The organism is Citrobacter braakii (assembly GCF_009648935.1).
In the GTDB taxonomy this organism is placed as follows: Bacteria; Pseudomonadota; Gammaproteobacteria; order Enterobacterales; family Enterobacteriaceae; genus Citrobacter; species Citrobacter braakii.
Window position 1 is genome coordinate 4,836,071 of sequence record NZ_CP045771.1, and the last position, 57,671, is coordinate 4,893,741.

Genomic DNA, 57,671 nt, shown 5'->3' on the forward strand with positions numbered 1-57,671 from the left:
CTGGCGATGGAAGCCTTGATGGCTTTCTTTCTTGAATCCACATTCGTGGGGCTGTTCTTCTTCGGCTGGCAGCGCTTAAACAAGTACCAGCATTTACTGGTGACCTGGCTGGTAGCGTTTGGCTCCAATATCTCGGCCCTGTGGATCCTCAACGCCAACGGCTGGATGCAATATCCAACGGGCGCTCACTTTAATATTGATACCCTGCGCATGGAGATGAGCAGCTTTAGCGAGCTGGTTTTTAACCCCATTAGCCAGGTGAAATTTGTGCATACCGTGATGTCCGGTTATGTCACAGGCGCCATGTTTGTGATGTCCATCAGCGCCTGGTATCTGCTGCGTGGTCGCGCTCGCGAGTTCGCCCTGCGCTCCTTCGCGGTAGGTTCCGTCTTTGGCACACTGGCTATCCTCGGCACTCTGCAACTGGGAGATAGCTCAGCCTATGAGGTCGCCCAACGCCAGCCGGTAAAACTGGCGGCAATGGAAGGGGAATGGCAAACCGAACCGGCACCTGCGCCCTTTCATGTGATAGCCTGGCCGCAGCAGGAGCAAGAGCGTAACGCCTTTTCCGTGAAGATACCGGCCCTGCTGGGTATCCTGGCGACTCACTCTTTAGATACGCCAGTTCCGGGGCTGAAGAACCTGATGGCAGACGCGCTACCCCGCCTGCAGCGGGGCCGGGAAGCATGGTTGCTGATGCAGGAAATCGCCAAAGGTAACCGCACGCCTCAGCTACTGCACGCTTTTCACGCCGTGGAAAAAGATCTGGGTTACGGCATCCTGTTAGCAAACTACGCCCCTGACATGAACCATGTCACGCCAGCGCAATATCAAGCCGCACAACGCGGCGCTATTCCGCAAGTCGCCCCCGTGTTCTGGAGCTTTCGCATCATGATTGGATGCGGTTCCCTTCTGCTGCTGGTGATGGCGATTGCGCTGATACAGACCTTACGCTGGCGTATCGACCAGCATCGCTGGTTACTGCACATAACGCTGTGGAGCCTGCCACTACCGTGGATTGCCATTGAAGCAGGCTGGTTTATGACGGAGTTTGGCCGCCAGCCGTGGGCGATTCAGGATATTTTGCCGACCTGGTACGCCCACTCTGCGCTGAGCGCGGGCCAACTGGCCTTCTCCATGGGGCTAATCCTCACGCTTTACACCCTGTTTTTAATTGCCGAAGTCTACCTGATGCAAAAATACGCGCGTCTTGGCCCAGATGCGATGCAACGTCAACAACCGGCACAACAACAAGAATAAAGGAGAGCATCATGTTGGATTATGAAACGTTGCGGCTCATTTGGTGGCTGCTGATTGGCATTATTCTGGTGGCCTTTATGGTCACTGACGGGTTTGATATGGGGGTCGGCTGCCTGTTACCGCTGATCGCGCGCAACGATGATGAACGTCGGGTGTTAATCAATAGCGTAGGGGCGCACTGGGAAGGTAACCAGGTGTGGCTCATTCTGGCGGGCGGTGCATTATTCGCAGCCTGGCCGCGCGTCTATGCTGCCGCATTTTCGGGGTTTTATGTGGCGATGATTCTGGTGCTGTGCGCCCTTTTCTTTCGTCCATTGGCCTTTGATTATCGCGGTAAAATAGCGAATGCACGCTGGCGCGCCATGTGGGACACCGGGTTGGTTATCGGCAGCCTGGTGCCACCGGTTATCTTCGGCGTCGCCTTCGGCAATCTGTTCCTGGGGGTGCCTTTTGTGTTCACACCACAATTACATGTGCAATACCTGGGCACTTTCTGGGAATTGCTCTCTCCTTTTGCCCTACTGTGCGGCGCATTAAGTCTGATGTTGGTCACTATGCAGGGAGGCGTGTGGCTCCAGTTGAAAACCGACGGCCTTCTTCACCTGCGTGCGCTGTCTGCCACCCGCCGCAGCGGGATGTTAGTGGTGCTCTGCTTCCTGTTAGCCGGGTACTGGCTGTGGACGGGGATCGACGGCTATGTGCTGCTTAGCCAGGATCCTAATGGTCCGTCCAACCCGCTATTAAAGGCAGTAACGACCGCACCGGGCGCGTGGATGGCGCACTTTGAAAATTCACCACTACTGTTGGTTATTCCGCTGTTGGGCATGATTTTTCCAATGCTCGCGATCTATGCCTGCGGGCAACGTCGGGGCGTGTGGGAATTTCTGTTTGCTTCATTGACCCAGACCTGCGTGATCTTCACCGCTGGAATCACCCTGTTTCCATTTGTGATGCCATCAAGCGCATATCCACTCTCTAGCCTGACGGTGTGGGACAGTACCTCCAGCCAGATGACACTCAGTATCATGCTGGTTATCGTGTTGATTTTCCTACCGATAGTTCTGCTTTATACCTTGTGGAGTTATTACAAGATGCTGGGACGAATCAACGTAGAAACAATCCGCCGCCACAACCACGAACTTTATTAGGGAGGACTGTACGATGTGGTATCTGTTTTGGTTTGTCGGCATTCTGCTGATGTGCACGCTCTCCACGCTGGCGCTGGTCTGGCTTGAGTCACGGCAGAAATAGCCCTGCGCGTGCGTTACGCTTCCTGGCTCCCTTGTTTATTCGGGGAGTCTTTATTCGTTCACACAAAAGCAGCATGGCTGCACCCAACCCCTGGTTAGCACCAAGCTTATCTATAAACCGCAGTGTGGTGCTGCAATTTAAGTGGTGAGTTTTACGTCAGTTAACGCAGGCATCCCCCCTGTTCCGCGGAATGCCTGATTCACATTAGGAATTACGCCCCGGTCACCATCAACATATCATCTACAAAGTTTTTGGCGCGCGGAATATCCGACTCGTCGACGTGTTCAATGATCAGCGGAATATTTGGGTGGTTTTTCGCGAGCAGCTCCACATACAGCAAATAGTTAAGCGCCCCTAGCCCTGCTGCGGGCAGCTCCACCAAACCGGCTCCACGGAAGCTGTTATGCTCCGCTGCGCCGTCCCCGAATTTCTCAATCACCACGTCGGTTTTCTTACAATCTTTGGCATGGGCAATTTTAATTTTGCTATCCAGTACATTGAAGATGCTGTGCAGTGTTTCATCAATGGCGTCGATATTTTTATCATCAAAATAGTTGGTCGGATCCAGCGCCAGCCCCAGGCCGGGGTGATCGATATCGCGCATCAGTCGCGCCACCTGGCTGACCGAGCCGATAATGTTGTTCACGTAGTTTTCCACCAGGAATACCGCGCCGTGATCGTAAGCAAAAGCAGCCAAATCGCGGGCGATGGCTTTAAATTCCTGATACGCCTCTTCAGTGCTGTTTTGCGGATCGTACAACCAGTCGCTATCGACGTTATAAGTGCCGGTTTCGCTGATCACATACGGCGTACCGAAGTCCCGCGCATGAGCGAGGATCTCTTTCACCGCTGCGATATTCTCGGCACGCTTCACCGGTTCCGGATGCACAAGGTTTGTATACGCCGAAATAGCGACGATAGGCAGATTGGCTTTGCGAAACGCATCGCGCACCTGGTGCGCTTTCGCTTTGGTGATATGCCCCCGGCTCAGATCGATATCGGTAAACTCGAGGTCAAGCTGCACGCAACCCATCCCCGCCTGCTTAATCTTCGTGATGGTCTCTTCCAAGGAGTAGGGGTAGTAACCAGTAAAGATACCTACGTTAATCATTTTGTATTCTCCTGAAGGATTTCATTGAGATAAACGGTTCGCTCTTCCTGAATAGAGGCATAACAGGCTTCAATACAGGCCAGCGTGCCGAGGTTGTCCTCAGCGCTGATTTCCGGCTGTGCGCCATGTTCCAGAGCGCACAGCAGGCTCGCCATGGTGCCGATAAAGGCATCCGGGAACCACTGGCGTTTCCATTGCGGGGCGATCCAACGCTCGGGATACTCGCGTGACGCCAGTTTTAAGGTGCTGCCACAATACTCCGGCGGACGGCGATGCCAGCCGAAATCGCCTTCCGCCAACCCGTCGGTGCCCTCCACCCGCCAGTTGATATAATTATTTTTAGCGCAGAGTCCACCCGGCCAGGCCCAGACGTCGTCCAGACTGGTGGCGATCAGGCCATTGGCATACTGGAAGGTGTACTGGGTGATGCCATCGGTGTGTTCAAAAGCGGTACGCGGATCGGTGCGGCAAACAGCGGTGACTTTAACCGGATCGCCAAACAGGAAGCGGAAGGCATCGATATGGTGGATCGCCATGGCATACAGTTCGAGCTTTTTATACTGCTGAAGAAACTGCTGCCAGTCGGGAATAGCGCGCATATCAATGCTGGCAAGCACCGGCGTGCCGATCAGTTGGTTATCGAGAATGTACTTCAGCGCCCGGATCGACGGGTCGTAACGCATATTGGAGTTCACCGCGATGGGGATACCGCTCTCTTTGCTGAGACGGACGATTTCGCGGCCAGCTTCCAGCGACATCGCCAGCGGTTTCTGACACAGAATGGCCTTCACGTTTTTCGCCGGAGAATGTTTGCCGCAGATAAAACGCACTATCGCTAACTGGATATGCGGCGGCACGGCGATATCAATAATCTCGATCTTCGGATCGCACACCATCTCCTGCCAGCTAGCGTAGGTTTTAGGGATGTTAAATGCCCGGGCCAGTCGCTGGCTGTGGGCATTTTCCAGCGAGGTTATCCCATATGGCGTAAACCCCGCTTTCTGGTAAGCCACCAGATGGCAATGCTCAACGATAAAACCCGCGCCGATAATACCGATTTTGTAGTCTTTTCGCTGTGGTAACGCCGGACGTGTCACCTGCTCTAATAAGCGCTCTAACGAATCCATAATGACCCCGTTTATGTTTGGCGGCGAGAGCTCGTCTCGCCGGAAATATTCAGCGCAGCGTATTTCCCTTCACCGACGCGTTGTCCGCAAGCGGAGAAGCATGGCGCTGTTTTTGCAGCCAGAACTGCTCGATCTCTTCCAGCGATTTTCCTTTGGTTTCCGGCAACATAAATTTGGCAATCGCCAGTTGAATCAGGCACATTACGGCAAAGAAATAGAAGGTGTTATTGCCGCCGAATGTTGCCAGCGTAAAAGGAAACAGCCAGACCACCAGGAAATTGAATATCCACTGGGTAAAGGAAACCAGCGCCACGGCTTTACTGCGTATCGCATTGGGAAACATTTCCGAGACCAAGGTCCAGAATACCGGTCCGATGCAGGCGGAAAAGCAGGCGATATAGGAAAATAAAAAGAGCAGCGTCACCAGCACCGGCAAGGAGTGATGGAACGAGAAGCCCAGGAAAAACAGCGACACGCCCATAATCAACGAGCCATAGAAATAGAGTGGCCGCCGCCCTACCCGGTCAATTAACACCACACCGATTACGGTTGCGATCAAATTGATGACGCCCATAAAGATATTGAAATAGAGCGCTGAACTAATAGAAAATCCGGCGGCCATCATAATCTTCGGTGCATAATCTAGCGCGGCGTTACAGCCAATTAACTGCACCAGCACCGCCAAAATCAACCCTAATACAATGCTGTTGCGTGAATCTCTGTCAAACAGCGCACCGGCATTGGCTGCGTGATGAGCAGCGAGATTTTTCTCTACGTCATTGGTAATGCTTTGTGCTTCGCCTGGCGAATAAAACCGTTGCAGTATCGCCAGCGCTTTTTGTTTTTGTCCACCGATGGTCAGCCAGCGCGGGCTTTCCGGAATAAACAGTAGTCCAATAAAAAACACCGCTGCGGGAACCACACCGGAGATAAACATCAGCCGCCAGTTATTTTCCAAATCCTTTAGAAAATAATTGGTCATATAAGAGAGCAAAATACCCAACATGATGCACAACTGGTAAACCGCGGTCATCCGCCCGCGCATTGACGCCGGGGCCATCTCCGCCACGTACATCGGCGAAAGCACTGAAATTGCGCCAACACTAATCCCGCCTAATAGACGATTAAGGATGAATGTGGTCTCATTGGTGGCGATGCCAGTTCCCGCACAGGAAATACCAAATATAATCGCGGCAACAATCAGAACGCGTTTGCGGCCAAATTTATTGGTAACGTATCCCGACCCGAATGAACCGATAATACAACCTACAAGTAATGAACTTACGCCCCATCCAAGCTGGAGTTCATTCCAGCTGAAATAACTTTGGATAAAAGGAATAGCGCCAGCAATTATCGCGATATCAAAACCAAACATGATCCCGCCGAAAATGGCAACGCAGCAACTAAAGTACAAATAGAATGGATATTTCATCGTCACAATCCTTACCGGGATACGGGATCTATGAAAGGAAAAGCTGCCCCTATCGCCCTGTCGTGTGCCTGCGATAATCCGCTATTAATTCGGCTGTTGCGGTTACCCAACAGCCGACTGATTAGTTAAGCTCCGGAACGTAATTCTCTTTAATCCGCTGGCGGCGCGTCACATAGTCGGGCAGCGGCTGAACATTAGTGCCTTCGGCAAACCACGCGAACGGATCGGTACTGGCCACCAGCACGAAATTGGCCCACGGGTTAAACGAGCCGGAGCGAATGACGACTTTGGCTTTGTAGGCCAGTTCATTGCACAGCACTTCATGACTGGCTTCGCTGAAATCCGTTCCGGAGCCAGTAAAGATATCCTGCACCTGGCGGTACAAATCGCCATTGCAGTCGCGGACTTCGCGAGCAAATTTAATATCTTCGATAAACACTTCATGGCGCAGCACACGCAGAATATCGGTTACGTCGGGAATACCCGGCCAGAAACCAAGGTCGATGCGATTCGCGTTTGGCGGAATAGGGAAACCAGCGTCGGTCACCAAGATAATATCGGTATGACCGAGGGTGGACAGCGCCGCCGCGAGTTGGGGATGTAGGATACGTTCAGGTCTCATGGTTATCTCTCCGAATTGAGTTTTTATAATTAACAACCGAGAAATTGTTCGACTTCTTGACGCGTTTTGTAGGAGGGCACGGTTTCCCAGTCGCAGCAGCACAATGCAGCGGTGGCATTGGCGAAAAATGCCGCTTTATCGACGGACTGCCCTTCACTGAGCGCGACAGCTAATCCAGCGTTGAAGCTGTCTCCCGCGCCGTTGCTGTCTACCACGTCCACTTTGCAGGACGGGATTTCCAGGGTATCGGTGCGACTGAACACCGCGCTGCCCGCTTCGCCAAGCGTCATCACCACATATCGGCAGCCGGTCTCCAGCAGTAAATCAGCAATTTCCCGGTTGCTGCGAGTATCGTCGGGAGCCAGCCCAAGCACCACGCGGGCTTCGGTTTCGTTTGGCGTCAGGTAATCGATATGGCTGAGGTTTACACCGCGTAAGTCCCTGGCCGGGGCGGGATTGAGAATGGTGATGTTGCCGAGCTGCTTAGCGAGATTCAGGCCATAGAGCGCGGTCTCCAACGGGATCTCCAACTGCGCGAGCGCCACGCGGCTCTGCTCGATCAGCGCCTTTGCCTCATCCACGTGCGCCGGGCTGAACAGTTTATTGGCCCCCATATCCACCACAATTACATTACGAGCCTGATTATCTTTGATAATAAGGCCCGCTCCGGTGGGTAATTCTGGGGTTAAGGTTAACGCATCGATATTGACGCCTTCGTCGCGCATCAGGGTCACAAATTCATGGCCGAAGGTGTCATCGCCCACCACCCCGGCATAGGCCACTTTTGCCCCGAGCCGAGCCGCCTGCACCGCCATATCCGAGCCTTTTCCGCCCCAAGTCTGGCGAAAATCGTCGCCGATTAACGTTTCGCCCACCATGGGGATGCGATCTGCCGTCATGACCAGCGCTTTGGCATAACTGCCAAAGATAAAAATACTCATTAGTAATTCCCCTTTTCGACTGAAAGTGGCACAACGCTGCGCCGCCGCAATTACGCTTGCGGCGGCAACACATTAATAGGCGTTGATATCCCCGGTCAGGCCTTTAACCAGTTCCGGCCCGGAGCTGGTGCCGACCAGTTCGGCCCCGGCTTCGAACATCGCTTTCATTTTTTCCAGGGTATTGACCTTACCTGATACTTTTACCCGGCACGGTAACTGAATATTGGCTTTGAGAAGTCGGACATCTTCTACCGTCGCTTCGCAACCGCCCTTGCCCCAGCCGCTGGACTGTTTCACCCAATCAATACCGGCTTCAAAGGCATAACGGGTGGCTTTGATTTTCAGCGCCTCTTCGGTGATGAAACCAAACTCCAGCATGGCTTTGACTTTCATCCCCAGGTCATGGGCCACATGGACCACGCTTTTCAGCTCGTTGAAATAGAGATCTTCCTGGCCGCCCAACAGATAGCCAGGGTTTGGCGGGAAGTCGAACTCATCGGCCCCCTCTTTCGCCAGCTCGCGTACCACCGCTATTTTCATCGCCGTGGTGTCGTTGGCCATCGGGAAATTGACTGTGGTCGCCACCCGCACGCCGCTACCTTTCAGCATTTCTTTGGCAAGGGAAACCCAGCAGGGTGCAATCATGGCGGCATCAAATTGATACTGCATGCAGGTTTCCAGATGTTGAATCACCCCTTCGCGCGTCAAATCCGGGTTGACGTTGGTGTACTGAATCGCCCTGGCGATCTGGCGCGGATCGTTAAAATCAATCATGGACAGCTCCTGTCTGGTAAGTAAAAAACCTTTAAGTGCGCAGTGAATATGTCGTTACTGTAGGCAGGATGGCGACTAAGCGTGATAGGCAGAATTCTCTCAAACATGGATGAAATTTCCATGTCAACGGAAATGTGAGCAAGCTCAAAAATTAGTCACAATCAACTGAGTACTGGACGGCGAAAAATGCCACCATAGCGGGCGAAACGGGCAGATAACAAACCAGGCAACTATGTCAAAGCAAAAACAACACACCCGCGCGATCGCCAACTGGTATCGGGGTTCCGACGAGTTTTCCACCCTGATGAACTACCGGATCTTACGCGCCGGGCATATTGAAGCCGCCGCAGATTTCCACGTTCATCGCCAGTCGGTGGTAGGCCATGAGCTGCTGTTTTGCCTGCGCGGAGCAGGGTTTATTCGCATTGAAGACCGGCATTATCCGGTGCGGGAAGGGCAACTCGCCTGGTTGCCGGTGCGCTGGCCGCATGAGCATTACCCCGACAAACAGTCTCCGTGGGAAATCCTCTGGCTGCGGATAGAGGGTTCAAAACTTAACAATATCATGCAGATAATGGACGTACCTCAACGTCCGGTTTTCCAGTTCGAGCAGCCGGAAAAGATCGTTGAAATTTATCACCATATTTTTGATCTGATGAACAGCTACACCCTGGTGGCCGATGCGCACTGCGATATGCTGTGCAGCCAACTGATATTTACCCTGCTGGAAAATCGCAGCTACGAAGCCGCGCAGTCGCAGGTAATCACCCATCGCGGGCTGGGCAAGCTGCTGTATCAGATTCACAGCCATTACAATGATGACTGGAATATCGAGAAATTTATGCACTATTGTCAGGTAAGTAAGTCACAGCTGTTTCGCTTGTTCCAGGCCACGTTTAACCAGAGCCCATTGAAATGGCTCAAGAATTACCGGCTGTCTCAGGCTCGGCGATTATTGGTCGAAACCCAGGAAAGTATCAGCCGAATTGCGGTTCAGGTGGGATATAACGATCCGCTGCACTTCTCGCGGGATTTTCATCGCGCGGTTGGGTTATCGCCCAGCGCGTTTCGCAAGCAGGAGCAGTTGGAAGGGACGCATACAATCTGACATTTGCATCAGACTTCGTTACTTACGGTCCGTAAACGAGCTGCCCCGATAAGGGAGCGATAATTGCCAACTTTTAGGTAACCACCTCGTTCGGTAACCTTGTTTCCATATCAAAATCAAATATTACGCAGGGGTTTACATGAGCGTAAATCAGTGGCGTAACTAAAAAAGTTAACATGGCGAATACGCCCCACGGCTAACATCTTAACAACGGGATCGTCACCTCCACCGCCAACAAATTGTTGAAGAAATGCCAGATAAAATATTAATGTTTTAGGAATACTGACATTGGAAAGAACACTATACAAAACATCGAGAGTAAGTTCTTTCGCGAACTGTCCGAAGTATTTGTTCCCCCCTAATCAGCGTTATCCGGATAAGCATTTGTTAAGTTTTATCCTGTCTAATAAATTATCTGACACGTCATGGGTTAATACTAATGAAAAAATTGGTGTTGTTGCCGCAATTCCTGCAGTTGTTTCTGTTTTTGCATCAGGAACCTAGTCAGACGTACTCTGGAGCTGTGAACTAACGTCTTATTGCCACCAACATGAGCCCTTAACCTGCAGCTATCATTTTTAGAGTTTTTTCACCTCGAAGTCAGGTAGAGAAAATTGAGTAATGAAAGCATTGAGCGCGTTGGTATCCGGCAGTGCGGTCAGTGCCCCTTTGCACGTTGTCGCGAGGGCACCACAGGCACTGGCCTGAGCAATCGACTGGCGAAGCTGTTCAACGCTCTGCGGCATCCCACTATGTGCAATCCAGGCCAGCAAACCTGCTACAAACGCGTCGCCAGCCCCAGTCGTATCAACACTGTCGACGGTATAACCGTTGAAATGTATGACGCTATCGCGCCATAGCACCATGGCCCCCTGCGCCCCGTAGGTCACGACTTTCAGTTGCGCAGGAAGCGCCTTAAGGCTGTCAAGCGCCAAGGTAAAATCATGCGTACCTGTTATCCAGTACCATTCTTCTTCCGAGAGTTTAAGAATGTCGACCTGTGAGGAGAAATGACGCACTGTCTCGACCATTTCATGCTTATCGAGCCACATTTGCTCTCGTAAATTGACATCGAAACTCAGTAATCCCCCATGCTGTTTTACGTGGCTGATGGCGGTGACTAATGTTTCACGACACGTTTTGGCAACCAGGGCCAGAGAACAGAAATGCAGAATATCGTCGCTAAAGTCGGGAAGCGCATCGGGCGTTAAAAATTGATCCGCGGAGGGGTCGGTTAAAAATGTAAATCCCCGCTCCCCAGAGCAGCCCAGAGAGACCAATACCGTGCTGGTTTTGTGCTGATTATCCAACTGGAGACTTTCGGTTGAGACACCTGAGTCAGACAGCGTTTTTTTCAGGAAATGACCAAAGTCATCATCACCGACCCGGCCAATAAAACCACTCTGGCAGCCCAAACGCGCAGAACCAATTGCCACATTGAACGGGGCTCCTCCTGCGCAAGCTTGATATTGCATGTCTGAAAGCGGTAGAAGATCCACCACTGCATCGCCAAGAGTCCAGATTTTCATGACATCTCCTCAATAATAATTAACTTATTTTTAAACGCGACCTGCGGGAAGGTCATTTTTTAATAGCGCTTAAGCGTGTTCAGGTGCCATGGATTATCCAGGCGTACGGTTTAAAAGTTATAATCCAGCATCAGTTTATATTCGGTGGTAATAGCTTCACCGTGAGTGACCCAGCTTCCGTCTTGTTTTATCAACGAGCCAGTCACCTCTCCGGACACGGTAAAACGAGAGGTCAAAGGATAATTCGCCGATACCTTCAGGAAGCGATTGCGGGTATTCTGGAAAACTTCGCCATCTTCAGGCCGTGCATTGTATTTCTTATAATGGCCATACCCGCTGCTGAGCGTTGTGGATAATTTCCCCCAGTTGCGCCAGACGCCGACTGACGTGGTCCAGCTTTTTTCGTCTATATCGCCCCACTGCGCCCTGTCTAAAATGGCAGACGCGAATTGCTGGCGGAACCAGATGCCGGTGGTGTTATTAATAATATATTGCACGCCAGGCTCAATCTGGAATGAGCGCACATCACGGTCATTTTGCGACCCACCGCTGCGGCGGTGATCGATTTGCTGATACAGATAGTTAAAGAATGAGAAATTGTCCGTAACACGCAGATCGGTAAAGAACTTAATGCGTCCTTGCCAACGGTCCTCAATTGATGCGCTTCCGCCCATCACATCCCAGCCATAGCGCAGACGTTTGTAAAAATATTCATGCCCGATAATCAACTGAGTCCACTGGTTTTGGCTGAGGTAAGACTGATCCTCCCATGTTCCGTTATAGTTGGTGGTTCTGCCTTCAGAGAAAGCCAAATACCACCCGGGTAATGCATCGTGCCGCATCACCCCCTGCACAAACGTCAGCGAATCATTCCCGTTGTGGAAATGGCTGTTGCGCCAGTTATTATCCTCAATGGCATATTTCATTTTCAGTTGGCCATGAACGCGGCCACCAGCAGGATTGGAGGAGCGGGCTGAGGTCCACATAACCTCTTCGTCCAGATAGGACCACGGGTCCACGGCAACAACCTTTCCCGACGGATCCTTCATGATGCTCATGCTCGCATTCGCCAGCGCGGGAAACAGGAGAGCAAAAATAACAGACAGGGCATGATAGTTTTTCATAATAATATCCCGTTAGATCATTTCTTTTATTTTCAACGTCGCGTGAAAATTGTCGTTTTGAGGCAGGCTAATACTCCACGGCTTCTCCTGCATGGAATACATCCGGGTACTGAATGCCGCTTTATTGTTTATATAAAAGACAGCAATTGAGTTTTGAATGAGAACGCGTAACTCAATATTTTCCCCAATCGGAACATCCACCCAGGATTCCGCGTTAGCCTGATGAATCGACGCGAGCGGCGCGTTGAAAAAATAGACTTTTCCTTTGCTCTTATTGAACACAACGTTAAGCATCGCATCACTGACTCTGTCGCCGGTCAGACCAAAGCTCATCACCATTCCGGCGGAAGGAACGTCGATGGTTGCACTCAACTCACCGCGTTCAGGTAAGGCCGGGTACAGCGCCGACTGTAAGGGGCCGAACGACGTGGCCGTTTTAAGCGTTTTAGTGCTCGTTAAAGTGATCTCCGGACCAGGATTCTCACTGATGACCTTCTGAAGCTCCTGGGGGAGGATACTGTTGAGCTGGCCCTGGTCATCTGCAGTAAGCTCATGCGCAACCAGATTTCCTGCCCAGTCAATGTTGCCGCTGTCACTGTTCCCGGCTTTCGTCGGGATCCAGCCGAAAACAAACAGCCGATCGCTTTTGAGCACCAGTTTACCCGCGTAAAAACCCGAGCCATCAACCACATAATTGTCCAGTTTTCGCCACGGCCCATCCGGATTGTCCGCAACCCGGTATTGTGTCAGGCGTAACGGCCATTGGTCGCTAAAGCTGAGATACCAGCGTCCGTTGAAGTAAACCAGTGTCGGGCATTCGAGGTTGGCATTACTGGTGATGGTGTCGTTATCAAAAAATACGCCGCGGTCTTCCCAGTGCTTTAAATCCGTTGAACTGTATCGGGCAATAACGCCACGACCGTTACTGCGCGTGGTAATTAACATCCAGTATTCTTTCTTTTCCTCTACCCAAACAACGTGAGGGTCCCGGAAATCATTACCCCGATAATTACCGCCGGGTAAAATGGTGTCCTGCGGGTGTTTCACCCAGTGAAGGCGATCCTTACTGGTCGCGTGCATAATAGACTCAACCGGGAACACATTTTCATTGTGTGCGGTGTACCAGGCATGCCAGGTATCGCCGACTTTAATAATCGAACCGGTTCCCAATAACAGTTCAGGATCGTCAACGTCGTTAACGTAGGGGATCACTTCGGAATGGTTCTGATAATCATACAAGTTGGCACTCGACAAGAGATGAAAAGCATGTACCCCCAGATCGCTGCCGCCGCGGACGTCATTAAGATAATAAATATCAAATTTGCCATCGTTAAAAACGGGCATGGGGTCGCCCACGAATGAACCTTCAACCCGCGGGAAAAAGCCATTAATATGGGTGATACTTTTATTCTGTAATGTTTCTTTCGAAGGCTGCGACCAGGCCGGAGTATTACCAAGCGAAAGCGCAAGCAGAGCGACGGATGCCACTAATGTTAATTTTTTCATGCTACACCTGAATGTCAGAAGTTATAATTCACGCCAACAACAGTAAACGGATTCCATGAGTGGCCGGTCGATGTCCAGAGCCCGGTTTCTTTCGTAAATTGTGCTTTGAATTCACCGTATAATCGCACTTCACCAAATACTGGATAACTCAGCGTACCGCCGATAAATTTATACCGGCCGTCATAGAAAACTTCACTGGCATTACTGGCGTTATCTATTTTGTCCTGGCCAAATCCAACATACAGCGAGGTTAATAACGGATACCAGTTACGCCAGAGCCCGGCCGTGACTTTCCATTCCTCTTCTACAATATCGCCCCAGCTTTGACGCTCTTGACGGTTATAGTAATAATAGGGCCGCAAATAGAGTCCGAGATCCGGATTTACGCGGTATTGAATGGCTGGCTCAATTTCGAATATATACTGTTCCAGATCGCCATTCCCCGGTTCGTTACCCTGAGGCTGATATTCGCCATAAGCGTATCCGGCCAGGCTCCATTTGTTGGACAGTCGCAGGTCCTGCCAGACCTTGAACCGGTTTTTCCAGCGTTTCGTTGCCGTTTCGGAACCGACCATGACTTCCGTACCGATATTACCTCGCCAGGTTTCAAAAATATGTCCCACAAAAAGTTCATTGATAGTATTGGTGCCTTTGTAGTCCTGATTACTGAATTGTCCTTTATAACTGTCTTCTCTAGCATTCCAGAAACCAAAATACCAGTTAGGTAATTCATCGTGCCTTAAAAAAGCCTGTATGGTGGCGAGCTTGAACTTGCCGCTGTTTTTCTTATTATTACTCCAGCGAACATCGTCAATTTCTATCTGAGACCCGATGTTCCCATGCAGGCCACCGACTTCCATATTACGACCGATACTGTTCCAGTGAACCGGCGGATCTTCCTGCCTTAAACGCAACAGACTGACGTCTTCGGGGTTATCCACTTTATGACTCTCTTTCACTTCAGCTTTTTTATTCTTCGTTGGCGCGGATAACGTCACGGGCTCTGGCGACGTAGTGAGTTCAGGCTTTTGACCTGCAGCAACCGGAGAAGATGAAGCGCTAAGGGACAATTGTTCATTGCCTTTATTGACTGGTGATACATTCGTTCTGTTGGTGTCTGATTCATCCTGAAAATAGCTTTGATAGTTTCCCGTAACGTCTTCAGCAATCGCAGGAAATGCCGCTAATGTCACCATTAATGCCAGCGTCTGTTTTCCTGGAACAAATATATTTTTATCTTTCGAGTTAATGCAATTTTGAGGTATTACGCTTTCATCCATTTTGCTCTCTCATTATTCCAGACAATAACATGCCAGCCAGAGACTGGCAGAAATAAAAAATACACCATGCAAGAAACAGCTCGGAACTGAAAATTATTTATCTAAAGACCAGTATCCCGCATCGTATAATGAGGCCGCCCCCTGATTTGCAAACAATGAAATATCGCGCTCGCCCGGCTGCGGATAAATACGACTGCTTAAGCAAGCGTCACCATCGTTAACAAAAACTTCCACCGATGAGCGGTCAATAAAAATTCGCAGTGACAGAACGCTGCCAGCTGGTAGCGGAATACTGCGAGTACCTTCCAGCGAATATTCTGGATAGCGACGCTCCACCACCAGACGCTCGGCCTGATCATCGACGTAAATTCTCAGCCCGTCGCCCAACGCGATACCAAACTGTTCAGCCGTCGATGCACTCAAATCCCATGCCAGCTGTACTTCGACCGCATCGGCATCTGCCACGACAAGGACGTTCTGATTGTTCAGGCAGCGGACGGGGGTGGGATAATAACAGCCACGCAGCGCGGTCACTTCGGCAGCAGGTTTCATCCTCACACGATCATCATCGACAAGGCTTAATTCGCGCGGAAGCGAGAGCATTCCGGCCCAGCCATCCTGCTGTTCAGGCATCGGTGATTCCCACATATCCAGCCACCCGATGACAATGCGTCGGCCATCCGGGGTCACGAAACTCTGCGGGGCATAAAAGTCGTGACCGTGGTCCAGCTCGGTAAATTGTCCGCTGTGGGTGAACGGTTGACCTGGCTGCCAATCCCCAAGTAAATAGCCACTCTGGAACAGATTGCGATAGTGATACCCTTCCGCAGCCATACCCTGTGGCGAGAACATCAGGATACGCTTCTCTCCCAGGGGGAAGAAATCCGGGCATTCCCACATAAAGCCCTTGCCTTCATCAGCCTCGGCGAAGATGCCTTCATCATGCCATTCGCGGAGATCGGTGGAACGGTACAGGCGTACCTGGCCGCTATTCTCTACGCGGGTACCGACAACCATGTACCAGAACTCACCTTCGCGCCACACCTTAGGATCGCGAAAATGATGCAGTCCGGGCGGCGTATCAATCACCATACCATGCCGTTCAAAATGGATGCCGTCACGACTGGTCGCCAGACACTGCACTTGATAGAGGTTGTCGTCTGTGTCCGCCGGGCCGTGAAATTTATGTCCGGTATAGATCAGCGCCAGTGTATCGCCGTCCACCACGGCGGAGCCGGAGAAACAGCCGTCTTTGTCCGCCGTGCCTTCCGGCGCTAGCGCGACGGGCAGATGTTCCCAATGCACCAGATCTTTGCTTCGGGCGTGCCCCCAGTGCATCGGCCCCCATTTCGGGGAATAGGGGTGGTGTTGATAAAAAGCGTGATACCAACCGTCAAACCATACCAGGCCATTAGGATCATTCATCCAGCCTGCGCGAGGAGCAAGGTGATAGCGCGGATACCAGCGCGGATTAATCCCGGATTGTGCTTTTTCAAGCACCTGTTCAGCCTGTTCTAATAAGGATGTCATCGTCTTTACTCTCAGTACATTACACAGCGTTTTGCTGCAGAAAAGATGGCTCAGATGAGGATTTAGTTGAGCGCAAAAGGAAAATGGAAATAAACGTGGTGCTGAACACCATGATGCCCATGATCAGATAGGATTGGGCGAAGCCAAATCTCTCATAGCTAAAGCCTGCCAGCGGGGACAATACGGTGCCAATGACGGAGCTGGTGCAGGCGAATCCCACCAGATAAATGGTGGAGGAGAGACGTTTGTCGAAATTCAGACTGTTGTATTTAAATATGGCGACTAACAATATTGGCAGTTCGACCGCGTGAAGCAGTTTGGTAATAGAGATAAGCAAGGGGCCTTCCACCAGCCCGGAAGCAATCATGCGCAGCGCCATCACCATTCCGGCGAATATCAAACCATTTTTAGCGCCAATGCGATTAACTAGCCAGGGCGCACAAAACATACCCGCAGCCTCGAGAAAAACCTGGAAAGAGTTTAAATAGCCAAACATCTCGTTCCCTTCTCGTAATGTCGGGAACTGTGACGAAAAATAGACTGGGAATTGCTGATCGTATACGCCGTAAATGCAGGTTCCGACCACGAAGAATATCAGCGCCCAGAAGCGCGGCAGAGTGAGCAGACGCAGGGCGTCTTCCAGAGAAACTTTTTTCGCGCCGATTTCGAGTTTCTCCATGCTTGCCGGCGCGGCCACCTTTAAGCGGGCTAGCAGACAGAAGAAGATTAAGCCTGAGCAAGAGGCCACCAGGAAATTAAGGTCAGGGTTGATATTAAACAGTAACCCGGCAAAAAACGTAGCGACAGCCCAGCCCAGAGACCCCCACATGCGTGCCCGCCCAAACTCAAAGGTACTCTGACGCGCAACACGCTCGGTATAGGACTCCAGAACGCCAATACCGCCATTAAACGTCAGCCCGATAAATAAGCCCCCGAATACGCTACCCAGCAGAATATTAACGCTCAGCAAATATCTAAAAAGTAGATAAGCCGGGCCGGAGAGGATCAGCAAGGCGGTGATAAACCATAACAAATGTTTACGCAGACCAAGCCGGTCCTGGATAAAGCCATAACAGACTTGCGCGAAGAGCGCGGAAACGGATAAAACGGAAAAAATAATCCCGGTTTCCGATGCCTTTAGCCCCACCTCCTGGTGAAGCCAGATAGAGAGAAGTGAACTTGATGAGGACCAGGTCACAAAGAAAAAGAACAGCAGAGCGCTGAGCAGCATGTAACTTTGAGTAGGCCGTTTTTTCATCTATGTAATCTCGCAAGAAGGATATGCTAAGATGGTAACGTTAACATTTAAGACGTACACTCGATTTTGGTGGGATACTCGATGTTAATCACAAAAGTTAACGTTAACATTAATGTGTTGAGATCGCGCTCAAACTTTTGAGCATGACTTGCGTAACCCTGGGTATCGGTGCCTAGAATAGGACATTCGCATTGGCTCAAAACACCTTACAGGGTTAAATGCATTCAGATAATGGAAAACTATGGCGTCTTTAAAAGATGTGGCCAAACTGGCCAATGTATCGCTCATGACGGTTTCACGGGTGCTGAATGACCCGAAACGCGTAAAGCCTGAAACCCTGTCCCGGGTGCAGGAGGCGATCCTGCAGTTAAATTACGTGCCAGACCTCTCAGCCCGGCAGGTTCGTCGTGTCGGCTCCCGGAACAAAACCATCGGCGTGCTGGCGCTGGATACCGTCACCACCCCTTTTTCGGTAGAAATCACGCTGTCTATCGAAGAAACCGCACGGGCGTATGGCTGGAACAGCTTCGTGGTGAATATGTTTACCGATGATAATCCTGACGATATTGTCGACCTGCTGCTCGCCCACCGACCCGGGGGGATCATTTTCACCACCATGGGGTTGCGTGAAGTGAGCATCCCGCCCCGGCTACTGGAGCACCCTTGCGTTCTGGCCAACTGCGAGAACAAGGGAGAACCGGTTGCCAGCTATATACCTGACGATGAACAAGGCCAGTATACGGCCGTACAGGCTCTACTGGCTGCGGGATACCGCCGCCCTCTCTGCCTGCATTTACCTGTCAACCATCTGGCGACGCGTCGCCGCCGTCGGGGGCTTGATCGCGCCTACCGTGAAGCCGGTATCGATCCTGATACGCTTGAGCACTGCTATATGCAATTTGGCGATGAGCACTACCGGGATATTCCGGAGATGCTGCTGGCGCATATCGTTCAGGGGAAACCGCGATTTGATTCGGTCATCTGTGGCAACGACCGTATTGCATTTATGGTGTATCAAACGCTGTTGACGCAGGGTATCCGAATCCCACAGGATATTGCCGTTCTTGGCTACGATAATCTTGTAGGCATCGGAAATTTGTTTTTACCCCCACTATCCACGGTCCAGTTGCCACATTATGAGATTGGTCGCTTAAGTACATTGCACATTATCAATGGCGACACCCACCGGGACAAGGTGCTGGTCGAGAGCCCCTGGCTCAGACGCGAATCATTCTGAGAAAGCAGTTTTTTACAACCGTCCCTTTTATGCCAGCCTGGACTATACGATTTCAGGCTCGCCATGAACCTGAAACCCGCCGATTATGGTTCATAAAATTAGCTGGCCTCTAAATGCTTCGCTATTTTCGCTCATCCTGGTTAGGCCAGACGGCGACCACCCGTTTTATCAGAATTTAACCGTCACCTGATTTCCGACAACCCACGCGTCTTTAATCTCCTCACTTCCTCCCGGATGAGCGAGTAACTGAAGGTTAGGACGTACAGTCAGCCAGGGAGTAAGGAGAAAACTATTATGCAACTCTGCGACATATTCGGCTTTGCGAACCGGTACATACAGAGGATTATCATAATCAACAATACCCCGCATTTGGTTCAGGAGTTCCGCCCGACGGGCTACTCTTTCAAGTAGGTTATCATCGTCGCTCATTGGCAGAAACGGCTGTGTTCCATACCAAAACCCTGCTGGGTGCTCATCTGAGCATTCGGGACTATGAACCGCAGGTGGGTGACGCGATGGCAATGGCTTAAGCGCTGGACCGGATGACGTTGTTTGATATGCCTCACAGCGTCCGGATCGCATAACAGATGCGGTAACGGGAGCCTGTCGTCTAACTCTGATTTATTCAACAAAGCCTCAACTTGATGGAATTTCCTTCGCATTACCAATAACTGTTAAGTTTGATCATGACTATCTACGAAGCTTTTCCTAAGAAGAGGAGTTAGGGCTACCCTAAGTCCTCTCTAATACCTTTCATTAACTGAAGAAGACAACTAAAGTACTCAAGGATTACCCTGAAATGCATTTGCCGACGATTGATTGCCTAAGAATGATATTTATGCTGCTTATTTCGTCACTATTGAAAAAAGAGTCCAGAAAATATTCCTAGTGCCCGTATTTATTTTTGTTGGCCTGCAACGAAAACTGTGAGTCTGTTCAGAACTTGTTTCTATACAGCCGCGGGGTTGGACAAGCCCGCAGGGCGCATCAGCCTGTCACATTCTGGTATGGTTCAATCTTACTTTACGCTAGTACACATTTACGACATTTAACCATATAGCGGGATATTAATCCGTTATTTCCAACTAACAATAGGGTATAGCTTTAAAGATTCGACGTTGCTCGACGGCTAATCGATCAACGCGTCGATGGCATTTTCAAAATGTTCGGCCATAGCCTGTACGGCTCGTTCAGGATCTCTGGTGCAAACGGCGTCGCAAATACGCTGATGCAGCTCGATGATCTTAATTTCATACTCTTTTTCTTTCTTACTCTGAGCAACCAAACCGGCGCGCATCGAGGTCATTAGCTGTTCGTGCAGCGACTGAAGTAAAATAGAAAGCAGTGTATTACCCGACGCGCGGGAAAGAATGAAATGAAATTGCAAATCGTGGCTAATAAAATCGTCCACGTCCTTAAAGTTTTCCTTAATTAGCCGCATTTCTTCCCTGAGTTTTTCAAAATCCTCTTCTTTGCCGTTAATCGCCGCCAGATGTACACACCCCATTTCAAGATGACGCCTGACTGCAAGTATATCCTTGTGAGTGACCTGCTCTGTAATGACCGCAAAATTGATAATAAGCTGTAGAACATTAGTGTCGATTTTTTTTATGGTCGGCAATTTACCGCTCTGAATCTCTAATATTCCCAAAGCGGCTAAAGAACGATAGGCTTCCCTTACCACGCCCCGACTGACTCCCAGATCCTGGATCAGTTGCATCTCGCTGGGTACCGCCATTCCTGCAACCAACTTTTCCTTCATAATCAGTTGCAGGATGTAGTTCTTAACCTGCGAAGATAATGTGTCTTGCCTAAGTATTGTTTTTTTCATCCCTACTGTATTCCGTCGTTGTTAAGAACCTGTCTCAGCACGGATTTACTCTCATTTCAGATAACGTCTCTGAAACAAAGATGCTATACCGACTGCTCATTTTCAGGGGGTTACCCTTACTAACCGACCTCCACCGGGGGTGAACACCGGCTATGTTGCTTTGCCACATTCCGTCCTGGCACCAGCTCGTCACAACCTCCGCCTGCGCCAGGGCTCATCTTATTGCTTATTTTCCCACAAAAAAAGTAAAAACGAATCCGCCGATTCCGCCTGAATTTGAGGAATACCGGGCAAAATTTACATCGCGACGATCTCCGCGCTCTACCAATCTCGTCGGCAATAATCGCCATTGATGCCGACATGAAAGGGACGAGCACCTCATTAGTTTTTAAATCATGATCATTATCACATAACTAACACACTCATCATATACACCTGTCAGACAGGTGTATATGATGAGTGTGTGTAACGCGTTTAGATGTTTTTATGAATCGCCGAACACAATAACGGGCCTCTCACGTAGTCATTAATTTAGTAAGTATATTGATTTCATTCAAATAAATAATGGGATAGGGATAAAGTATGTGGGAAAATGACAAAGAACTTTTTCACTTAATGCGAACAAATCTATTCCCCGCAGCAGTGGGTGATATTCTTGATACGCTTGGGTATTTACACCAGTTTATTGCGCCTGTGGTTAAGCCCATTCGTTCAAATATGGTGGTGGTTGGCCGGGCAATGCCGGTATTAGAGGCCGATGTATTTGAACTTCATTCCAGTTCAAATAAGAGCGACATAGGGGAAAAACCCTTTGGTATTATGTTTGAAGCATTGGATTCCTTACAGGAAAATGAAGTTTATATCACGACGGGATGCTCTCTACGTTACGCACTCTGGGGCGGACTTATGTCGGCCCGCGCCATTAAACTAAAAGCTGCAGGTGCCGTACTGGATGGCTTTTCTCGTGATACGTCAGAAATTTATGACCTGGATTTTCCGGTATTTTCCCATGGAACTTACGCCCAGGACCAGGGGCCGCGGGGAAAAGTTATCGATTATCGTGTGCCGATTGAATTCAGCGGAGTGCGCGTCAATCCCGGTGACATCATCTTCGGCGATCGCGACGGCGTTTTAATTATACCGCAAGCGCTGGAGACAGAAGTTATCAGTAAAGCGTTGGAAAAAGTATCGACGGAAAACCAAGTCCGTAAAGCGATAGCCAAAGGTATGAGTACGGTAGAAGCTTTTGAAAAATTCGGCGTAATGTAAGCATCCTGTCAAAACGGTAATAAATGATTTTGGAGAAACAGTATGTCAGACACAAGCATATTTTCTTTAACGAATAAAAAAGCCTTAATTACCGGTGCCGGCAGCGGTTTGGGTTATGCGATGGCAAAATGCATGATAACCAGCGGCGCACAGGTGATCATTGCCGACATGAACGCCGATGCAGCCAAAAAAGCGGCCGACGATTTAGGGCCGAACGCTTCATGGACGCAGTTTAACGTCACTGATACCGATGAGACGGAACGCTGGGTCGGCGATTTACTGCAACAACATAAGCACATCGACATTCTGGTGAATAATGCAGGCAATCACTGTAAGAAGCCTATCGAAGAGATGAGCGTTAAAGAGTTCGAATCGGTGCTAGATGTGCACGTCGTCGGCGCTTTCGCCCTCACTCGCGCGCTAGTGCCGCATATGAAACAGCTCGGCAATGCTTCGGTGTTGTTTACCGCCTCCATGACCTCGTTCCTCGGCCAGCCTTATGTCACCGGCTATGCGGCGGCAAAATCCGCCTATCTGGGATTGATCCGCGGTCTGGCGACGGAGTTATCCGGCGCCGGCATCCGGGTGAACGGCATCGCCCCCGGCTGGATCGATACGCCTATGTTGCGTAAGGCCATTGAGGGCGACGATGAACGTAAAAACAAGATCCTCGGCCGTACGCCGATGAAAAAATTCGGTAAGCCGGATGATATCGGCTGGGCGGCGACGTATCTTGCGTCCGACGCCGCGGGATTCGTCAGCGGCCATGTACTGATTGTCGATGGCGGCGCGCTCATCGGTTTTTGAAAACAGGGCAATTCTCGCCATCATGCACGGAGGTCGATGTTATTAAGGGAGGGATGCCAACCGTTATGTCTTTAACAGTGCCGATCACTGGCAGTTATTAAACCGGAAGCGACTATGGACAATGTGGTATACAAAATTAATGCAACCGATAACGTTGCAACCGCGCTGACATCGTTTAAGCACGGAGAAACGGCGAATATTCGCGGTGCCGAAGAGGGGGTAATCGATGCAAATGAAGAGATTCATATCGGCCATAAGATTGCCCTATCTTTTATCGCCCAAGGCGCGCCGATCGTTAAATATGGTATTAGCATCGGCACGGCCACGCAGGATATCAGGCCAGGAGACTGGGTGCATTTGCACGTAATGTGCAGCAATTACGATCGACGTTCCGCCAGTCTGGATGTCGTCACCGGCGCGCCAAAGGATATTAAATATGAATGAATCAGATAGTCTGAAAACCATAAACTGGCAGGGTTACCAACGCCAGAGTGGAGCAAAAGGCATCCGTAATAAAACACTGGTCATTTATACCGTTGAATGCGCCCATTTCATCGCAGACAAAATCGTCGCCCAGATTAACGATTCCGAAGTGGAGGTCGTGGGCTTTTCAGGCTGTACCGATAACGAATATGCCGTAAGAATGCTTATTGCGTTGATTCGCCATCCCAACGTCGGCGGCGTTCTCGCCGTTGGGTTGGGGTGCGAATATATTCAGCCGGAGTGGCTCAGTAATATCGCGAAAGAAGAAGGCAAACCGACCAACTGGTTTTTCATTCAGCAGGCCGGCGGCACAAAAAGCAGTATCGAGCTTGGAGTTAAATACGTTAAACGCATTCAGGACGAATTAAGTCATACGCCACGCGTGGCGATGGGATTCTCCGATCTCATCATCGGCAGCGAATGCGGCGGAAGCGATTATACCAGCGGCCTGGCGGGCAATGTGGCGGTAGGAAATTTTTTCGACTGGTTAATTGATGCCGGCGGTACCGCGATCTTTGAAGAGATTGTCGAAGCCATTGGTCTGATTGATATCTTGTCGGCAAGGGCCGCGACAGAAGCTGCCAGGGAGCAAATCATCGCCACTTACAATAAGGCGCTGGATTACTGTAAATCGGTAAGGCAATACTCCGTCAGCCCGGGTAATTTCGCTGGCGGATTGTCCACTATTGAAGAAAAAAGCATGGGCGCAGTGATAAAAAGCGGTTCCCGTCCTATTCAGGGAATACTGAAAGTCAGCAGTAGTCCGAAAGGAAAAGGGTTATGGCTGCTTGATTCCACCCCGGACCCTCATTGGATGCAATTCGGCATTACCAACCCCAATGATAATGAAGGGCTGATGGCGCTTATTTCCTGCGGCAGCCACATTATCTTTTTTGTTACCGGACGCGGCAGCGTAGTCGGTTCCGTCGTCGCACCGGTCATTAAAATAACCGGTAACAGCCAGACTTACGCCAACATGTCGGAAGATATGGATGTGGATGCAGGCCGTCTTTTAAGTGGAGCACTCTCCCAACAGGCGCTTTCAACAGAAATAGCCGAATTGGTTATGGTGATCGCCTCTGGGAAAAAAAGTAAAAGTGAAGAACAGGGGCATAAAGAATATTTTATTCCTTATAAATATCAAAGCAGAGACGTATTGATACCCGCGCGGTGTGAAAATGAACATTGAATAAGGTGGGTAAAATAATTCTCCATTATTAATATAACTTTAGATTGCCAAGCTCAAAATAGAAGAATAGGCGTTACCGCTTTGCATGTCCTATCCAGAGGATGTACTGCGGCGACATTATTTAAATAAAACTGCCGTGACCTTTATCACGAGCTGAAAAGAAATGATGCTAATACAACCACCCACCATGTCATGCAGGTTGATAGGGTAAGTGGGCGGCGTGATGATAGCCTCGAAGGTGAGAGTGACTTGGGCATCCTCCCTTGTGCAGCGCATTTTTCAGCACCAGGGGAATGGTAAATTAATAATGAGAGTAAATAGTCCGTATGAATTGAAATTACCTCGTTGAGAATAACAGTCGGCCGCTTCGTCATTGCTCTGGCTGAAAAATCTCTTTTATTAGGCGCATAACAATTCTAGTTGGAGATAATTATTGTGACAGACATAGTATATAAAGAAGGTATACAGCCAGAAGCTGATACCAGAACGATAAGAAAAGTCGTCGTAGCTGGTTCGGTAGGTACGATTATCGAATGGTACGATTATGCGCTCTATGGTGCGGCGGCAGGCTTAGTCATAAACAAACTCTTCTTTCCTTCCCTTTCGCCGTCTTCCGCCTTATTAGCCGCGCTGGCGACATTTGCCGTCGGCTATTTCGCCAGACCGCTGGGAGGGGTGATCATCTCTCACATCGGCGATAAATGGGGACGAAAACCCGCCCTGATATTTTCTATCGTCCTGATGGGATTAACAACCGTCGCGCTGGGCCTGCTGCCGAGCTATTTTCATATCGGCGTGTGGTCATCCGTGCTATTGGTGCTGTTACGCTTGCTCCAGGGATTTGGCGCTGGCGCCGAGCTGGCAGGGGCGCTGACATTTGTCGGGGAATATGTTCCCTTTAAGCGCCGGGCTTTCTATACCTCTATCATCAATGCGTCGACCGTTGTGGGGATTATGCTTGCGACAGGCGCCTTCTTGCTGGTTTCGCAATTACCGGAAGACGCGTTTCTCAGTTGGGGGTGGCGCATTCCATTTTTAGCCTCCTCAGTACTTTTTATCCTCGCTTTTTACATCCGGCATAATCTGGATGAGACGCCGGCTTACCAAAAAAGCATGGCCGAAGCCGAGAAGAAAAAGAAAACGCAGAAAGTCCCCCTATCTGAGTTATTAAAAAATAGTCCGAAAGAAGTATTCTATGCCTTTCTCAGCGTCACGGCACATCAGGCAAATTCCTATATCTTGAGCGTATTCAGTATCAGTTACATGGTAAATACCCTCGGCATGACGAGAACAGACAGCCTGATCGCACTTATATGCGGCTCTATCGCCGGCATTATCGGCACGCCTATTATGGGGAGTATTTCCGATAAAGTGGGTGCGGCGAAAGTCTACTCGCTAGGTTGTATTTTTATCGCTCTGTTTAGCATTCCCTTTTTCGCGATTCTTGATACGCAAAATCTGGCTTTCGTTATCCTCGGTATGTGTATTCTTTACGGCATCGGCTACGGCGCGACATCCGGTTCTCAGGGCGCCTTTTTAGTAAATTTATTCCCGATACGCTACCGGTTTTCAGGGGTTGCGTTGTCAAGAGAACTAAACGGCATGCTAATCGCCGGACCGACCCCGTTTATCTGCGCCTGGCTAGTGACGCTGGCCGAGGGTAAACCCACCTATGTATTTGGTTATATCTGGGCATGCTGTTTACTGTCCGTTGTCGCCGTACATATTATTAAACACAAAGCGAACAACCAATAAGTCATCATACCCCTGAATAATTTTAGTTATTTGAAGGCTGCAACCACACGAGTCCCAGGATTTTACTCAGGTAAGCGACTGGGACAAGTACGGGCAGCCAACGCACAGGCAGCTTTAAGTATGATGGGTGTAAATAGTGCGCACGACTTTAAACAAAAAAGTTGAATTAATAAATTATTCTTATGAGGAGGAAGTCTTATGTCATTTATAAAAAAAGACTTTTTATTGAGAAGCTTAACGGCGCAAAAGTTATATTTTGATTACGCCGAACCGATGCCAATATTTGATTTTCATTGCCATCTTATCCCGGAGCAAATCGCGACTGATAAGCGCTTTGATAATATTACCGAATTATGGCTGGGCGGAGATCACTATAAGTGGCGTTTAATGCGCTTTGGTGGTGTAGCAGAAAAATTCATAATGGGCGACGGCGACAATAAAAGTAAATTCATGCATTACTGTAAGGTATTGCCTTCAGCCATCGGAAATCCGGTTTATCACTGGAGTCATTTAGAATTACTGCGTTTTTTTGATATTGAAGATGAGATATCCATTGAAACAGCGGAATATTTGTGGGAGCAGTGTAATAAAAAAATAGCCTCCCCCGACTTTTCAGCACAGAAATTAATGCTACGGGCTAATGTTAACTATGTCTGCACCAGCGACGATCCGGTCGACGACCTGAAATACCATCAACACTTAGCCGCCCAGGACGATTTCCGCATCGGCGTATTTCCGACTTACCGCCCCGACAAAGCGCTGGCTATAGATAACCAGAATTTTATTGATTACGTTGAAAAACTGGCGGCCCGGTCAGGCATAAGACTCGATAGTTACCAGAATTACTGCCGGGCGTTAAGTAATCGTATTGATTTCTTTCACCAGCAACACTGCCGAATGTCGGACCACGGCTTAGATCTGATGCGGTATATTCCGGCCACGCCGTCAGAGCTGGAGCATATTTTTGAAAAAGCGCTCAATCGCGACCCGTTAAGCGCGAAGGAAGTGATTCAATTCAGAACCGAAACGCTCTGCTTTCTGGCTTCCCGTTATGCCCAGCTTAACTGGACCATGCAAATTCACATCGGCGCCATGCGCAGCGTGAATAGCCGTATGCTGGCACATCTCGGACGCGATTGCGGTTACGATTCGCCAACCGACCGCCCATGTATGGATGATTTGGTGTTATTGCTCAATCGTATGGAACAGCAGGAGAGCCTGCCTGATACTCTGCTATTCAGCCTTAATCCAACACTGGATTCAGCTCTGGCAACACTGGCGGGGAATTTTCCGGGCGACAAAGCTTTGGCAAAAGTGCAACCTGGCCCTGCCTGGTGGCATAACGATCATAAAGTCGGCATGGAAAACCAACTTACAGCATTTGGCAACGCTCTGCTATTAGGTCACTTTATCGGCATGACAACCGATTCCAGAAGCTTTTTATCCTACCCTCGACATGAGTATTTTCGTCGTATTTTATGTAATTTTGTCGGTGATTTAATTGAGCGCGGGGAATATACGAATCAACTGTCGGTAGCAGGGGGAATGATACAAAATATCTGTTACTTTAACGCTGAGAGGAAATACTTTAAAAAATAAAAACAGCTGATACCTTTACCACGCCCTATTTACGAATAACACCATAGATAGGGCGCAGATCAACACATGCTTGCCTCATCAGTGTGGGCTACCGGACGCCCTGACCACAGATAAAACCGTCATCGAGGCAACTGCTTTGATGGCAACAGCACTTGCATCTCAAATCAAACTGGTAGGTGACCTAATCCAGTATGCCACTACAATCCGCCAATATCAGGAACCAGAGGGAACAACCTCAAGATACAAACCAGCACCATCTGCCAGCTTATAGGCCTTCTCTCTGGGTTTAGCTGCATCTACCTGTCGCGCATTTAGCTTCATTGGGGGCATCTCCCTGGACCGAACACAGAGAGCCCCCACTTATGCCCCCAACTGTGACTTGATTTCGGTTGAGTCCAGTTGATAACAGGAGATAAGATACGGGCTGTAAACCGCAATATACGGGCTTTGAGTTGATTTCGGTAGACCTTGGAAGAATTTGAAATGGTGCCGATAATAGGAGTCGAACCTACGACCTTCGCATTACGAATGCGCTGCTCTACCAACTGAGCTATATCGGCCCTGAAAAGGACATGTCCACGAATGTGAGCACGGGGTAGAAGGTTAAAACTAACCGGGCGATGCGTCAATGGCCTTGCGAATCAAACGCCTATTTTTGCATCATCCGGTTTCAATTACGCACGAATCGTGTCGTTACAGGCATGCTTATACGTGGTCGGGTATTACTATAACCAGCGGCGAACGTGTTGTTCATAGCGCTCCCACTCCAGCCCGAAATGTTTTCGCAGTTGTTCCTCTTCAAAGTCGATATGCAATCTGGCAACCGCCAGCATAAACACCGGTACAGCCAGTACTCCAGTCAGGCTACCGATGCAAAGAGCAAAGGCCAACTGGATTCCACTCATACCAAGGTAGATCGGGTTGCGGCTCCAGGCATAACATCCGCCGGTAACAAGCGTGGTCGATTTATGTGCATGCAGCGGATTCAGGGTCGTACGTTTCATCCGCATCTGCCACGCGGTATGCAATATCACCAACAGACTAACGCCGGCCAGCAATGCGCATATCACGATATTCACCCCGCCGAATGTGAAACGCGGACTCGCCGTCAGCACATCCGCAACGAGAAAAAGTACTAAGATAAGAGGCGGCGGAAACCAGACTCTTAATTTTGTCAGGAAATGACGCATGGCCAGGAACTCACCTCGGCATCGGTTTAATTAACGCTGATACCGCTATAAATACCCCGTATTAGATACATAAACAAACGATGCCTCACTCACAACAGACTGTCGCCTTCACCAGACAGGCGGGAGTTGTCGTACTCACCTCGACAAAAATACCTGCATCAGAGGCATCCGCCCCTGATGTTCCCGAAAGGCTTTACGTTGAGAAAGTAGAATCCGACGCTGATTCAAAAAAATCTAAAGACTGCTTGTAGTAACGCATAAAATCATCAAACGTCACTGGCGGTAAAAATTGATAACCCTGCAGGTAATCAACATTATTTTTCCCCAACCATTGCTGCTGATAGCCATGTTCAACGCCTTCCGCCACCATGCGTAACCCCAGGAGTTCGGAAAGGTGAATGATTGACTCGAGCATAGGGATATGTTGCTCAACTTCTTTAATCGCTTTGATAAACGTTTTATCAATTTTTATAACATCCAGGTCTAACTCATTGAGATAACAAAGGTTAGCGTATCCCGTCCCAAAATCATCTAAAGCAAACAGAACCCCTCTGTTTCGCAACGATCGTATCAGCTCTTTGATTGCAGGAGTAATAGTGAGAGTCTGGTTTTCAGTTATTTCAATCATCAATTTTATCGGTAGCCTTTGCGTTATTTCCATAAAATTAAGACACTCCCAATAAAAGACGGGGTTACTTAAACCTGATGGACTCACATTAAAAGAGACGAATAAAGTTTTATTGAAATCCTCGCTTCCGTCGACCAGATTACGCGCGACGGCGTTCATTAAATAGCTCGTTAACTCATTCATTAAGCCACATTTTTCAGCCATCGGTATAAACTCACGCTGAGAAATAGCATAATTATCCCCCTGTGGCCAACGAGCCAAAACCTCAACACCACAGACATCTTCGTTGATATTTACGATGGGTTGAAAATAAGGAATGATTTCTTCATTCCTTATTGCCATACTCAGTCGACCAGAATCTGAGACATCATATGCTTCGCCGTATATTACATTCTTACCAGAATGACTGTTCGTCGAGGAACCTTCATGCAATAGATTATTCCTGGTTAAAAAAATGATAGTTTCATTAAAATGAGAAAATCCCAGACGAGCGGTAATGCGTTCCCGATATCGATACACTGACTTAATTGTTATCGAGTTAGCATGACAAAAATCGTGCAATTTTTCCTTTGTGAAAGATGCATACAGCATTTTCTCTTCAAACTCAGTCAAATGAAAAGTAAATATCGCTGAACCTTTAGTGACTTCCACAACCTCATTGGGAGCCATTAGATTGGCTCTCAACTGAGAAATCAGCTGATCCGATAGTTCCCGTCCATTAATGAATGCATACTCCTCGTACCCCCGATTAATAGAACGGTTTTCATTCATCCGAAGAACAATACAGTTTATATTGATAAACTGCGTGCTATTTCTCTGAAACCACTTCCTGACCTGGAATAATGGTAACCGGTTATCGATCACCAGTAAACAGGATGGATACCGTGGAATAATTGACTGTGAACCAGAAATAAATGCCCGCGCATCGACCAACACCAGATTTGGCAACCATGCTTTTATCCCTGAGAAAAGAAAAATATCATAACTGAGCAGAAAAACCTTTTTCGTATTCATAGTTACCACCAACTTAAATTTATGGCATGGCAGGTCCCTCGTTTTATACACGAGAGAATATACAACACCTTTAGCCTCCAGAAATTACAATGCAGTCCGCGAAATAACTTTATCCATAAGTCATCTCACGCAGTTTCAGAATGTATAATCACGCTTATCCATATGAATATTACCATTAAATGTTAAGGCCATTTTAATTATTGAAAAAGGAAAAATCCTAATTCTTCATCAATACAAATCCTATTGCTCATTTTCACTGTAAGACAAAACAAAAAACTACGAACACTAAAAACGACAAAATATAAAACTACTAAAACCGTAAGGATAACATATTATTGTTACTTATGCTGCCCGACAAACCATTAACGTACGTCGCAGATCTCTGATCGCATAGACATTTTTGGCGATATGGATGATCTTATAATAAAAAATTTCCTGTCGTGACATGAGTTGTTCGGTAACGTCATCAGGAACATTATCATTTTTATTTTTAACAATAGCTACACGACGGGTCTGCAGGTAACCATCACGATCTTTACCAATAAAATTCAGGATAACATTACGATCTACAGCATAATTTTTACCCTGAATATTGAGGCTTCCTACCTGAGATACCCGCCCTTCGGTAGCAGAAGAAATACGAAAAACCAGCAGAACTTCACCTTCAATTTTTACACCCTGAGTTTGCGCCTCCAGATGCAGGTAAGTTTTTGCCGAGCAGGTCAGCGTCTCAGGTTCTTGATGGCGATATAAAAAATATGCTGTTATCGCTGCAAGAAAGATTGCCCCACTAATAAACAAAATTTTCACATTCACGGACAACCCCTCCTTTCTCTAACGTACAAATCCCAAGCAAATTCACTCTAAGATCATTGCCGGCTGATAAATTATTATCATCATAAAAAACAATTGTTTTCTTGCCATCATGACAAGCCGCATTTACTTTTCGCCACATATCAGAAGATAAAAATGCTTTTGTTTTATCAGCATTATTGTCATCGGCAGTATAAAGTTCACAATCATCTATTGCCCTGATATAGATAAAATTTTTGGATCTTGAATTAAGAGCTGAAAATATAAATATGGCGCTTCCAAGAAATGCAAATAATAAAATGAACAGAATAATATTTTTACGTTTTGGTCTTACGGATGAGTTCACCGTCTCAGTTACCGAACGCACAGTTTCATCTTCACAGGAAGATGGCGATTCACCGCTGATCGAAGCATGGAACAAAAATCCCTGCCGGGGCAGCGTTTCAATGGGATTACCCGCCCCCAGCTCACTAAATGCTTTTCGCAAAATACTGATGCTTTTATTAAGACTATGACCCGATGGGGCCATGCCATGCTTTTTCCACACTTCTTCAATGATAAACTCGCGGTGGACTTGTTGATTTTTATGGGCAATGAATAGCTCAAGTAGTCTCGCGGTAGATGCCGAAAGAATTATTGTCGTATCGCGATGTTTCAGGCTTTTTCTGGTGGAATCATACTCAACCTGTTCATTAATTATACTATTCATACTACCTGACTCTTAATTACCGTGACGTTGAGTGCAAATGACTAAAATTTCATCTGTGCCGAGCTGATTACTGCATTGTATAAAGACAGTTACAGTATAGGTTCGATATCTAACCATGACATATCGGATCAGAATTAATGCTTACTATTGATTGAGTTTGAAGCACCCCTGACCTACTGGTATGTATTTCTGCAATGCAACGATAAATTTCCGGTTTTTTGATTTCAAATCGCTACTACGCCAGGTTTCACCCGGCAACACATAACGCATGGTGGCTTCATCATCGGTTGAGTTGCACCCCAGGTGTACGATGATTTTAAAAAAAGTATTCCCGGTGTTTTTCAGTGTTCCGTTTGCCTCATCAATGGTGTAGGCCAGATTCATTTTTCTCGGGCGAACAACCAATATGGTGTCCATAGCGATCACCGGGAGAGCCTGCCCTCCTTTCCCTTGATTACGCTCGGTAAACAGCGTTATCGGCATTTCACGAAACAGAATTCGGTAATAGCGTTCTTTATCATCCTGCGGTCCACGGTAGAAAATCTTAAAAAACTCACTCGCCTGCGGAGCCAGTGAAAAATTCAGCGGCGTAAACAGAAGTTCGCCTTCAGCGATGGCACTTCTGTTTTCACCTCCCGGTCCAGGCTTATCAATTTTTACTGCGCCAATACTGTACAAATTCTGTTTCTGGCTATCGTTATAGATCCGTTTGCTGATAAATGATTTATCCGATGGCATCTCATAAATGGTCGACTCCAGGTAGACAGCCTGTGCGGAGAATATAGTCAACCCGGAAAGTAAGATAAATACCCATCTAAACACCAAACGGCAGCGGTTCATGGCGTCACTCCCACCCAATTCGCCGTGACTGTTATCTCTCCACTGGCACTGACGACACCTTCCCAATCTGTTCCGGAAACAGTTAACATCGACCGTGAATCATTCATTGGGAAAAGCAGTTTCAAATCAGTAGCATAATAGCTTCCATCGTCATTGTTATTTGCGTCCCAGGGCGTCTGTTGCCACTGCGCATCGCTCATATTGATTGCTGCTTCACTACAGCTATTTCGTTTCTTCACCACGCCCCCCGACTGACTGTTGTACTGCAGAAAGGCGGGGATTGGGACTGACAGCCCGCCTTGAGGGGAGGTAAACAGACAGTAAGGCACACTGTTTATTGTCGTACTTTCTCCGATAACTTGCGCGGTAATGCTATCAGCCTGACGAGGACCGGAGACTGTCACGGTGTAATCTATTTCTATAGGAGCGGCGTCGCCAATCGTGCCACTGCCGCTCGCAGAAGCGGTGTTGTCTGAAGAGACGATACTGATCCCATACTCCTTCGGCACAATATTGATCTGTAGCGAAGGCGTAAACTGGTAGTGCCCTGACTCAGGTGTTAAGCCATTATAAAAACCGAAGGTAAACGGTTGAGTGTTAGTAATGCTGATTCCTGAATCGACGAGTTTTTTCAGGAATACTTTTGACAGAAAAATATATATGTACTCTCCAGAGGTCGTGAAAACGTTGTAATAAGCAGTTGAAGTACCATAGTTATACCAGTTTGAACCATTCCCGGAGTATTTCACGGTGGCCGGTCCAGGCGTAAAACCAAGCATCGCCGTGTCGACATAAGCGCGAAACGTCAGAGAGGCGGTCAGATTGGCGGTTTGTTGCAGGTTATAATTTACCATTTTGCAAATCACGCCATCTTCGCTGCCTACCACGCCAAGCTCGCAATAACCAGAGTCTTTGGTGATGCTCGGCGTACCGTCGCTGGCAACCCAAAGTTCCTGAAATGCATTAGTCGATACCAGTGACAGATGACCACGTTTGGTTAACGTATAATTGACGTAATTCCATAATCCTTTCGATTGATCTTTGCAACGTTGCCCGGAAGAATAATCATAATCTACGGAAGTATAACAACGGTTGAACACATAGGTTTCGCTGCTACCGGTAGGCACATTGCGAAAGTACTCATAGGCAGTATCCGTCAGGGAAGCGAATCCGTAGGCGCCACCAATAACACCTGCGACAGATCCCACCTGCGCATGATAAAAACCGTTTTTATCAGTGCCTTGCCCGGCAATAAATCCAGTTGATGGACACTGGCTGCCGCTATAACAACGGATCCCCCGAAAAGGCCCGTTAATCGGGGAATTATCAATCCACATGTCCTGATAATAATTTCCTGGCGCAGTCCAGATGACAAAACCTAAATACCCGAGACTCACCTGAGAGGTACCGTATTTTATCCACGTGTTTGACCCGCTGAAACGCGGATCGAGTGCGGAGGGGGTGATAAAGTATTCACTATCAATGGCATTTTCAATAAACAAATAGTTATTACTGACTGAGCCGGAAGATACTGCATTTAAAGCCAAAGCAGGCGCAGACGTGAAACTCCCCACGGCACAGATTACAGTAGCTACTTTAATTAATACTTTCATTTTATTACCTCTGCGCCATCGTGGTTTGCGTGGCACATTTCACATCACCAACCCACGCTGCGCCGCGTGCTTTTTCCAAATCGAGATCGGCTTCGCATAGGCTGCCATTGGCTGAAATTAACGTGATGACTGGATACTTCTTATCGATATCGATAGCAAACTCTCCTTTTTCATCCGTACGCGTTTTACCGATGTGATTATGAATATCGGTGTTTGCAGCTAACTGCCCATCGGGATAACGAATACGCCCGAATACGGTGACCATACTTTTCACTTCAGGGTTGATAACACCCACGTTACCCGGATATAGCGTCAGTTCCTGTTTGCGCCCTGAAACAATATCAAAGCTGTCTTCAGAGTTTTTATCATTGAGGATCTCCAGCTTGTACTGAGCATAAGGCGGCAGTGCAATGAAATTTGATTTACCGCTGAGAAGATAATTTCGGTTATTAATCTTCGCAGCCAGTTTCCCTTCGCCGGTCAAATCGGTTTTCACAATAATGCCTGACCTTTGCCTCTCTTTACTCAGACCGAAATCTTTTCCTGCCCACGCCAGGGAACCTTGAGAAGAGAAGTTCATATTGGTGGAGTTGTCCGCAGAACGCGTTACCGATACGGTGCCGGCGTTATATTTCGTGTCATAACTCAGATTGCCGTTTACCGAGTAATTATTGTCGTAATACTGCTCGCCACTCAGGCGTGTCGAAGCCGACAATCCGACCGATTTAATGGGGCCTTCAGCATACTGCTTGCGCGCGCTGAGATTACCCTGAGTGCTGCCATAGCGATCCCGGGAGACGCCCATGCTCATCCAGGACGCCAACGGCAACGATAAATCCAGGCTGACATAACGTTCCTGTCGCCCATCGTCATTCCGGTTGTTGTAGTAATAACGCTGAATACCTGCGCGCAACCCAACCGTGGCATACTTGCCTGAATAAAGGTTCGTGCTGTAGTCCAGGTTACGGTATTTATTTCCCGAGTAGCGATTCTCCGTCTGACTCACGGTAAGCGAGCCGCCATGAGGAATAAACTTTCCGAGGTTAAGAGTGCCACCAATGGAATAATTGTCACGCTCCTGCATGGGCAGACGGTCGCCAATTTTACTGTCTTCACGAGATGCCCAAAGGGAACCATATCCCTCGGGGATATTGAGATTGATATTACTGATGTTTCGCCATGACGAATCGTTCGCTACCAGCGTCTGATTGCCAATGCTTACGTATTCATTCACATTGAGCGTGACATCCGTTTCATTAACCGCATTGTTGCCAAAACCGTAGAGCGTAGATTTCAGGCCCAGCCCCGACAATATCGCCAGCGTCACCGATGCGGCACCGCCGGCAATCCAGGTCTGCTCATTGCCTAAATCCTGATAGTGGTTTCGCTTATAACTCACACGGTCATAATCCAGTGAGCCACCAAACAGTTGCCATGAGAGCTGATCAATTCCGGCAGCCTGCTGGCGGGCAAAGATTTTATTAACCCGACTGATACGACTATTAATTGTCCGGCCATTGACCACGATATCTACCGTGACGTCATAAACACCATACGGGAAACGACTGGTATCAATTTCATAACTGCCCATATTAAAGTTCTGTACGCTGAGCAAACGCCCGTCACGAAATACATGAACCTCGCCAGCGGCTGGCAAAAATACGGTAATTGGCGTGAGCGAAAGCGAGGTATTCTCAACAACCGTACTTCCTTTGTTTCCGTAGCTTACGCCGTAAATTTTCCCACCATTCAGCGCATTCAGGCTGGCAATAGACTGGACATTCCAGGTGTCGAGCATCCCGAGCGCCAGTCGATATCCGTCATAATCACGCTCATACATCGCGCGATAGAGTTTACTGGTGCTGTTGCTGTCGCCTATGCCGTAGAACGAACCGTTAATGTTGACATGGTGTTCACGCAGCGATGTTGTATTGTCCATCGTCAGATAGCTGCGGGTACTGCTGCCGTTATGATAATCGTTGTAGTAGGTGCCAAAGTTATAGTTCAGGACGTTAGAGAGAGTCTCCACGCTGGAAGGTCCAAGCAGGCTGCTGCGTGCGACAATCGCTTCAGTTAACGCATCTTTGCTGACAATCATCTCCAGATGAAATGAGGAGACGTTGAGTTGCAGACGTGCATCATTCGATAGCTCGATATTGGTGTTATCGTGAAACTTCACATCACGAATTTTTTCCACCAACGCGCGGGTTTTTCCAGATAACACGGCATTATTGGGCAATTCAGCAAGAGTCAGGGCTTTAACCGTAATATTGCCATCAACAAGGGAAATCACCGCATCGGCAACTTTTTGCTGACTTTTCTCGTCAGTCTCGTTGTAACGAATATATACCGGCACCGTCATTCCCTGCTCCAGTGAACGGGCGAAAGCGCTGGGGATAACATAATTACCCACTTTTACTGGGGCTGCATGTGAAAATCCTGGTGTCAGCGCAAGAAAAAGACAAATGCTACCGCCGACAATATTTGTTGTTGTCATCTGCATCCTTACATTCCGGTAATTTTATTTATCCCTGCTATTGACCATCACTTCACTGTAATAAACTGCTTACCGTGCCAGATACCGATGCGTGAACGGCTATTACTAATGTCGGTAAACTGTAATTTTATTTTTGTACCCGGCATAATGTAATAACGTTCGCGACAGCCTCGCCCCCGCTCGCGAGCCTTATCTTTACAAGCCCCATAAGCGATCACACGAAACGATACATTGCCGGTATTGGTAATAACATCGCCATTTCGGCTATATTCAAAACGCTCCTTGCGCGGCGCGACTACCAGGATAGTGCCAATTTCAGCCGACGCTGTTGCAACAGCCATTTTATTCGCCCGGGTTTCCGCGCTCTCGGTGACCGGCTCATCTATCCATTGCAGACGATAATAACGCTCGATATCATCTGCAGGTCCTTTATAAAAGAAACGAAAAACATCCTTCGCCTGACCTGGAAGAATAAGATTGGCAGGTGTAGAGAGTAATTCTCCGGAATTAACGGGCTTTATTTCGATTCCCCCCGCCAAAGGTGATGACAATTGTTTTACCGAAACACTGACATAACGCGCCGCATCTGTCGTATTGATAATTTCTTTCGATAATGAACTCTCAGCAGAAGTCATGATCGATGTGATTTCACCAACATTAATTGCCCATCCGGGAAAAGATGCTACTAACCCTACCAACATCGCTGCCGGTAAATATTTTTTCATGACACCATTCCTGATAAATTCGGGAGAAAAAATTCTCCCGAATTTTTTATTACTTAGGCAGACGGAGTCGTCCAGGTTGCATTGAACTGTACTTTTACATCGCCAGTCCAATAGCCGTCTGGCAGTGCAGAGTAATCTGCTACTGTCTGACTACCATCAGAAGTCGCTGACGCGATGGTGAATTTGAAGTTGGATTGATCGCTGACACGATCCGCACCGTTATAAGCGCCATCAGCCATCAAGCTTTCAAGACCAGAAGTGGAGCTGGAGTTAACAAGGACAGTATCTGATGAATTAGTCAGCGCAGTGCCATTCCATGCCACCCCTACGTTCAGGGTAGAAGCATCACCACTGGCGTTGATCAGAGTGTTACTAATAATCTGAGCAGTCAGTTCAAAATCAGTTGCCGTCTCCTGACCCTGAATCGTCACATCAAAAGCACCGTCCTGAGAGTTGAAGGCATTCAGCCCTTCAGCATACTGGAAAGTTAAAGAGTTCAGCGGGGTGACAACCAACATGCTGGTGGTATCTTTCGTTGCCGTCGCGTCCCACGAGGCTGTTGCAGAAGCAGTAACATCTGCCATTGCATTTGCTGCAACAAATACAGAAGCCAGAGATGTTACTAATAATATTTTTTTCATTTTATCTTCTCCTAAGAACAAACTCACCACCGAGTCTTATTATTAAGTCACTCCAGCGGTTCCATTAATTGCGAGCCAGAATTGCCGCGCCAGAAAATTATCATTTGGATTAAGTAACATCTCAACAAACCCTAAAACGTAAAAATTACAAAAAACTAAGAATTTTCCTATAAAAAACATTATCTAAGAAGTTTCCTAAGATATAATTACTTAAAATATGTACATTTTTAGAATTATTATCCACACAAACAATAAAAACCAAACAATTCATCTTTTTTAAGTTTTTGATAAATATCAAAAAGATCATACAAATAGCCCAGGGGTAAAACCCTTAAAAAACATAAAGATAATTAACACCCACATACTCTCTCTATAATGTTTATTATTTGTTGCAATCATGCTAATTTTTTAACTTCACAAGAAAATTCTCATGAAATATTTATTTAAGGGGGAATATTCTTATAAAAATAGCGCTGACCTGTAGGATTATCATTCGAATTGATAATTATTCCACATAAATAAAACCAGGAATTTTCTATATAAAATGAATATTCCTGGAATATCAAGAGATAAATAATGCACGGCAAAGATAGCGTTAGCTGAAACCTTTTAACCCCAAATAACTATTAATTGTTACCGTACGGACCCGATGTAAGCTAATCAACTTTTGATGTTCGAGGGATTTTAATGAGCGGCTAACGGTTTCAATTTTAAGATCGAGATAACTGGCAATTTCCTCTCGCGAGAATGGCAAGCGAAGCGTCGTTTCTGGCCTGCCAATACGTAAATGCATTTCGTAAAACTCCACGAGGAAAGCAGCGATTCTGGCCTCAGCATGTTTATTGGCATAACGCCGTAGTTTTTCAACAATGAATCCATTGTCCCTGCAGAGAAACTTGATGACTGCCGCTGCAACCGACGGCTCCTTTTCTGCTGCCTTGAACAACCGCGCAATATCGATATGACATACCTCCGCAGCCGTTGCAGCCTTGATCGTTGTCAGATACTTCCCCCCCTCAACAGCATCCAGCGCCATGATGTCTCCCGGAACATAAAAGCGACTGATAAAATCGTTATCACCACATTCCACGCTGGACGTACAGTACCCCTCGTGAATAACAAAAAGCATGTCCGCGGCTCCATCCTGCCGGGCGAGTATCTCCCCCGCTTTAAACTTCCTTCTTTTGTCTATTAATCGGTATTGATTATCACGATCAATCGCCGCGCCCTTTGGACACAGTGAACAATGGCGGGGGGGAAACGGGTTGCCGAGTGGCACAACAGGAATGCTATGTTTGTGAATATCCGATTTCACGCAACTACTCCTCATAAAAATGAGACTGATTCTAATAGATTAGACCATAGGAACAATACGTGAGCCGCAGACCCAGAAAATTCATGCTGGCAGGGAAAATTCTGTGATACGTCGTCTTTCAACGCCAGGGAGCGCATGGCTAAAAACCAGACTGATGCGGATGATGATAAAACGCAGGATAGAAAACAAATGCGGTAGCGGGGTAAAAGGTAGAATTAACCGAGCAATGCCTTAACAGACCTGAAAATCATAGGCCTATTATGGCATCGCCCGTTTTCAATTACGCGCGAATCGTGTCGTCACCGAAGCCAACCCACTTATAGGTGGTCAGTGCTTCCAGACCCATTGGGCCGCGCGCGTGCAGTTTTTGCGTACTCACTGCCACTTCCGCCCCCAGTCCGAACTGGCCGCCATCGGTAAAACGAGTAGAGGCGTTAACGTACACGGCAGAAGAGTCCACTTCATTCACGAAACGATCGGCGTTACGCAGGGTGCGCGTCAGGATGGCATCGGAATGCTGGGTCCCATGCTCGCGAATGTGGGTGATAGCATCGTCCAGATCGGTAACGATTTTCACGTTCAGATCCAACGACAGAAACTCGTCGTCATACTCTTCGGCTTTCACCGCAACCACGTTAGCGGGCCCTGCCTGCAATGTGGCCAGCGCGATGTCGTCGGCATGCAGCGTGACGCCACTTTGTGCCATCTGCTGGCTCAGCGCAGGCAGAAAACGCGCAGCGATATCCTGATGCACCAGCAGGGTTTCTACGGTGTTACAGGTGCTCGGACGCTGGGTTTTGGCGTTGACGATAATCTTCAGCGCCGGGTCGATCTCCGCGCTATCATCAACATAAATATGACAGACCCCAATGCCGCCGGTGATGACCGGGATAGTCGACTGCTCACGGCACAGCTTATGCAGACCCGCGCCGCCGCGAGGGATCAGCATATCAATGTACTTATCCATACGCAGCATTTCAGCGACCAGCGCTCGGTCCGGGTTATCTATCGACTGCACGGCTGCAGCGGGTAAACCACAGGCTTCCAGCGCCTTTTGGATAACCGCCACGGTTGCCGCATTCGTCCGGTACGTCTCTTTCCCACCGCGCAGGATCGCCGCATTACCGGTTTTCAGGCACAGGGAAGCAACGTCAACGGTGACATTTGGACGCGCTTCATAAATCACGCCAATCACGCCCAGCGGAACGCGACGACGTTCGAGACGCAGGCCGCTATCCAGCAGACCGCCGTCAATCACCTGCCCGACCGGGTCGGCGAGATTACATACCTGACGCACATCGTCGGCAATCGCTTTCAGACGCGCCGGAGTCAGCGCCAGGCGGTCGAGCATCGCGTCGCTCAGGCCGTTGGCTCGCGCTTGCTCAACATCTTGTACGTTCGCGCTGAGGATGCTTTCCGTTTGCGCTTCCAGCTCATCAGCTATCGTTTCCAGTACGCGGTTTTTTTCGCGACTGGAGAGCAGCGCCAGCTTGTATGACGCAGCTTTGGCAGCAATGCCCATTTGTTCCAGCATATGCCTGTTCCTTAACGGGTAATCATGTCGTCGCGATGGACAGCAACCGGACCGTATTCGTAGCCCAGGATGGTGTCGATCTGTTGTGAGTGATGTCCGGCAATACGGCGCAGCGCATCGCTGTTATAGCGGGTAACGCCGTGGGCAATATCGCGCCCTTCGAGATTGCAGATGCGGATCACTTCACCACGAGAGAAGTTGCCTGTCACGCTTTTAATGCCTTTTGGCAGTAATGAACTGCCACGCTCCAGAATCGCTGCGGTCGCCCCCTCATCAACGGTAATTTCCCCGGCTGGCGGTGCGCCGAAGATCCAGCGTTTACGGTTCTCCAGCGGAGAGGCCTGTGCATGGAAACGCGTCCCAACGGAAACGCCTTCCATCACGTCGCCAATTACGCCCGGCTTGCTGCCTGCGGCAATAATGGTGTCAATCCCGGCGCGGCATGCAACATCAGCGGCCTGCAGTTTAGTCCCCATACCGCCGGTTCCCAGACCCGAGACGCTATCACCGGCAATGGCGCGCAGCGCATCATCAATACCGTGAACGTCTTTGATCAGCTCAGCCTGCGGGTTGGTGCGCGGATCGGCGGTAAACAGCCCTTGCTGATCGGTCAGCAGCAGCAGCTTATCGGCCCCGGCCAGAATCGCCGCCAGCGCTGAAAGGTTGTCGTTATCACCGACTTTAATTTCGGCGGTCGCTACGGCGTCGTTCTCATTAATGACAGGAACGATGTTGTTATCCAGCAGCGCGCGTAGCGTATCGCGGGCGTTAAGGAAGCGCTCTCTGTCTTCCATATCCGCACGCGTTAGCAGCATCTGTCCGATGTGAATACCGTAAATCGAGAACAACTGTTCCCATAGTTGAATCAATCGGCTCTGCCCTACCGCCGCCAACAGCTGTTTCGAGGCTATCGTTGCCGGGAGCTCAGGGTAACCCAGATGCTCACGTCCGGCGGCAATCGCGCCCGAGGTAACGATAACAATACGATGCCCTGCGGCATGGAGCTGCGCACACTGGCGAACCAGTTCTACGATGTGGGCGCGGTTCAGGCGGCGCGATCCGCCCGTTAACACACTGGTGCCAAGTTTTACCACCAGCGTCTGGCTGTCACTCATGATTCTCTGCCATTCAAAATTGGGGAAAATGATATCAAACGAACGTTTTAGCAGGACTGGCCCCGGTTGCCAACAACCAGCGCACAAAGCATGAAATTTTATTGCGCAGGATCAGCAAGCGTAGCGGCAGATTTTGACGCATTTATTACAGAAACAAAAAAACATCCTTTTTTAAAAATATTCTTACTTTGTCATAAAACGTTCATTACCAGACGTTAAAAACCCTCCTGTCTTTTAACGGGGATCACACCCAGTGAATATTAGCGCGTACTTTTAATCAGGAATGAAAATGAAAAAGAGCACTCTGGCATTAGTGGTGATGGGTATTACTGCGTCGGCATCCGTACAGGCAGCGGAAGTGTATAACAAGAACGGTAATAAACTGGACCTGTACGGCAAAGTAAAAGCCATGCATTACATGACGGATTATGACAGCAAAGACGGCGACCAGAGCTATATCCGTTTAGGTTTTAAAGGCGAAACGCAAATTAACGATGAACTGACGGGATATGGCCGCTGGGAAGCAGAGTTCGCCGGCAATAAAGCCGAAAGCGACTCAAACCAGCAAAAAACCCGTCTGGCCTTTGCCGGTCTGAAATTAAAAAACCTTGGCTCGTTTGATTACGGTCGTAACCTCGGCGCGCTGTACGACGTGGAAGCGTGGACCGATATGTTCCCGGAATTCGGCGGCGACTCCTCCGCGCAGACCGATAACTTTATGACCAAACGCGCCAGCGGCCTGGCGACCTACCGTAACACCGACTTCTTCGGCGTCGTGGATGGTCTGGATCTCACCCTGCAATACCAGGGGAAAAATCAGGACCGCGATGTGAAAAAACAAAACGGCGACGGTTTTGGTACTTCCGTTACCTATGACTTTGGCGGCAGCGATTTCGCGGTGAGCGGTGCGTATACCAACTCCGATCGTACCAACCAGCAGAATCTGCAAACGCGCGGGACAGGCGATAAAGCAGAAGCCTGGGCGACCGGTTTAAAATATGATGCAAACGATATTTATATTGCGACGTTCTATTCTGAAACGCGCAATATGACGCCAATTTCCGGCGGCTTCGCCAATAAAACACAGAACTTCGAAGCGGTAGTTCAGTACCAGTTTGACTTTGGTCTGCGTCCGTCACTGGGTTATGTGCTGTCAAAAGGGAAAGATATTGAAGGCGTAGGCAATGAGGATCTGGTGAATTATATCGACGTTGGCGCAACATACTATTTCAACAAAAATATGTCCGCGTTTGTCGATTATAAAATCAACCAGCTCGATAGCGACAATAAACTGGGCATCAACAATGATGATATCGTTGCTGTCGGTATGGTTTATCAGTTCTGATGTAGCATAAAAAAATGCCGGATGGGGTTGCGCCGCCATCCGGCATTTTACTGTTCATTATGCCGTTAATTTAACCGGTTCATCGTTAAAATCGTCAGCAGGCTCCAGCGCCAGATTCAGCGACGTTAACAACCCACGTAATTTTTCATGAAATTCACGTAAGGTGTATTCCAGTCGCTCTACCACTTCAGTCTCTTTCACCGGCACTGCAGTCCAGTTCCCGTCTTTATCGAACAAGCCAAACTGGTAGCTGTACGTGAAGCGTTTTTCCTGCGCCTCCAGTTCCATCCACCAGCCCCAAAACTCGCGTTTCTCTGGGGCGGGTTTCACATTGACGCAAACAGCCAGACAATCGAAAAAAAACCGATTATCTTCGCACTGCCCTTCCCGGATGTACGGGCCAAGCGCGGTGAATTTCTTGATCAATCTACTTTTCGGATGCCCACTCGGTAACGTCATTACGATCTCCTTAGGTGAAGCACCTGTTTTACCAAATCGATAAAATTTAGCAAACTTTTAACACAATCTCTGATTGATCCAACCGGTTATTTCCTGCAGCCCTTTGTCAAAATTGCGATACACCGGGTTGAATGGAATCTCCAGCAGCTTACCGTCAGAAGATGAAGAAGTGATTAAACGCGACTCCTCTTCCGGGCTAAACGGATCGTTTTTCCAGAACCCCGACAGCATTGGCGTCGGGCAGCGTCGGCCCAGCAGGCCCTGCACTTTTAATGAATAGCGATTAAGCTCAACGCGCAACGCTTCATCGGATGCGTCGTGCATCCCTAAACGACTGGCCAGAACGTCAAGGTACATTTCCGGGACGCTTGCCTGGCGCTGCGGGTCACTAAGCAGCGCATGAACCACCGGCCCCAAACAGGCCACCGCCTTCAGACGTGATGATTCCAGATACGCCAGGCGTACTGCCACGTTGGCGCCAAAGCGGAAGCCGAAGGCCGCCACACGGGTGTGATCCACCCATGGAACATTCGGCAGCGCTTTTAATACGTGCTGGTGCAGCAGGCTGGAGTCCTGGGTCAGTTTCCATTTTGACGAGAACCCGACCGACGGCATATCCAGCGTCAGCATGGCAATACCGCGCGGGGCAAAGTAGCGCTCATACAGAGTGTAATAATCCGTTTGCATGGAATCGAGGCCACCGCACATCAGCACCGTCGGGAACGGACCGTCGCCTTTTGGCATATGCAGGAAGCCGGTAATCGGCGCGCCGCCGGTAACGGCAAATTCCATCTCACGCAGCGTGCCCGGCAGACGCTGTGCGGCCTCTTCATAGGCGCGATTGGCCAGAGCCTGCGCCTGCTCTGCCAGCTCATCGCCTTTTAAGTGCGGATAAGCAGCGATGTTGTAGAGCGTGGAAGCATGCAGCCAGTGGCGTCCGCTCACCTGCGGATCCTCTTCCATAGAGGCTTTCTGTTGCCAGTCCATCGCCTGCTTCGCCCACTCGTAAATCCAGTTTCCGCCGCGATAGCCGATAACCGTGTCGTAGAGCTCTTTATCGGTGCGTTCGGCTTCGCTCATGACGATACGTGCCTGCACTTCGAGGATTTCGCGCGGATCGACGCCACGCCAGATCCACATCAGGCGATTCACCATGCGGTACCAGTGCGGGATGGTTTTGCCATCCAGGGTCGATTGTACGGACGGCTGCGCGCCGTGATTAAAACGACGAACCAGCGTTGACGTTTCAGGGTGTTTGAAGCGGGGTTTAAACAGGACTTCGCTGAGGTTAGCCTGTGACATGATTGCAGCCTCCATGAGTACTCACTAAGGCATAGTGTAACCTGACACAGCACAAAAAGAACAACGCCCGACAGTGCGGGCGTTGAAAACTTTTTAGATTAGCGACCCGAGATCGGCGGAACGAACACTACGCCCATATCCCACGGCTGCTCAATCCAGGTATCCTGAGGGATATCAACAACATAATCATTCACCAGCGGGCGACCTGCCGGCTTAGCGAAAATAGTGACGAAATGCGCTTTAGGGTACATTTCGCGGATCGCTACGGCGGTACCACCGGTGTCAACCAGGTCATCAATTACGATGAAACCTTCACCGTCGCCTTCGGCACGCTTCAGCACTTTCAGTTCGCGCTGGTTGTCGTGATCGTAGCTGGAGATGCATACGGTATCGACATGACGAATACCCAATTCACGCGCCAGCAATGCGCCCGGCACCAGACCACCACGGCTAACGGCAATAATGCCTTTCCATTGTTCAGAAGGCATCAGGCGGCTTGCCAGTTTACGTGCATGAATCTGCAACATGTCCCAGGTGACGACGTATTTTTCGCTCATGTGAAGTGTCCCAGCCTGTTTATCTACGGCTTAAAAAGTGTTCGAGGGGGAAATAGGTTGCGCGAGATTATAGAGATCTGACGCACTAAAAACCAGTGTTTCGCGGAATCCGCGCCTCTTTTTGCATGCTTTATGCTAGCCGTCAGCGGAGAAAGTGGTATTCTCAATCGCATCGCGCAAGCCTGACTTGTGATGTTTTTAATTCTGCTAACCCTGTGGCCTGCAAGCAAGTTTTGTAGGACATCGCCAAGGAGACTCAACGTGTCTGAACTGTCTCAGTTATCCCCGCAACCGCTGTGGGATATTTTTGCCAAAATCTGTTCTATTCCTCATCCGTCCTACCATGAAGAGCAGCTCGCTGAACACATTCTGAGCTGGGCCCAAGAGAAAGGTTTCCACGTCGAGCGCGATCAGGTCGGTAATATCCTGATTCGCAAACCCGCTACCGCAGGAATGGAAAACCGCAAGCCGGTCGTTCTGCAAGCGCACCTGGATATGGTCCCGCAGAAAAATAACGACACCGTGCACGACTTCACTAAAGATCCTATCCAGCCTTATATTGACGGCGAATGGGTAAAAGCCCGTGGCACCACGCTGGGTGCGGATAACGGCATCGGTATGGCGTCCGCACTGGCCGTTCTGGCTGATGACAACGTGGTACACGGTCCGCTCGAAGTGCTGCTGACCATGACCGAAGAAGCAGGTATGGATGGCGCGTTTGGTCTGCAGGCTAACTGGCTGCAGGCAGATATCCTGATCAACACCGACTCTGAAGAAGAAGGTGAGATCTATATGGGTTGCGCAGGCGGTATCGACTTTACCTCTAACCTGCCGCTGTCCCGTGAAGCAATCCCGGCTGGCTTCCAGAGCTTTAAGCTGACGTTGAAAGGCCTGAAAGGCGGTCACTCCGGTGGCGAAATCCACGTTGGTCTCGGTAACGCTAACAAGTTGCTGGTACGCTTCCTGGCGGGTCACGCTGAAGAGCTGGATCTGCGTCTGGTTGATTTCAACGGCGGTACGCTGCGCAACGCGATTCCGCGTGAAGCCTTTGCCACCCTCGCAGTGGCGGCAGATAAAGTTGATGCGTTAAAAGCGCTGGTCAACACCTACCAGGAAATCCTGAAAAACGAACTGGAAGCCAAAGAGAAGAACCTGGCTCTGCTGCTGGATGCCGTTACTCACGACAAAGCCGCGCTGACCACTCAGTCTCGCGACAGCTTCGTACGTCTGCTGAACGCCACCCCGAACGGTGTTATCCGCAACTCAGACGTAGCCAAAGGCGTGGTAGAAACCTCCCTGAACGTCGGCGTTGTAACCATGACTGACGACAACGTTGAAATTCACTGCCTGATCCGTTCTCTGATCGACAGCGGTAAAGACTACGTGGTGAGCATGCTGGATTCACTGGGTAAACTGGCTGGCGCGAAAACCCAGGCCAAAGGCGGATACCCTGGCTGGCAACCGGATGCTAACTCTCCGGTTATGCACCTGGTTCGCGAAACCTACCAGCGTCTGTTCAACAAAACGCCAAACATCCAGATCATTCACGCCGGTCTGGAATGTGGCCTGTTCAAGAAACCGTATCCGGAAATGGACATGGTTTCCATCGGGCCAACCATCACCGGTCCGCACTCCCCGGATGAGCAGGTTCATATCGAAAGCGTTGGTCACTACTGGACGCTGCTGACTGAACTGCTGAAGTCGATTCCGGCGAAGTAAGATTCTGCGCTAAATGCCGGATAGCGCTACGCTTATCCGGCAATCCATCAGAGTCACAGCCCCAACAGCAGCTGTCTTTCCAGTTGGGGATCCAGCAGCGTGACGTGTAATCCCACCAGCCTCACGCCTCGCCCTCCCCGACGTTCTTCCCAGGTTTTACGCGCCGTCGCAATTAAGTCATCTTTATTTAAGCGCGGCCAGACGTGCTCCTGCGTGGTCTGCTGAAAATCATTAAACTTGAGTTTTATCCCCTGGCGAGCGATAAGGAGATCCGGCTTTACCTTGGCCAGACGCCGTTCCAGTTCGGGATAAAGCCGCTCAATAATCGCCTCACACTCTGACCACTCATGAATATCTTCCGCCAGCGTGCGCTCCACGCCGACGGATTTGCGCAGTCTGTCGTTGTTAACGTCCCGCTCGTCAATGCCCTGGCTTCGCTCCCACAGCACGCGACCAAACTTACCAAAACGTTTGAGCAGCATTGCCAGGTCGTATTTTTGAACATCCTCGCAGGTACGCAATCCCATTGATTCCAGCTTCGCGGCGGAGACTTTGCCGACGCCGGGAATTTTGCCGAGCGGTAACGTTTTGAGAAATTCAGGAACATCGGCAGGGGTAATTACATATTGCCCGTTGGGCTTGTTGAGATCGGAGGCTATTTTTGCCAAAAATTTAACCGGCGCAATCCCGGCAGAAGCGGTTAGCTGCAGCTCGTTAAAAATCGTCTGGCGGATCTCCTGGGCGATCAGCGTGGCAGAACCGTGGCAGTAGGTGCTGTCGGTTACATCCAGATAGGCTTCATCCAGCGACAGGGGTTCAATCAGCGAGGTATAGCGGGAGAAAATCGCCTGAATCTGGCGGGAGGCTTCTTTGTAGGCCTCGTAGCGACCGGGTAATAAGGTAAGATGCGGGCATAGCTTTAACGCCATTCCCGTTGGCATCGCGCTACGCACGCCAAATTTGCGCGCCGGGTAATTGGCTGTACTGATAACCCCCCGGCGCTCCCGGCTGCCGCCGATGGCAATGGGAATGTCACGCAGAGCGGGGTTATCGCGCATTTCCACCGCTGCGAAAAAGCAGTCCATATCAACATGTATGATTTTGCGCATTACTCGCCTCCCACAACACTGTTTAAGTATACAGTATTTTTATAGTGTGAGAAGTATGATTATTCCTTACGCCGGACCATTCATGACGAAGCGGGCATCGCACAGGTAACGCACAATATCCTTTTTCGTATGTTCTGCGGGATTCCCCGCCGTACTGACAAACAGTTTATTCACTTTGCGAACATTTGCCCGCAGCAGTTTTTCGATTGTCATCAGGCGGAAGGCATCATTTTCAACGCAGAAAAGCTCGTAGTCGCCCAGACGTTCACCACAAATTTCACAGTGATTCATCCAGTAACGTAGCCCGGTGGTTTTACTTTTATCGAGGTAGTAATTGCTGGCTTTGATGTTCTTTTTTATCTCTTCAGGCAGAGAATTAATGTGGAACAAAAAGCTGTTACGCCTGACCGACTGCCAGCCCTGACCATCCTGATTTTTCTTAATAAAGCGGGTAAACATCACGCCATGGATGCGGGTAATTTGGTGGCAGCTCCAGCAGTGCATCTTCGAGGTAATCACCAGATAGTACGGCGCGACAATATTAAAATTGTCGGTGTCGTAGACATAGTCACGAAGCGCCCCGTTTAGCTCGTGGGGTTCGGTGTACCAGATACCTGAGACCTTGTCGAAATGCGCCCCCTGACAGGCTACATCGGTGACGTTATCAGTATGAATATCCAATGGAATAATATGGGTTACATCTATCACATTGCCTTCCTGAGGAATAAATTGCCCCCACGTTGCGTGGGGGACGGGAACAGAATTAATGAGTGACGGGAGCAGATTGTTGACGTAAAGAAGTCACTTGCTTTTGCTTGTCCAGCTTATCCACCAGCGGTTGCACAACCTTCTCTCCCTGCTGGCCAAAATATTGATACAACGTATCGGAAGCGCTTTGCGTCAGCACCATGATCTCAATGCGACGGTTCCCGGCACTTTCCGGGTTTTTCGCATCCAGCAGCATTTGGTCCGCCATCGCGCTGACCTGCATGACTTTATTCTGCGGCATTCCGGCATCTTCCAGCACGCGTCGCGCCGACAAAGCGCGGTCGCCGGAGAGGTTCCAGTTGTTGTAAATGTTACTCTTATAGCTCATCGCGTCTGTATGCCCGGTGATGATTATCTTGTTATCAAGCGAGTCAAACACGGGAGTCAGTTCAACCAGCAGCGATTTAAAGAACGGCATAATCCTGGCGCTACCGCGTTCAAACATATTGCGATTCTGGTCATCTTTAATCAGTACGCGCAGCCCCTGAGGAACAATCTCCATTTCAAGGTTAGTTTCCATATGCGCATTGCGGGCGATAACGTTAATGTCGGTCGCCAGTTCGCCCAATTCGCGGGCTGATTTTTGTTTCAGCAGCACCGCTTTTTCATTCACATCCAGCGCCTTTTTCGCGTTCTCTTCCGTAATTTTCGCCGTCTCCTGCGGGTTGACGGTTTTATCGAGTTTGTTGCGCGTGACGTTTTTCTTCTGCGCTCCCGGCGCTATCGGCTGCTTGCCCAGCTTATTTAACGGCGCCATACCGCCACCGTTAAAGATTGACTGACCATGCAGCGCCGCCACGATATTTTCGCGGTCAGCTTTACTGACGCTGTTCACAATCAACTTTATCGTGGTTACCAAGGGTGCCGAGCGTATCTCCGAGGTTTCGGCCCGCTTTACGCTGGACGCCATGCCCGGGAAGCAGATGGCGATCGATGCCGATCTGAACGCAGGCCTGATTAATCAGGCCCAGGCGCAGGCGCGACGTAAAGATGTGGCGGGCGAAGCGGATTTCTATGGCGCAATGGACGGTGCGTCGAAGTTCGTGCGCGGTGATGCCATCGCCGGGATGATGATCCTGGCCATCAACCTGATAGGCGGCGTCTGTATCGGTATTTTTAAATACGATTTAAGCGCCGAAGCCGCCTTCCAGCAATACGTACTGATGACCATCGGCGACGGTCTGGTCGCCCAGATCCCATCTCTGCTGCTGTCGACGGCGGCAGCGATTATCGTTACTCGCGTGAGCGACAGCGGTGATATCGCCACAGACGTGCGTAGCCAACTGCTGGCCAGCCCCTCCGTACTCTATACCGCCACCAGCATTATGTTTGTACTGGCGGTGGTACCGGGAATGCCGCATTTCCCGTTCCTGGTGTTCAGCGCCCTGATGGGGTTCACCGCCTGGCGTATGAGCAAGCGCCCGAAGGTGGCTGAAACTGAAGAGAAAAATCTTGAGACGCTGACCAAAACCATCGTTGAAACCACCGAGCAACAGGTCAGTTGGGAAACTATCCCTTTGATCGAGCCAATCAGCCTGAGCCTGGGGTACAAACTGGTGTCGCTGGTAGACAAATCCAAAGGGAATCCGCTCACTCAACGTATTCGCGGTGTACGGCAGGTTATCTCAGACACTAACGGCGTGCTGCTCCCGGAAATTCGCATCCGCGAAAACTTCCGTCTAAAACCGACCCAGTACGCCATTTTTATCAATGGGATCAAGGCTGATGAGGCCGATATTCCTTCAGATAAACTGATGGCGCTGCCCTCCAGTGAAACGTATGGCGAGATCGATGGTGTGTTAGGCCACGATCCGGCCTATGGTATGCCGGTGACGTGGATTGTCCCGGCGCAAAAAGCCAAAGCGCTAAATATGGGGTATCAGGTCATTGATAGTGCCAGCGTCATTGCGACGCATGTGAATAAGGTCATTCGCAACTTTATTCCCGACCTGTTTAACTACGATGATATTACCCAACTGCATAACCGCCTCTCTTCGATGGCCCCCCGTCTGGCGGAAGATCTGAGCGCGGCGCTGAATTACAGCCAGCTCTTGAAGGTTTATCGGGCGCTACTGGTCGAAGGCGTGCCGCTGCGCGATATCGTTACCATTGCCACCGTACTGATCGCCAGTAGCGCCGTCACTAAAGATCATATTCTGTTGACGGCAGATGTGCGTCTGGCGCTCCGTCGCAGCATTACCCATCCGTTTGTGCGCAAAGATGAGCTGGCGGTCTACACGCTGAATAATGAGCTGGAGAATCTGCTGGCTAATGTAGTGAATCAGGCTCAGCAAAGTGGAAAAGTGGTGCTCGATAGCGTACCGGTCGATCCTAATATGCTGAATCAGTTCCAGACCAATATGCCGCAGATTAAAGAACAGATGAAAGCCGCGGGTAAAGAGCCGGTACTGCTGGTCGCACCGCAGCTACGTCCTCTGCTTGCGCGCTATGCGCGCCTGTTTGCACCAGGCTTACAGGTGTTGTCATATAACGAAGTTCCGGATGAGCTGGAATTAAAGATTATGGGGGCGTTGAGTTAACCCCTGACGAGGCGGTGCCATTCGCACCGCCTTTTTGATTACAGAATGGTATTTTCCGTCAGAATACGACGAGCGCCGAGATAATGATCCTGCCAGAAGTCATCGGATAAATTGCTCACCCGAATCGTTTCTCCCGTACGCGGCGATTCAATAAATTGTCCCTGCCCCAAATAGACGCCCATATGATCGGCAATATCCCGACTGTGAATATGAAAGAACAATAAATCACCACGACGAAGGTCGCGATTAGCGACGATGGTCGCCCGCCGATAGTGATACATTTCATTCGCCGTACGTGGCAATTTTGCTGCCAGAATTTTGTTGTAGGCATAAAAGATCAGCCCGCTACAGTCAAAGCCTTGTTCCGGGCTGGTCCCGCCCCACAAATAGGGTTTACCTAACTGCTGCTCAAGACGGTGGATTGCCACTTCGGTTATGTTGTGCAGATGATCGCTACTGAGAAAATGGTCATTCTCAGCCAGCTCCTGCCAGCGTTGATCGCTCGCTTTTAGTGGCCCCGGGAACCACTCCGGGTGCTGTTTAATCAGCGTCCTGTTTTGCTGGCGCAGCGCGCTTTTACTTTGCGCATTACCTTCCACCACATAACTTGCCTGCTTTTTTACCTGCGCGTGGTACTGCTTCAGCAGCCGGGCGCGGTTACGCATGCGTAATTGCGCCGCATAGCTTAAATGGGCGTCAGATAAGAGGGGCTGAACTTTGGCGACAGACGGCGAGGACAACACAACACACAAAGACAGCAGACCCGGCAAAAAGCGTCGGGGCGCAGAGACAAAAGACATGAAAACAACACTACCTAATCAAACACGTTCGCCGCAGTCTACCGCTATTGCCGGGCATTCCATTTTAATATTCGATTATTAAATTATTAATTTTTTAAATTCAATATATTAGGAATTCTGCACTCAGAAGACTTAATGACGTGCGCTAACCCACAAAATACGTCAGTGTCTGACTGCCTTTAAGCACAATTTTCCGTATAAAGAAAATCTAAAGTGTAAACGCCGCACGAGAGACTTGCGAAAAACTCTCTGGGTGATAATGTGAGCGCTCCAGATCCAGATTTATCCGATTTGGGAACTCTTTTTGCCGTCCTGGCGTGTGTAATCGTTTTATCAAGGAATAAGCAGTATGCGTAAAATCGCATTTTTTCTTGCGATGCTTTTATTGCCGTGCGTTTCATTTGCCGGTTTGCTGAGCAGCAGCAGCCCGACTACGCCTGTCAGCAAAGAATATAAGCAGCAATTAATGGGCTCCCCCGTCTATATCCAGATCTTCAAAGAAGAGCGAACGCTGGATCTGTACGTCAAGATGGGCGAACAGTATCAATTGCTCGACAGCTATAAGATCTGCAATTATTCCGGCGGCTTAGGTCCGAAACAGCGTCAGGGCGATTTCAAAAGCCCGGAAGGGTTTTACAGCGTACAGCGCGGGCAGCTGAAACCGGATAGCCGCTTTTATAAAGCGATTAACATTGGTTTCCCTAACGCCTATGACCGCGCACACGGTTATGAAGGTAAATACCTGATGATCCACGGCGCCTGCGTTTCCGTCGGCTGCTACGCAATGACCGACAACGGCATTGATGAGATTTTCCAGTTTGTCACCGGCGCACTGGTGTTTGGGCAGTCCAGCGTGCAGGTTAGCATTTATCCATTCCGCATGACCGATGCCAACATGCAGCGCCATAAGTTCTCGTATTACAAAGAATTCTGGGCGCAGCTAAAGCCTGGCTACGATTACTTTGAACAAACGCGTAAGCCACCGACCGTTTCCGTCGTCGATGGCCGTTACGTTATCAGCAAGCCGTTGAGTCACGAAGTGGTTCAGCCGCAGCTGGCATCAAACTATACGCTCCCCGAGACAAAATAACGCCCACTCGCCTGGCATAATCTTTTGCCAGGTTTCATTGCCGGTTAGCGGCTGAGTGGCAATCACGGTGACCACATCATTGGGTGTGGTCTCTGAGCTAAAATCGATTTCCACATCCTGATCCAGCAGCGTCGCCACGCCAAACGGCGCACGACGGGTGATCCAAAACAGGTTGGTCGAGCAGAAAGCCATCACATAACGCCCGTCAGACAACAGCATGTTGAAGACGCCCTTCTCACGCAATTCTCCTGCCAGCATCGCGATATATTTAAACACTGCCGTCATATTGCCAGGCGTACGCGGATACCGTTCAGTCAGCTTGTGGAGCAGCCAGCAGAAAGCTTTTTCGCTGTCGGTTTCCCCGACCGGGCGGAAATTACCGGTTTCCAGCGATTTATAGCCGCTGAGCTGTCCGTTATGAGCGTACGTCCAGTTACGTCCCCACAGTTCACGCGTAAATGGATGGGTATTTTCCAATGCCACTTCGCCACGATTCGCCTGACGAATATGGGCAATCACGGAACAGGATTTGATGGGATAGTCTTGTACCAGTTTGGCGATAGGCGAATTAAAGCTGGGTTGCGGATCTTTAAACGTACGGCAGCCCTTACCTTCATAAAACGTAATACCCCAGCCGTCTTTGTGCGGCCCGGTACCTCCGCCGCGCTGAACCAGCCCGGTGAAGCTAAAGCAGATATCGGTTGGCACATTGGCGCTCATCCCGAGCAGTTCGCACATACATCACCTCCACAAACGCCTTTAAGCGGGAAGGCGTAATTGTTGCAGCCAGTTTAGATTCGGACAGCGCGCAGAAACCGGAGCGTACACGTAGTACGTGAGGATTTCGGGCACTGCCCGGATTCAAAATGGCAAATAAAATAGCCTTCTTACTTCACCATCTCTTTTTCGATCAACTGGATCAGGATATGGATTACTTTGATATGAATTTCCTGAATACGGTCAGCATAGCCAAAGTGCGGCACGCGAATTTCGATATCCGCACTACCCGCCATTTTGCCGCCATCTTTACCGGTCAGGGTGATGACTTTCATCCCTTTCTCGCGCGCTGCGGCAATCGCTTTAATCACGTTACCGGAATTCCCTGAAGTAGATATGCCTAACAGGACATCGCCTTCGCGACCCACGGCTTCAACGTAGCGGGAGAAGACATAATCGTAACCGAAATCGTTGCTGACGCAGGAGATATGGCTGACATCAGAGATAGCGATCGCCGGGTAGCCAGGGCGGTTTTCGCGATAACGTCCGGTCAGCTCTTCGGCGAAGTGCATCGCGTCGCAATGGGAACCGCCGTTACCGCAAGAAAGTACCTTACCGCCAGCTTTAAAGCTGTCTGCCAACAGGACCGCCGCGCGCTGAATGGCGTGAATATTGGCGTCATCTTTAAGAAAATTAGCCAGCGTTTCCGCCGCTTCGCTCAGTTCGTTACGAATAAGATCCTGGTACATGAGGATATCCTTCAGCATGAATGTAAATGACAAGATGCAGTGTACCGGATAGCGCTACCAGCGAGAAGTACAAGCCACAGGAATGGCTGCGGCTTTTGATTTTTTGTGCCGGTTAAAACAGCAACAATGTGAGCTTTGTTGTAATTATTTTGTAAACACATTGCTAAAAGAATTTACATCCACTACAACCATATCATCACAAGTGGTCAGACCTCCTACAAGCAAGGGAGCTTTTCGTTATGATGATTTTGAGTATTATCGCTACGGTTGTTCTGCTCAGCGTTCTGTTTTATCACCGCGTGAGCTTATTCCTCAGCAGCTTAATTTTGCTCGCCTGGACAGCTGCGCTTGGCGTGGTTGGCCTGTGGTCAATCTGGCTGCTGGTTCCTCTGGCCATTCTCCTCGTACCGTTTAACTTTACGCCAATGCGCAAATCCATGATCTCTGCGCCAGTGTTCCGCGGTTTCCGTAAAGTCATGCCGCCGATGTCGCGTACTGAGAAAGAGGCGATTGATGCCGGTACAACCTGGTGGGAAGGCGACCTGTTCCAGGGCAAGCCAGACTGGAAAAAACTGCATAACTATCCTCAGCCGCATCTGACAGCTGAAGAACAAGCGTTTATTGACGGCCCGGTGGAAGAAGCCTGCCGCATGGCGAACGACTTCCAGATCACCCATGAACTCGCGGATCTGCCGCCGGAACTGTGGGCGTATCTGAAAGAACACCGCTTCTTCGCGATGATCATTAAGAAAGAGTACGGCGGGCTGGAATTCTCCGCGTATGCTCAAGCTCGCGTTCTGCAGAAACTCTCCGGCGTTTCCGGGATCCTGGCGATCACCGTTGGCGTACCTAACTCCTTAGGCCCTGGCGAACTGCTGCAGCATTACGGCACCGAAGAGCAGAAGAATCATTACCTGCCGCGTCTGGCACGTGGTCAGGAGATCCCCTGCTTTGCTCTGACCAGCCCGGAAGCGGGCTCCGACGCAGGCGCGATCCCTGATACCGGCGTGGTTTGTATGGGCGACTGGCAGGGCCAGCAGGTGCTGGGTATGCGCCTGACCTGGAATAAGCGTTATATCACGCTGGCGCCTATCGCTACCGTACTGGGTCTGGCATTTAAACTCTCCGACCCGGAAAAACTGCTGGGTGGTGAAGAAGATCTTGGCATTACCTGTGCGCTGATCCCAACGTCAACGCCAGGCGTACAAATTGGGCGTCGACACTTCCCGCTGAACGTGCCGTTCCAGAACGGTCCGACGCTGGGCAAAGATGTCTTCGTGCCGATTGATTACATCATCGGTGGCCCAAAAATGGCCGGTCAGGGCTGGCGCATGCTGGTGGAATGTCTGTCCGTGGGCCGCGGTATTACTCTGCCGTCTAACTCGACGGGCGGCGTGAAATCGGTCGCAATGGCAACCGGCGCGTATGCGCACATTCGTCGCCAGTTCAAAATCTCTATCGGTAAGATGGAAGGTATTGAAGAGCCGTTGGCACGTATTGCGGGTAACGCGTACGTGATGGATGCAGCGGCGTCGCTGATTACCTACGGTATTATGCTGGGTGAAAAACCGGCGGTGCTGTCGGCCATCGTGAAGTATCACTGTACCCACCGTGGACAGCAGTCAATCATCGATGCAATGGATATTACTGGCGGTAAAGGCATTATGCTTGGCGAAAGCAACTTCCTCGCCCGTGCTTATCAGGGCGCGCCTATCGCCATTACCGTTGAAGGTGCCAACATTCTGACCCGGAGCATGATGATCTTCGGTCAGGGGGCGATTCGCTGCCATCCGTACGTTCTGGAAGAGATGGCCGCGGCACAGAGTAACGATGTGAATGCGTTCGACAAGCTGCTGTTC

General features: G+C 49.5%; 49 protein-coding genes, 1 tRNA gene and 4 pseudogenes (2 of these 54 running past the window's edge). 17 read left to right on the plus strand and 37 right to left on the minus strand.

From position 1 onward, the window contains the following. The 3 genes in view from appC to cbdX are tightly spaced (at most 13 nt apart) and all read left to right on the plus strand, a layout consistent with a single transcriptional unit that may run on beyond the window. Positions 1 to 1,260, plus strand: the 3' portion of a protein-coding gene (gene appC / locus GFC06_RS22820) for a cytochrome bd-II oxidase subunit 1 (RefSeq protein WP_153690697.1). It extends 285 nt beyond the left edge of the window; the window shows 1,260 of its 1,545 coding nt (coding positions 286–1,545); its start codon lies beyond the left edge, outside the window; it ends in the stop codon at positions 1,258 to 1,260. Positions 1,261 to 1,271: 11 nt separating this feature from the next. Beyond that, positions 1,272 to 2,408 (plus strand): cytochrome d ubiquinol oxidase subunit II, encoded by a 1,137-nt coding sequence (gene appB / locus GFC06_RS22825; protein ID WP_153690698.1) that lies wholly within the window; start codon positions 1,272 to 1,274, stop codon positions 2,406 to 2,408. Between the two features lie 13 nt (positions 2,409 to 2,421). After that, positions 2,422 to 2,511, plus strand: a complete 90-nt coding sequence (cbdX, locus tag GFC06_RS22830) for a cytochrome bd-II oxidase subunit CbdX (protein ID WP_016151902.1) — start codon at positions 2,422 to 2,424, stop codon at positions 2,509 to 2,511. Positions 2,512 to 2,722: 211 nt separating this feature from the next. Here the strand turns inward: cbdX and GFC06_RS22835 are convergent, their stop codons facing one another. From GFC06_RS22835 to deoC, 6 genes are all read right to left on the minus strand, one after another. Beyond that, positions 2,723 to 3,622 carry a sugar phosphate isomerase/epimerase family protein gene (locus GFC06_RS22835; RefSeq protein ID WP_103765902.1) on the minus strand — a complete coding sequence of 300 codons (900 nt, stop codon included), beginning with the start codon at positions 3,620 to 3,622 and terminating at the stop codon, positions 2,723 to 2,725. After that, positions 3,619 to 4,749 (minus strand): Gfo/Idh/MocA family protein, encoded by a 1,131-nt coding sequence (locus GFC06_RS22840; protein WP_049281638.1) that lies wholly within the window; start codon positions 4,747 to 4,749, stop codon positions 3,619 to 3,621. Before GFC06_RS22840 ends, GFC06_RS22835 begins: the two co-directional genes overlap by 4 nt. Positions 4,750 to 4,798: 49 nt before the next feature. Next, positions 4,799 to 6,181 carry a sugar porter family MFS transporter gene (locus GFC06_RS22845; RefSeq protein ID WP_049281639.1) on the minus strand — a complete coding sequence of 461 codons (1,383 nt, stop codon included), beginning with the start codon at positions 6,179 to 6,181 and terminating at the stop codon, positions 4,799 to 4,801. 121 nt (positions 6,182 to 6,302) lie between these two features. Further along, complete coding sequence (gene rbsD, locus GFC06_RS22850) at positions 6,303 to 6,803, minus strand: D-ribose pyranase (RefSeq protein WP_153690699.1); 501 nt, start codon at positions 6,801 to 6,803, stop codon at positions 6,303 to 6,305. A gap of 29 nt (positions 6,804 to 6,832) precedes the next feature. Beyond that, positions 6,833 to 7,744 (minus strand): ribokinase, encoded by a 912-nt coding sequence (locus GFC06_RS22855; RefSeq protein WP_047498266.1) that lies wholly within the window; start codon positions 7,742 to 7,744, stop codon positions 6,833 to 6,835. A gap of 72 nt (positions 7,745 to 7,816) precedes the next feature. Next, positions 7,817 to 8,518, minus strand: coding sequence for a deoxyribose-phosphate aldolase (gene deoC, locus GFC06_RS22860; protein WP_049281640.1), 702 nt, complete (start codon positions 8,516 to 8,518; stop codon positions 7,817 to 7,819). 232 nt (positions 8,519 to 8,750) lie between these two features. Between deoC and GFC06_RS22865 the strand changes: the two genes are divergently transcribed. After that, positions 8,751 to 9,626, plus strand: coding sequence for a helix-turn-helix transcriptional regulator (locus GFC06_RS22865; protein WP_047498259.1), 876 nt, complete (start codon positions 8,751 to 8,753; stop codon positions 9,624 to 9,626). Between the two features lie 578 nt (positions 9,627 to 10,204). On the opposite strand, the gene GFC06_RS22870 is transcribed toward GFC06_RS22865, so the two are convergent. From GFC06_RS22870 to GFC06_RS22895, 6 genes are all read right to left on the minus strand, one after another. After that, positions 10,205 to 11,155, minus strand: coding sequence for an aminoimidazole riboside kinase (locus GFC06_RS22870; protein ID WP_049281641.1), 951 nt, complete (start codon positions 11,153 to 11,155; stop codon positions 10,205 to 10,207). A gap of 110 nt (positions 11,156 to 11,265) precedes the next feature. After that, a complete protein-coding gene (locus GFC06_RS22875) occupies positions 11,266 to 12,279 on the minus strand; it encodes an OmpG porin family protein (protein ID WP_047498253.1) in 1,014 nt (337 codons plus the stop codon). Positions 12,280 to 12,291: 12 nt separating this feature from the next. Further along, positions 12,292 to 13,785 (minus strand): glycoside hydrolase family 32 protein, encoded by a 1,494-nt coding sequence (locus GFC06_RS22880; RefSeq protein WP_047498250.1) that lies wholly within the window; start codon positions 13,783 to 13,785, stop codon positions 12,292 to 12,294. Positions 13,786 to 13,799: 14 nt separating this feature from the next. Continuing rightward, a complete protein-coding gene (locus GFC06_RS22885) occupies positions 13,800 to 15,065 on the minus strand; it encodes an OmpG porin family protein (protein WP_153690700.1) in 1,266 nt (421 codons plus the stop codon). 93 nt (positions 15,066 to 15,158) lie between these two features. Continuing rightward, complete coding sequence (locus tag GFC06_RS22890; RefSeq protein WP_153690701.1) at positions 15,159 to 16,595, minus strand: glycoside hydrolase family 32 protein; 1,437 nt, start codon at positions 16,593 to 16,595, stop codon at positions 15,159 to 15,161. A gap of 19 nt (positions 16,596 to 16,614) precedes the next feature. After that, a complete protein-coding gene (locus GFC06_RS22895; protein ID WP_153690702.1) occupies positions 16,615 to 17,853 on the minus strand; it encodes an MFS transporter in 1,239 nt (412 codons plus the stop codon). Positions 17,854 to 18,094: 241 nt separating this feature from the next. Between GFC06_RS22895 and GFC06_RS22900 the strand changes: the two genes are divergently transcribed. Next, positions 18,095 to 19,090, plus strand: coding sequence for a LacI family DNA-binding transcriptional regulator (locus GFC06_RS22900; RefSeq protein ID WP_047498236.1), 996 nt, complete (start codon positions 18,095 to 18,097; stop codon positions 19,088 to 19,090). Positions 19,091 to 19,258: 168 nt separating this feature from the next. On the opposite strand, the pseudogene GFC06_RS22905 reads toward GFC06_RS22900, so the two are convergent. After that, positions 19,259 to 19,495: pseudogene (locus GFC06_RS22905) on the minus strand (carbohydrate porin); the annotation flags it as partial. Here GFC06_RS22905 and GFC06_RS22910 point away from each other — a divergent pair. Next, a pseudogene (locus tag GFC06_RS22910) lies at positions 19,495 to 19,620 on the plus strand (IS5/IS1182 family transposase); the annotation flags it as partial. The pseudogenes GFC06_RS22905 and GFC06_RS22910 sit on opposite strands and share 1 nt — an antisense overlap. A 599-nt stretch (positions 19,621 to 20,219) precedes the next feature. Here the strand turns inward: GFC06_RS22910 and GFC06_RS22915 are convergent. After that, the gene (locus GFC06_RS22915; protein WP_047498231.1) at positions 20,220 to 20,921 is read right to left on the minus strand and encodes a FadR/GntR family transcriptional regulator; all 702 of its coding nucleotides are present in this window, start codon (positions 20,919 to 20,921) and stop codon (positions 20,220 to 20,222) included. A gap of 582 nt (positions 20,922 to 21,503) precedes the next feature. Here GFC06_RS22915 and GFC06_RS22920 point away from each other — a divergent pair. The 6 genes from GFC06_RS22920 (at position 21,504) to uxaC (ending at position 28,023) form a co-directional block, all read left to right on the plus strand. After that, the gene (locus GFC06_RS22920) at positions 21,504 to 22,190 is read left to right on the plus strand and encodes an RraA family protein (protein ID WP_047498229.1); all 687 of its coding nucleotides are present in this window, start codon (positions 21,504 to 21,506) and stop codon (positions 22,188 to 22,190) included. Between the two features lie 42 nt (positions 22,191 to 22,232). Then, positions 22,233 to 22,997: an SDR family NAD(P)-dependent oxidoreductase gene (locus GFC06_RS22925; protein ID WP_049281645.1), complete on the plus strand. Its 765-nt coding sequence runs from the start codon at positions 22,233 to 22,235 to the stop codon at positions 22,995 to 22,997. Between the two features lie 114 nt (positions 22,998 to 23,111). Beyond that, on the plus strand, positions 23,112 to 23,441 hold the full coding sequence (locus GFC06_RS22930) for a UxaA family hydrolase (RefSeq protein WP_047498223.1): 330 nt from the start codon (positions 23,112 to 23,114) through the stop codon (positions 23,439 to 23,441). Then, positions 23,434 to 24,669, plus strand: a complete 1,236-nt coding sequence (locus GFC06_RS22935) for a UxaA family hydrolase (RefSeq protein WP_153690703.1) — start codon at positions 23,434 to 23,436, stop codon at positions 24,667 to 24,669. Before GFC06_RS22930 ends, GFC06_RS22935 begins: the two co-directional genes overlap by 8 nt. Before the next feature lie 435 nt (positions 24,670 to 25,104). Further along, complete coding sequence (locus GFC06_RS22940) at positions 25,105 to 26,424, plus strand: MFS transporter (protein ID WP_227021096.1); 1,320 nt, start codon at positions 25,105 to 25,107, stop codon at positions 26,422 to 26,424. 198 nt (positions 26,425 to 26,622) lie between these two features. Further along, complete coding sequence (gene uxaC / locus GFC06_RS22945) at positions 26,623 to 28,023, plus strand: glucuronate isomerase (protein ID WP_103765897.1); 1,401 nt, start codon at positions 26,623 to 26,625, stop codon at positions 28,021 to 28,023. Between the two features lie 216 nt (positions 28,024 to 28,239). On the opposite strand, the pseudogene GFC06_RS23285 reads toward uxaC, so the two are convergent. From GFC06_RS23285 to proB, 14 genes and pseudogenes are all read right to left on the minus strand, one after another. After that, a pseudogene (locus tag GFC06_RS23285) lies at positions 28,240 to 28,344 on the minus strand (Arm DNA-binding domain-containing protein); the annotation flags it as partial. Positions 28,345 to 28,507: 163 nt separating this feature from the next. Beyond that, a tRNA-Thr gene (locus GFC06_RS22955) sits at positions 28,508 to 28,583 on the minus strand. A gap of 165 nt (positions 28,584 to 28,748) precedes the next feature. Continuing rightward, complete coding sequence (locus GFC06_RS22960; protein ID WP_153690705.1) at positions 28,749 to 29,213, minus strand: methyltransferase family protein; 465 nt, start codon at positions 29,211 to 29,213, stop codon at positions 28,749 to 28,751. Positions 29,214 to 29,406: 193 nt separating this feature from the next. Then, entirely contained in the window at positions 29,407 to 30,855 is a 1,449-nt protein-coding gene (locus tag GFC06_RS22965) for an EAL domain-containing protein (RefSeq protein WP_153690706.1), read from the minus strand. A gap of 342 nt (positions 30,856 to 31,197) precedes the next feature. Beyond that, positions 31,198 to 31,671 carry a hypothetical protein gene (locus GFC06_RS22970; RefSeq protein ID WP_047498186.1) on the minus strand — a complete coding sequence of 158 codons (474 nt, stop codon included), beginning with the start codon at positions 31,669 to 31,671 and terminating at the stop codon, positions 31,198 to 31,200. Then, positions 31,646 to 32,377 carry a winged helix-turn-helix domain-containing protein gene (locus GFC06_RS22975; protein WP_153690707.1) on the minus strand — a complete coding sequence of 244 codons (732 nt, stop codon included), beginning with the start codon at positions 32,375 to 32,377 and terminating at the stop codon, positions 31,646 to 31,648. The genes GFC06_RS22970 and GFC06_RS22975 overlap by 26 nt, the downstream gene beginning before the upstream one ends. A gap of 144 nt (positions 32,378 to 32,521) precedes the next feature. After that, positions 32,522 to 33,217: a fimbrial biogenesis chaperone gene (locus tag GFC06_RS22980; protein WP_047498180.1), complete on the minus strand. Its 696-nt coding sequence runs from the start codon at positions 33,215 to 33,217 to the stop codon at positions 32,522 to 32,524. Next, positions 33,214 to 34,830: a fimbrial protein gene (locus GFC06_RS22985; RefSeq protein WP_153690708.1), complete on the minus strand. Its 1,617-nt coding sequence runs from the start codon at positions 34,828 to 34,830 to the stop codon at positions 33,214 to 33,216. Before GFC06_RS22985 ends, GFC06_RS22980 begins: the two co-directional genes overlap by 4 nt. 4 nt (positions 34,831 to 34,834) lie before the next feature. Beyond that, positions 34,835 to 37,327: a CS1-pili formation C-terminal domain-containing protein gene (locus GFC06_RS22990; RefSeq protein ID WP_049281693.1), complete on the minus strand. Its 2,493-nt coding sequence runs from the start codon at positions 37,325 to 37,327 to the stop codon at positions 34,835 to 34,837. Between the two features lie 47 nt (positions 37,328 to 37,374). Then, positions 37,375 to 38,052 (minus strand): EcpB family pilus assembly chaperone, encoded by a 678-nt coding sequence (locus tag GFC06_RS22995; RefSeq protein WP_094761451.1) that lies wholly within the window; start codon positions 38,050 to 38,052, stop codon positions 37,375 to 37,377. A gap of 53 nt (positions 38,053 to 38,105) precedes the next feature. Further along, on the minus strand, positions 38,106 to 38,693 hold the full coding sequence (gene ecpA, locus GFC06_RS23000; RefSeq protein WP_046276283.1) for a common pilus major fimbrillin subunit EcpA: 588 nt from the start codon (positions 38,691 to 38,693) through the stop codon (positions 38,106 to 38,108). Between the two features lie 595 nt (positions 38,694 to 39,288). Then, positions 39,289 to 40,008 carry a Crp/Fnr family transcriptional regulator gene (locus GFC06_RS23005; protein ID WP_047498426.1) on the minus strand — a complete coding sequence of 240 codons (720 nt, stop codon included), beginning with the start codon at positions 40,006 to 40,008 and terminating at the stop codon, positions 39,289 to 39,291. A gap of 280 nt (positions 40,009 to 40,288) precedes the next feature. Next, the gene (gene proA, locus GFC06_RS23010; protein WP_103765891.1) at positions 40,289 to 41,542 is read right to left on the minus strand and encodes a glutamate-5-semialdehyde dehydrogenase; all 1,254 of its coding nucleotides are present in this window, start codon (positions 41,540 to 41,542) and stop codon (positions 40,289 to 40,291) included. Positions 41,543 to 41,553: 11 nt separating this feature from the next. Further along, positions 41,554 to 42,657, minus strand: coding sequence for a glutamate 5-kinase (gene proB / locus GFC06_RS23015; RefSeq protein ID WP_003031373.1), 1,104 nt, complete (start codon positions 42,655 to 42,657; stop codon positions 41,554 to 41,556). A gap of 289 nt (positions 42,658 to 42,946) precedes the next feature. Here proB and phoE point away from each other — a divergent pair, with 289 nt between their 5' ends. Continuing rightward, on the plus strand, positions 42,947 to 44,002 hold the full coding sequence (gene phoE / locus GFC06_RS23020) for a phosphoporin PhoE (RefSeq protein ID WP_016151867.1): 1,056 nt from the start codon (positions 42,947 to 42,949) through the stop codon (positions 44,000 to 44,002). 57 nt (positions 44,003 to 44,059) lie between these two features. Here phoE and crl read toward each other — a convergent pair whose 3' ends face one another. The 3 genes from crl to gpt all read right to left on the minus strand — a co-directional run bounded on the left by crl (position 44,060) and on the right by gpt (position 46,320). Further along, entirely contained in the window at positions 44,060 to 44,461 is a 402-nt protein-coding gene (gene crl / locus GFC06_RS23025; protein ID WP_016151866.1) for a sigma factor-binding protein Crl, read from the minus strand. Between the two features lie 57 nt (positions 44,462 to 44,518). Further along, positions 44,519 to 45,763 (minus strand): esterase FrsA, encoded by a 1,245-nt coding sequence (gene frsA / locus GFC06_RS23030; RefSeq protein ID WP_016155767.1) that lies wholly within the window; start codon positions 45,761 to 45,763, stop codon positions 44,519 to 44,521. A 98-nt stretch (positions 45,764 to 45,861) separates the two neighbouring features. After that, positions 45,862 to 46,320 (minus strand): xanthine phosphoribosyltransferase, encoded by a 459-nt coding sequence (gpt, locus tag GFC06_RS23035; protein ID WP_003031380.1) that lies wholly within the window; start codon positions 46,318 to 46,320, stop codon positions 45,862 to 45,864. Between the two features lie 261 nt (positions 46,321 to 46,581). Here gpt and pepD point away from each other — a divergent pair, with 261 nt between their 5' ends. Beyond that, positions 46,582 to 48,039, plus strand: a complete 1,458-nt coding sequence (gene pepD, locus GFC06_RS23040; RefSeq protein WP_016151863.1) for a cytosol nonspecific dipeptidase — start codon at positions 46,582 to 46,584, stop codon at positions 48,037 to 48,039. A 53-nt stretch (positions 48,040 to 48,092) separates the two neighbouring features. Here pepD and dinB read toward each other — a convergent pair whose 3' ends face one another. The 3 genes from dinB to lafU form a co-directional block, all read right to left on the minus strand. After that, positions 48,093 to 49,148, minus strand: coding sequence for a DNA polymerase IV (gene dinB / locus GFC06_RS23045; protein WP_047357632.1), 1,056 nt, complete (start codon positions 49,146 to 49,148; stop codon positions 48,093 to 48,095). A gap of 66 nt (positions 49,149 to 49,214) precedes the next feature. After that, positions 49,215 to 49,856 carry a hypothetical protein gene (locus GFC06_RS23050; RefSeq protein WP_049281652.1) on the minus strand — a complete coding sequence of 214 codons (642 nt, stop codon included), beginning with the start codon at positions 49,854 to 49,856 and terminating at the stop codon, positions 49,215 to 49,217. A gap of 55 nt (positions 49,857 to 49,911) precedes the next feature. After that, the gene (gene lafU, locus GFC06_RS23055; RefSeq protein ID WP_071600315.1) at positions 49,912 to 50,826 is read right to left on the minus strand and encodes a putative lateral flagellar export/assembly protein LafU; all 915 of its coding nucleotides are present in this window, start codon (positions 50,824 to 50,826) and stop codon (positions 49,912 to 49,914) included. On the opposite strand from lafU, the pseudogene GFC06_RS23060 reads away from it, so the two are divergent. Next, positions 50,738 to 52,456: pseudogene (locus tag GFC06_RS23060) on the plus strand (flagellar biosynthesis protein FlhA); the annotation flags it as partial. The gene lafU and the pseudogene GFC06_RS23060 sit on opposite strands and share 89 nt — an antisense overlap. Before the next feature lie 38 nt (positions 52,457 to 52,494). Here the strand turns inward: GFC06_RS23060 and GFC06_RS23065 are convergent. Next, the gene (locus GFC06_RS23065) at positions 52,495 to 53,256 is read right to left on the minus strand and encodes a C40 family peptidase (RefSeq protein ID WP_016155761.1); all 762 of its coding nucleotides are present in this window, start codon (positions 53,254 to 53,256) and stop codon (positions 52,495 to 52,497) included. Positions 53,257 to 53,605: 349 nt separating this feature from the next. Between GFC06_RS23065 and dpaA the strand changes: the two genes are divergently transcribed. Further along, positions 53,606 to 54,346, plus strand: coding sequence for a peptidoglycan meso-diaminopimelic acid protein amidase (gene dpaA, locus GFC06_RS23070; RefSeq protein WP_016151817.1), 741 nt, complete (start codon positions 53,606 to 53,608; stop codon positions 54,344 to 54,346). On the opposite strand, the gene GFC06_RS23075 is transcribed toward dpaA, so the two are convergent. Next, entirely contained in the window at positions 54,317 to 55,084 is a 768-nt protein-coding gene (locus tag GFC06_RS23075) for a class II glutamine amidotransferase (RefSeq protein ID WP_016151816.1), read from the minus strand. The two genes, dpaA and GFC06_RS23075, sit on opposite strands and share 30 nt — an antisense overlap. A gap of 149 nt (positions 55,085 to 55,233) precedes the next feature. Then, positions 55,234 to 55,812 carry a D-sedoheptulose 7-phosphate isomerase gene (gene lpcA / locus GFC06_RS23080; protein ID WP_016151815.1) on the minus strand — a complete coding sequence of 193 codons (579 nt, stop codon included), beginning with the start codon at positions 55,810 to 55,812 and terminating at the stop codon, positions 55,234 to 55,236. A gap of 239 nt (positions 55,813 to 56,051) precedes the next feature. On the opposite strand from lpcA, the gene fadE reads away from it, so the two are divergent. Beyond that, positions 56,052 to 57,671: the 5' portion of an acyl-CoA dehydrogenase FadE gene (fadE, locus tag GFC06_RS23085; RefSeq protein ID WP_049281681.1), read on the plus strand. Its footprint extends 825 nt past the window's final position; 1,620 of the gene's 2,445 nt are visible here — the first part of the coding sequence; it begins with the start codon at positions 56,052 to 56,054; its stop codon lies beyond the right edge, outside the window.

Coding starts and splice junctions, on each gene's coding strand:
- appB (WP_153690698.1), top strand. CDS start 1,272: ATGTTGGATTATGAAACGTTGCGGCTCATTTGGTGGCTGCTGATTGGC.
- cbdX (WP_016151902.1), top strand. CDS start 2,422: ATGTGGTATCTGTTTTGGTTTGTCGGCATTCTGCTGATGTGCACGCTC.
- GFC06_RS22835 (WP_103765902.1), bottom strand. CDS start 3,622: ATGATTAACGTAGGTATCTTTACTGGTTACTACCCCTACTCCTTGGAA.
- GFC06_RS22840 (WP_049281638.1), bottom strand. CDS start 4,749: ATGGATTCGTTAGAGCGCTTATTAGAGCAGGTGACACGTCCGGCGTTA.
- GFC06_RS22845 (WP_049281639.1), bottom strand. CDS start 6,181: ATGAAATATCCATTCTATTTGTACTTTAGTTGCTGCGTTGCCATTTTC.
- rbsD (WP_153690699.1), bottom strand. CDS start 6,803: ATGAGACCTGAACGTATCCTACATCCCCAACTCGCGGCGGCGCTGTCC.
- GFC06_RS22855 (WP_047498266.1), bottom strand. CDS start 7,744: ATGAGTATTTTTATCTTTGGCAGTTATGCCAAAGCGCTGGTCATGACG.
- deoC (WP_049281640.1), bottom strand. CDS start 8,518: ATGATTGATTTTAACGATCCGCGCCAGATCGCCAGGGCGATTCAGTAC.
- GFC06_RS22865 (WP_047498259.1), top strand. CDS start 8,751: ATGTCAAAGCAAAAACAACACACCCGCGCGATCGCCAACTGGTATCGG.
- GFC06_RS22870 (WP_049281641.1), bottom strand. CDS start 11,155: ATGAAAATCTGGACTCTTGGCGATGCAGTGGTGGATCTTCTACCGCTT.
- GFC06_RS22875 (WP_047498253.1), bottom strand. CDS start 12,279: ATGAAAAACTATCATGCCCTGTCTGTTATTTTTGCTCTCCTGTTTCCC.
- GFC06_RS22880 (WP_047498250.1), bottom strand. CDS start 13,785: ATGAAAAAATTAACATTAGTGGCATCCGTCGCTCTGCTTGCGCTTTCG.
- GFC06_RS22885 (WP_153690700.1), bottom strand. CDS start 15,065: ATGGATGAAAGCGTAATACCTCAAAATTGCATTAACTCGAAAGATAAA.
- GFC06_RS22890 (WP_153690701.1), bottom strand. CDS start 16,595: ATGACATCCTTATTAGAACAGGCTGAACAGGTGCTTGAAAAAGCACAA.
- GFC06_RS22895 (WP_153690702.1), bottom strand. CDS start 17,853: ATGAAAAAACGGCCTACTCAAAGTTACATGCTGCTCAGCGCTCTGCTG.
- GFC06_RS22900 (WP_047498236.1), top strand. CDS start 18,095: ATGGCGTCTTTAAAAGATGTGGCCAAACTGGCCAATGTATCGCTCATG.
- GFC06_RS22915 (WP_047498231.1), bottom strand. CDS start 20,921: ATGAAAAAAACAATACTTAGGCAAGACACATTATCTTCGCAGGTTAAG.
- GFC06_RS22920 (WP_047498229.1), top strand. CDS start 21,504: ATGTGGGAAAATGACAAAGAACTTTTTCACTTAATGCGAACAAATCTA.
- GFC06_RS22925 (WP_049281645.1), top strand. CDS start 22,233: ATGTCAGACACAAGCATATTTTCTTTAACGAATAAAAAAGCCTTAATT.
- GFC06_RS22930 (WP_047498223.1), top strand. CDS start 23,112: ATGGACAATGTGGTATACAAAATTAATGCAACCGATAACGTTGCAACC.
- GFC06_RS22935 (WP_153690703.1), top strand. CDS start 23,434: ATGAATGAATCAGATAGTCTGAAAACCATAAACTGGCAGGGTTACCAA.
- uxaC (WP_103765897.1), top strand. CDS start 26,623: ATGTCATTTATAAAAAAAGACTTTTTATTGAGAAGCTTAACGGCGCAA.
- GFC06_RS22960 (WP_153690705.1), bottom strand. CDS start 29,213: ATGCGTCATTTCCTGACAAAATTAAGAGTCTGGTTTCCGCCGCCTCTT.
- GFC06_RS22965 (WP_153690706.1), bottom strand. CDS start 30,855: ATGAATACGAAAAAGGTTTTTCTGCTCAGTTATGATATTTTTCTTTTC.
- GFC06_RS22975 (WP_153690707.1), bottom strand. CDS start 32,377: ATGAATAGTATAATTAATGAACAGGTTGAGTATGATTCCACCAGAAAA.
- GFC06_RS22980 (WP_047498180.1), bottom strand. CDS start 33,217: ATGAACCGCTGCCGTTTGGTGTTTAGATGGGTATTTATCTTACTTTCC.
- GFC06_RS22985 (WP_153690708.1), bottom strand. CDS start 34,830: ATGAAAGTATTAATTAAAGTAGCTACTGTAATCTGTGCCGTGGGGAGT.
- GFC06_RS22990 (WP_049281693.1), bottom strand. CDS start 37,327: ATGACAACAACAAATATTGTCGGCGGTAGCATTTGTCTTTTTCTTGCG.
- GFC06_RS22995 (WP_094761451.1), bottom strand. CDS start 38,052: ATGAAAAAATATTTACCGGCAGCGATGTTGGTAGGGTTAGTAGCATCT.
- ecpA (WP_046276283.1), bottom strand. CDS start 38,693: ATGAAAAAAATATTATTAGTAACATCTCTGGCTTCTGTATTTGTTGCA.
- proA (WP_103765891.1), bottom strand. CDS start 41,542: ATGCTGGAACAAATGGGCATTGCTGCCAAAGCTGCGTCATACAAGCTG.
- proB (WP_003031373.1), bottom strand. CDS start 42,657: ATGAGTGACAGCCAGACGCTGGTGGTAAAACTTGGCACCAGTGTGTTA.
- phoE (WP_016151867.1), top strand. CDS start 42,947: ATGAAAAAGAGCACTCTGGCATTAGTGGTGATGGGTATTACTGCGTCG.
- crl (WP_016151866.1), bottom strand. CDS start 44,461: ATGACGTTACCGAGTGGGCATCCGAAAAGTAGATTGATCAAGAAATTC.
- frsA (WP_016155767.1), bottom strand. CDS start 45,763: ATGTCACAGGCTAACCTCAGCGAAGTCCTGTTTAAACCCCGCTTCAAA.
- gpt (WP_003031380.1), bottom strand. CDS start 46,320: ATGAGCGAAAAATACGTCGTCACCTGGGACATGTTGCAGATTCATGCA.
- dinB (WP_047357632.1), bottom strand. CDS start 49,148: ATGCGCAAAATCATACATGTTGATATGGACTGCTTTTTCGCAGCGGTG.
- lafU (WP_071600315.1), bottom strand. CDS start 50,826: ATGGCGTCCAGCGTAAAGCGGGCCGAAACCTCGGAGATACGCTCGGCA.
- GFC06_RS23065 (WP_016155761.1), bottom strand. CDS start 53,256: ATGTCTTTTGTCTCTGCGCCCCGACGCTTTTTGCCGGGTCTGCTGTCT.
- dpaA (WP_016151817.1), top strand. CDS start 53,606: ATGCGTAAAATCGCATTTTTTCTTGCGATGCTTTTATTGCCGTGCGTT.
- GFC06_RS23075 (WP_016151816.1), bottom strand. CDS start 55,084: ATGTGCGAACTGCTCGGGATGAGCGCCAATGTGCCAACCGATATCTGC.
- lpcA (WP_016151815.1), bottom strand. CDS start 55,812: ATGTACCAGGATCTTATTCGTAACGAACTGAGCGAAGCGGCGGAAACG.